Below are 57,671 nucleotides of genomic sequence, written 5' to 3'. Positions count from 1 at the left end.
GGATTCACATCATCAACAAAAATGTATTTCAATATTTTCAATACCATTACTGTCGTTTTTCCGGATCCTGGTCCTGCAACTATAAAAAGGGATTTGTCGGCTTGAGATAAGATTGCTTTCTTTTGTTGTCTGTTTGAAGAAATGTCTCTTTTAAGTATATTTACAATGACATCCTCAAATTCATCATATGAAATCATTTTTTCCCCCGTAATCTATAATTATTAATTTATATCATTATGTTATTAATATAGTAAGTGAGAGAGCATTTGAAAAGTATTCATGGAATTTAATAATATCTGTATGAAATTTTTTTTCGATAAGTTTTTATTTTATAATTTTGAAATATAAGTGTGTGAAGGTTTTAACCTTCCATAATATGCATATTAAAGTTAGGGGATTTTTTCTTCTAACTTTTTTTTCTGTTTTTTAATCTTCAATAGTGTTCAAATGCTCTCTGATTATCTTTAAATTATATAAAATAAATATAATAATAAATGACTGTGATTTAACAAAAAGGATAAATCAACATTGTTGTCTGAATCTTTAGGATTATTGAATTTATTGAGGTTCTGCTCATTTGAGTGAATTTACAGTGAGGAGGTAATCTCAATGTCTAAAGATTTGATTTTTTAAAATTTAAGGAATATAAATTTCGTTGTTTTTAGTGGGAAATTATGTCGGATTCTAATAATATTGATATGTTCAAAAATGATGTTCGCTTTAGGGATAATATAGCTCATGTGGAGACTATTCCTGCTAAAAATGCTAGTTTTAAGAAGATAGACAATTTGAATGATAAGATTGTTGACTATCTTGAATCCAAAGACATGAAATTATATGAGCATCAGGCCGATACATACGAAGCAATTAAGGAAGGGGAACATGTAATCATTACAACTCCAACTGCTTCGGGAAAGACTTTGGCTTTTAATTTGCCTATTATGGAGACAATGATTGAAGATAATGACGCTACAGCATTGTATATCTACCCTGCTAAAGCCCTTTCTAATGATCAGCTCCATGTTTTGGAAAATCTTGAACGGGAACTGGACATAAAAATCAATCCGCGAACTTACGATGGGGACACTCCAAGAGAAGACAAAAGGGGAATTCGTGAAAAGTCACGCATTGTATTGACAAATCCATATCAGCTGCACCTAATATTGTCCTGGCATCATCAATGGTCACGATTTTACAGAAATTTAAGGTATATTGTAATTGACGAATCACATTATTATAAAGGTGTTTTCGGATCCAATGTGGCATTTTTGATTAAGAGGCTGAAAAGAATAGCCAACTTTTACGGTTCCTATCCTCAGTTTATCTTATCTTCCGCCACTCTTGCAAATCCTTTGGAACTTGCCAATAGATTGACCGGTGAAGAATTTAAGTTGGTTGACAATGACACCTCTCCAAGCGGTGAAAAAGATTTTATTTTGTATAATCCCTTTAAAAATTACCGGAGAAATAAGGTCAATATGCAAAATGCCCCTTCAGTGCATATGGAAACTGAAAACATATTTCTCTATATGATGCTTAAAGAGATTCAAACGTTATGTTTCACTGTTTCAAGAAAAACAACTGAACTGATTGCAATGTGGGCTAAAAAGGACATGACCCAGATTAAGGGAAAACTGGCCCATAGGATTGCAGCTTATCGGGCAGGATACAGACCGGAAGAGAGGCGTGAAATAGAAGACGGCCTTAAAAGCGGAAAATATTTGGGCGTTACATGTACCAATGCATTGGAGTTGGGAATTGACATAGGGTCTCTTGATGCTGTTATAATTTCAGGATATCCTGGAACCATGATTTCCACATGGCAGCAGGCAGGAAGAGCAGGCAGAAGTTCCCAGAAGGCACTGGCCATTTTAATCGCTTTTGAAAATCAGCTTGACCAGTATTTCATGAACAATCCGAAATTCTTCTTTGATAAGCCTCATGAAAATGCAATCATTGATTTGACCAATCCTATTTTGCAGGAGGCCCATTTGCTGTGCGCAGCTAAGGAATTGCCGATAAAGTATGGGGAAGTTGAAAAATACTTCAAAATCAGCGATGAGATACTCGAGGAATTGGTGTCCAAAAAAGATTTGCACATTAATGCCCGAGGGGATTATATGTATCCATATGATGACAATCCTGCAATGGACCACTCTCTAGATCAAATTTCAGGTCAGGAATTTAAGATAATGAACAATGGGACCTTGCTTGAAACGATGGAGAGGTCTCAGGTTTATAGGGAAGCTCATGAAGGTGCAATTTTAATCAACAAGGGGGATACTTATGTCGTAAACAGCGTAAGTTTATCGAGGGGCTTTGTTAATGTTAACCAAAAAACGGTTGATTACCATACGATGGTTCTAAACAAAACGGACATTAACATTAGGAAGAAATTGTCCAAGACAAGATATGGAAATCTCACGATTCATTTCGGTGAGCTGACAGTAAGTGAAGATTACTTCAAATATAAAAAAATGCAATTCTCAAAATCTGTTGGAACTTATCCGTTGGATTTGCCTCCTTTGAAATTCAATACGAAGGGATTATGGTTTACAATTCCAAAAAGTGTCAAAGATACTCTTGAAGACATGTTTCCAAATGAGGAGGAAGTTTTTGCCGGAGGCCTTCATGGGGTCGAACATGCTTTGATAGAACTTTTCCCGTTGCATACTATGTGTGATAGATTTGATATTGGTGGATTGTCAACAAACTATCACGAAGATACTCAGGAAGCGACAATTTTCATTTATGATGGGTATGAGGGAGGAATAGGAATATGTGAAAAGGCATCTGACGTCTTTGTCGATTTGCTGAAATCCACTTTGGATCTGCTTAATAATTGCAGTTGTCAAAGCGGTTGTCCTGCCTGCATATACTCACCTAAATGCGGCAATGACAACAAGCCACTTCATAAGAACGCAACCAAATATATTTTGGAATACATGTGTAAATTAATATCCAATGAGACTGTTGCCAAAAAAGAAGAAGTCAATGAAGAAATAAGCAATAAAAAACAGGTAAATGAAGATGATGCGCAATTTAATGATGCATTGGATTTGTACAACCAGAATGATTTCTCCCAAGCAAAGGATATATTGAATAATATTCTGATTTCCAATAAAAATCATGTGGATTCCATTGCGCTGATGGCTCAGATATTATACCTTCAGGACCAGAAGGATATATCAAGAATGTTTGTAAAAAGGGCGTTGGCTATTGATAAGGCAAATGAAATGGCAAATGAGCTTGATGTATTATTGAATAATAGGCAACCAAGCATTAGTCATGAAGTACATGTTGAAATAAGTACTGTAGATGATGAGGAAGTTTTATATGAAGAAGCCTATGATTTATATGAGCAGGGAGATTTGGATACTGCATCTGAAATCTTGGAAAAGCTTCTGGATTTTGACAGCAAAAACTCAGAAGCGTTGGCCTTGATGGGCCTTATATATTATCATTCAGGAATATATCCGAAAGCTGTCGAATACTTTAAAAAAGCGTATAAAATAAATAAGAATGGTGAAATGGTTAAAGAACTAAAGATGAGGGTGTATTAGGATTATTTTCCATAAGGGCTGAAACCTTCTTCAAAGTGGTTTCTGACGTTTTCAAGTTCAGTTGGAATATCTATTTTTTGTGTACAGAAGTCAATGCAGGTTTCGCAATATGTGCAGTCGTCAGCAGGCACTTCTTCATCACATAATTTATCATAGTACAATCTGTAAATGTTGGATTGGGGCTGATTTTTACTTGAATTGTATACGTGGAAGTACTTTGAAATTGGAATTTCGGATGGACATTCTTTTATGCAATATCCGCATTCACTGCATGGAACGGCAAGTGTTGAATAAAGTTTATTGGCCATTTCGGAAAGGAATTCACGTTCTTCACTGGTTATAGGTTCGAAATTTTCATAGGTGTCGCAATTGTCCAGCAAATCGCTCATTTTGCTCATGCCGCTTAAAACCATTTTAACGTTTTCAAGTGATGCGCAGAATCTTATTGCAAGACTTGCTATTGATTTGTCTGGGTTGAATTCTTTAAAATCATTTTTAATTTCATCGCTGACGTTTACGATTACTCCTCCTTTTAATGGTTCCATTACATAAACATCAAGACCATGTTCCACACATAAATCATAGCATTCATGAGCTTGGATGTTTCGGTCTTCCCAGTCGAGAAAGTTGAGCTCCAATTGGACGATATCTAGAAAATCACCATATTTGTCAAGCAACTCTTTGAGAAGATTGGCATTGTCGTGAAAACTGAATCCAATTTTTTTAGCTTTTCCGTCCTCTTTCATTTTTTTGATATATTCAAATCCGTTGTGCTCTTCGGCCAGTTTAAGCCAAGGGACATTAATATTATGCATGAAAAATACATCAAAGTAATCGATTCCCAATCTATCAAGCATTTCATTAACGTATTTGTCGTTGTCTTCGCTTGAGGTCAGTGCCCATGTCGGCATCTTGTCACATATCTTATAGGATTCTCTAGGATATCTTTCAACTACTGCCTTTTTAATGGCGATTTCACTGGCACCATTATGATAAGCATAGGATGTATCGAAGTAGTTAAATCCTTTTTCCATATAGATGTCTACCATCTGATTGAATAATTCCTGATTTATTGATGTTGGGTCATTTTCATCGGTTTGAGGAAGTCTCATGCATCCGAAACCAAATTTAGATTTGTAAGTCATTAGCATCTCTCCTAGTTAATACTTTTTGTTCCAATATATTTAAATGTTGTCAGATGCAACATAAAATTATTTCTTTATAAAATCAATTATTACTTGGTTATTGCTTCAATATTAAATAGGTTTATAAATAAACAAAACTAAATTTAACATATTAATATTATATTATTAGGAGATACAAAATGCATGAATTATCAATGGCTCAAGGCATTATCAATGCAGTAATCGACACTGCTGAAAGTAATAATGCAACTGAAGTTAATGAAGTTACTATCGAACTTGGCAGATTGGCTATGGTAAATCCGGAACAGCTCAAATTTATTTTGGGAGTTCTTGTTGAAAACACTATTGTGGAAGATGCTGAAATTAAATTTGAAGACATTCCAGTTGAAGTGAAATGCTCCGAATGTGGATTCCATGGAGATGCAATACTCGATGATAAAGACCATTATGCTCCTATGGTAAGATGTCCGGAATGTGATAGTCTTGCAGTTGAAATCCTTAATGGACGAGATATTGTTGTTAAAAATATTGTTATAGAAAAACCTGATGATAATTAAACAGATAGAGGTGTAAATATGCATCAAGTAGCTGATGTAGAAGTTGCAAAAAATATTATGGATGCTAATAAAAGATTAGCTGATAAAAATTTAAAAAATTTAGAAGATAAGGAAATTTTCTGTGTTGATTTTGTTGGAGCAATCGGTTCCGGTAAGACAACACTTATTGAAGAAATTATTGACAATACTGATTATAATATAGGCGTTCTTGCAGGGGATGTAATCTCCGAGTTTGATGCAGGACGTATTGAAAAGCATGATGTGCCTGTAGTTGGTTTGAACACTGGCAAGGAATGTCATTTGGATGCACACCTTGTAGGTCACGGACTTCATGATTTGCCGTTGGATGACCTTGACATTATTATCATTGAAAATGTGGGCAATCTAATTTGTCCTGTTGACTTTGAATTAGGTTCACACATGAGAATCGTTGTTGTAAGCGTTACCGAAGGTGATGACACAGTAGAAAAACACCCATTGATATTCCAGACATCAGATGCAGTTGTTATTAATAAAGTTGATTTGGCAGAAGCTGTAGGTGCAGATGCCGATAAAATGGTTGCAGATGCCAAAAAATTAAATCCTAATGTAAAAATTATCAAGTCCAGCCTTAAAGAGGGCACTGGATTGGATGAAATTATCAAAGCTATTGATGAAAAGAAAAATAGTTTATAAGTTAACTTAAAAGCGGTGGTTTCATGAAAGTATGGATAGATATATCAAATGCTCCTCATGTAAGATTTTTCAAGGATGTAATAAAATATCTTGAAGCTGAAGGTGAGGATGTAATAGTTACCGCAAGACAATTTGGGGATATTCATAAATTAATGGACATGTATGATATTGATTTTATATCAGTCGGAAAGCATGGCGTAAGTTTATATGACAAATTGAGGGAAAGCACATCAAGAGTCTATAATCTTGTTGATGTTATTCATGATGAAAAGGTGGATGTCGCCCTTAGCAAGCATTCCATTGAACTTCCTAGAATCTCATTCGGTTTAGGAATTCCAAGTTTGTACGTTTTAGACAATGAGCATGCACTGGCAGCCAATAAGCTAACCCTTCCATTATGTGACAGAATCATCACTCCGAATATAATTGACATGTGGAAACTGATGAAATTTGGAGCTGATCCAAACACTATCATATCCTATGATGGAACTTCCGAGTTGATGCACTTTAAAAGTTTTGAATATAATGATAATGTTTTCAATGATTTGGACCTTGATTTGAAACATCCTAAAACAATACTTATGAGGCCAGAACCGTCTCTTGCTTCATATTTGGATGCCGACTGCAGAAAATCAGTCTTGTCCCCTATTGTGGATGAATTGAAAAATGTTGCCAATATTTTAATTCTTCCAAGATTCAAGGAACAGGCTGAAATATTTGAAGGTATTGAGAATGTTTCAATATTGAAGCCACCGGTTGACACATCAAGCATTATTAAAAAATCTGATTTGGTGATTGGTGCTGGAGGTACAATGAATAGGGAAGCTGCAATCTTGCAGACTCCAGTTATTTCCTGTTATCCTGGGGAAACATTGTCTGTTGATCAATATTATATCAATAAAGGTTTGATGTATAGGTCTAATGATTCTGAAGATGTTATTAATAGGGCACTTGATTTTATTGTCAATCCTCATGAAAAGATTGACGTAAAAACTGATGATTTATTCCAAATAATTATTGATAATCTTTATGATTTGGCAAAGAATGGTAAATAATTATTTATAGTAATACTTTCAATATAGTATATTATACTTAATTTTAATTTTTTGGGCTGGTAGCTCAGATGGTAGATCGTCGCCTTGGCATGGCGGAGGCCCCGGGTTCAAATCCCGGTCAGTCCATTTATATTTTAAAAATAAATAAAGATTGTGATTAGAATATGTTATTAATTGCTCAAAATCATTTACAATTGATTGTAGAAGTTGCAATAATGCTATTTGTTATATGGGTCTTTACCCTTAATTTGATTCCATTATCCCTTAGTGTGGTAACTTTTTTATCATTATTCTTGATGGGTGGTTTTACACTTCTTTTCGGTGCGGACATTGCATTGCTGGTATTATCATCAAGTCAGGCAGAATTTACTCACCCATTTGGGCCAATAGCATTACTTGGAACCGTAGCCGCATTTGCTTCGCTAAAAGTAATGAAGGAATCGGGTGTAGATATAAGGCCCCTTAGAAGATTTGTAATATTATTCACTATAGGTATCACAGTATTTGGTGGATTGATGCACAGATCTTTCTTGATTTTATGGATTTTAGGTTTATTCTTAGGTTATTTAATAATTTCAAAATCTTTCAGAGAAAAAACAGTATTGACCAGTAAACGAGTCTTCATGTTTGCAGGAGCTGCAATATTAGGTTTGATTTCACTTGAATTGTTATCCAGATTAACTGGAATGACAATTTTCTCTCCGCTTTTAAGATTGGGTAGGATTGAGCAATACTCACTTTCAAGTATTAAAACTGTATTAAATAATATTCAATTAATAGGACATAGCGGTAAGGCTTCTTACTGGGGTATTGAAGGAACAGCCTTCGCTGAAGGTTATATTACATTGCCAATGCAGTTTGTTTTATTCTTCGGATTGCCGTTCCCAATGTTTTTCGGTATATTGGTAAACCAAAAAGATACAATCGATTATATGCTTCCTGGTCTTTTCGGGTATGGTTTTGACTTTGGATATTTAGGTCTGGTCGGATTGATGATATTCACATTAGGAACTATTGTAATAGGCCTTAAAGTTTTAACCATGTACAGAGAAAAAAGAGAGAAAAACAATAAGAAGTACCTTGGTAGGGAAGTATTGTTAACTGGTGCGTTAGCTGCATTTTGTGCTCAGTCTTTAATTGGTGTATTTGTATTTAACAGAACAATCAATGGTATGGCATTATTAACATTCATTTTCATAGGCACATTCATTTTGGCTAATGTGGTCACACTTAAATCAAGAGCTTAGGGGGAGTTATATGAAAGCATTAATATTACTTGGATGTCCTGAAACTCCATCACAAACTCCGATGGCAGTTTATGTTTTCAATAAATTGAAAAAAATGGGATATGATACTACAATTGCGGCAAATCCAGCTGCTTCTAAATTGGTTAAAGTCTCCGACCCTGAAGGATATTATGAGCTTAAGTTAGTAGATTTGGAAAGAACTTTAGGCGAAATTAATGAAGGAGATTATGATTTATTGGTTGGTTTTGTACATAAAGATGCTGCTGCTTCATTCTTTGTTACCTTTGATCAAATCCTGAACACCAAATCCCTTGCACTGGTATTTTCAAGGGATATGGATGAGGTTGAAGAATTTGTCAATATGATAGAGGAAAGTGGAAGCAATGCTAATATTCAGGCTGTCAGAGCATTCCATAATCCGTCACCAATTAAAGTAAAATTCGATAAAGCGATAAAGGAGTTTGAATAGAATGTCTTTTTGTTTAGATACCTACCTTCAACAGTCTGATAACTATGAAATCCATGCTTCAAAGGCAGGATTCAAAGACTGTGCAATGATTATTAGATTCAAGGCCGATGATGTGGTATATATAAAACCTGGAGATGAAGTCCTGGGTGTAAGAGTTATTGGAATTCCACCAATACCAATCGGTTTTGACCATAAAAAAGGAACTGTTTTTCTTCCGTATACAAAGCCATGTCATGGAACATCTGTTGTTGAATTGCCAATAGATGAAGAAGAAGTTGAAAATATAAGAAAATTAGACACTGGGAATAAAAAATGAAGTCAACAGTTGTTGGAAGTTTTCCAGTTGAAGTGAAAGAGCCTTCTTCAACAAAAGATAAATTATTAAGTGCATTTGGAGCACATGACCCTTTTAAAGAAGCTATTAAAAGTAGTGTTGTCGCTCAACTTGATGCTGGAGTGGATATCATTTCAGACGGTCAGGTGAGGGGTGACATGGTTTCTATTTTTACAAGTTATATTCCTGGAATGAAAATTGAGGATGGTAATACTGTAATCGTTTCTAAAATTAGAAATCCTTCTCAAGAAATTTCTGTCAAAGACTTGCAGTATGCAAAAAAGGTAATGAAGGATTATTATGGTGGCAACATTCCTGAAGGCAAAGGTATTAAGGGAATTATTACCGGACCGAATACTATTGTACATTCTTCAAGAATCCAGTTTTTTTACAAAAACAAAGAGGATGCAATCATTGATTTGGCACATTCTCTTAAACATGAAGTTGATGCAATAGCAAAAAAGGTCAAGCCTGTGTATATTCAAATTGATGAACCGTTTTTATCAACTGGGATGGTAGATATGAAAGTGGCTCGTGAAGCTATTGATATCCTGCATGATGGATTGGAGGTTCCATTAGCAATGCATGTCTGTGGTCTTTTGAATGATGCGTTTAAGGATATTTCTAAATTCAATGTGGACATATTGGATTTTGAATTTGCCGGAAATGATGTTAATTTGGATGTTCTTGAAAAAAATGCTAATTTGATTAATAATAAAAAGATTGGTTTTGGATGTGTTGACTCATCAGTAAATGAAGTTGATGATATTTCGGATATTGATTATTTGGTTTCAAAGGCAGTTGATATTGTAGGTAAGGATAATCTGCTTTTAGATCCTGATTGCGGTTTAAGAAGAGCACCAAAAGACGTCGCTTTTGAAAAATTAAGATTAATGAATCAAATTAAGGACAAATACAGTTAATCTGGTATTATGGACAAAAAGCTTAAAATTGTTATTGTAATTGTTTTACTGCTGGCTTTGGCTTATGCTATTTTTTATTTGACTGATTATTCTGAAGCTGAAAGTACAGCAAAATCCCTGTTGAATGGAACTGAAAATGTTTCTGTAGTTAAAGAGGATTATGGTTTATTTGTCAATGGAATGGGTAATGATACTTTAATGATTTTTTATCCGGGAGCTAAAGTTGAATATACTTCTTATCTTCCATTGTTGGTTGAACTTGCTGACGGAGGTATTGATGTCGCTTTGGTTGAAATGCCACTAAATATCGCATTTTTCGGTAAAGATGCTGCAGGTTCGATAATGAATTCAACCAATTATTCTAATTATATTCTGGCAGGACACTCCTTGGGCGGTCTTACGGCTGCTGAATTTCAAAACAATTCTGCTAAAGGTGATGCAGTAATCCTGTTGGCGGCTTATCCTAAAAACAAAGTGAACGTGCCTGTCTTATCTATTTATGGTTCTAATGATGGTGTATTGAATGGAAAAGCCTATAATGAGTCAAAAACATTGATGAGTAATTTAACTGAAATTATCATTCCTGGCGGAAACCATGAGCAATTTGCCTACTATGGAAGTCAGACAGGTGATGGCATAGCCAATATCACTCCGGAAAATCAGCAAAATAAAACAGCGGATGAAATTTTGAAGTTCACTGATGATTTGTTTTAAAAAAGAGTTTTTTAGGAAATGTGATATTTCCTAAGTTATCTATATTCATGTTTAAAGTTTTTATCATATAGCTTAGATGGGTTAAAGTCCCCAGGGTCTAACACATCTCCCACCACAATCATTGCAGTCTTTGTTATATTGGCATCTTTTACTTTTTGTGCAATATTATCGAGGGTTCCTTTAATTATTTCTTGGTCTTTCCAAGTGGCCTTTTTCACAACTGCAATTGGGGTATCTTTTTCATACCCTACCAACAGTTCTTCAACTACTTTGTCAATCATGCCTATTCCAAGGAATATGCACATTGTTGCATGGTGTTTTGAAAAACTGGCAATACTTTCGCCTGCAGGTTTTGGTGTTCTTCCTTCAGGGCGGGTGATAATAACGCTCTGTGAAATTTCAGGCAAGGTCAGCTCAGCTTCTAGAACACTGGCAGTACCAAACAGTGAACTTACTCCTGGAATGATTTCATATTCTATGTCATGTTTTTTAAGTTCTCGGATTTGCTCACCGATAGCACCGTAAATTGAAGGATCGCCTGTGTGTACACGAGCTACCAATTTGCCATCGTTAACTGCTTCAGTTATTATTGCATCAGTTTCTTCTAGATTCAAATATGCGCTATTGTGAATTTCACAATCTTCTTTTGCAGGATTTAGAACTTCTTTATTAACAAGTGAGCCTGCATAAATAATAACATCTGCTTTTTCGATTACGTTTCGGCCTTTGACAGTTATTAAGTCTGGGTCTCCAGGTCCTGCACCAATGAAAATTACTTTTCCTTTCATGGTATTATCTTTTAGTTCAAATATTATTTAATTATTATGTATTAAGATTGACTTTAAATTTTAATAAACTTTATTAATATCTAAAATAATTAAAAAATATGGATAAAAAAGGTTTTATTTCAATAGAATATTTATTTTCAATCTTTATTTTACTTATAATTGCTCTTGGATTATTATTTTTCACATCGGCATCAATAGAGTCAAGTAAAAATATTGAAAATAATGTCCAGTATAGATTGATTTTGGACCATGTGGCGAGTATCATAAATCAGGTCAATTCAAACGGCAACGGCTATTCGATTTATCTTCACTTGGATTCAAAACCCGGATTTTACATGATAACGGTCGAAAAGAATAAATTGACAATTGAATCTTTAAATAGAAAAGGTCAAACGATTGTGCTTCCTTTAAAAATAGATTCAAAATACAAGCTGCATAGCGGAAAAAGCTATTTGGTTACAAAACAGAATGATGGAAAAATTGTGATAAAATGAATGATGAGAAGGGTCAAATCAGTGCAGAGTATTTGCTTTTGATGGGCGTATTGATAATTGTATTGATATTATCGATAATATTTGTAGTTGGTGAAAATGAATTGAATATTGCAATGGGAGCAGCTAGAAACGGTGTAATTGAGGGAATTGGAACGTCTTCGGCGGCATTATATCCAATAGATACATACAATGAATATTCAGATTCGCAAAGTAATCTGATGCAACCCTATTCCGTAGAAGTTGTCAACATTTCGTATTACGAATTGGGAATGGACAATAATTACAATAAGAAAAAGATTCAATTTAGAGTCTATGCTAAAGCATCCGACAAATTCACCAAAAAAGAACGTGATTCAATTGGAGACAGGATTAATTATAACTTAAGAAAATCGATTGCGATATCTTTCAATTCAACTTCGTCCACGAATAAATTATACAATCCGGTTTTTTCACCGCATTATGTTTATACAACAGCTAATATTAAATGGGTATAGCTCAAAAAATAATATTGGTGATTATAATGGATAGGTATGAAAAAGGAAAAGAGTGTTTGGAAGGTATTCAGAATATGCCTGTTGAAGAAATATTCAAGGATCTGGAGGATATTGCACCTGATTTGTCAAGATTTGTCATTGAATTTCCTTATTCTGAAATATATACCAGAAGCGAAGTCGATTTAAAAACAAGAGAACTGTGTACAGTTGCAGCACTGACTGCTATAGGAACAATTCCTCAGCTTAAGGATCATATTAATGCTGCATTGAATGTGGGGAATAGTCCCAAAGAAATTGTTGAAATTATAATGCAGATGAGTGCATATGCAGGTTTTCCAAAGGCTATTAATGGAGCTATGGCTGCAAAAGAAGTATTTGCCGATAAAAACTTATTATAATCTGGGGGATTCCAATTACTGAAGAAACATTTGATGTTGTAGCTCGCAAGTTACAGGAAGAGTTAATTGACATAATCAAAAACGGCAAGCAAATCAATGAGTATGAGCTGATAGTTTACAAATATGTTTTCATTTCAGAGTTGAAAATTCCTTTGTTTGAAGAAATGGAAATAGAAATTGTTGACGATGGATTTGTTATTCATGTAATCCCTGATAATTTGAAATTGGATGAATTAACTAAATTAAATGATGTTTTTGATAGGTTTGAAATCATATTTCTGCCGAATTCATTTAATGTTATCAAATTGAAATTTTTGTTGTGTGATTGAATGTATAGTGATGATGAAAAAAGACAACTGATGGATGATTTAGTCGAAATGGAAACATTTAAAGCGGATGTAGGTGATGAAGGTAAAGTCTTGCAGGAGGATTTAAAAGAATTCTTCTCTAATGGTGTGGGTGATAGCGAAGATTTGATTCTTAGATTGGAACTATATTTCTATGCTTTCAAATTGTTTTGCAGAAAATCTGTTAAAATTGATGAAAATCAGTTTATCATTTATTTGAATGATTCCATTTTGGAATGGGATTTAATAAAATTGGTAATGGATGATTTTACAGATTTTGAACTGGTGGTTGAAGCTGTAAAAGAAAATAATGATGTATTGATTAATCTAAATTTCACTTATCACTTTTAGATTTTAAAAATTTTTCGGGCATTTGCTGATGTAATCTCATCAACAGTGCTCAAATCCATATCTTTTATTTCTGCTATTTTTTCAACGGCATTAACGACATTTACAGGTTCATTTCTCTCTTCTTTTGTCATTGCCAGATAGGGACTGTCTGTTTCAGTTAAAACATAATCCAAATCTATTTTTTCAATTAAATCTTGGTGATGTTTGGAATAGCACAGCATTGTGGAAAAGCTCATGAAACAGTTGTCCTTGTTCATAATCCTTTTGGCTGTCTTTAAGCTGCCTCCATAACAATGGAAAACAAAATAGGGGATGTCGTTATATTCTTCTATAATGTTTACAGCTTTTTTCTCACAGTCCCTTACATGCATTACAATAGGGACTTCATATTCATTTGCAAGATTTAAAAAGCTTGTGAAAATCTCTTGCTGTCTTTCTCTTAAAGTTTTGTCAGTGACATAAAAATAGTCCATTCCCACTTCGCCTATGGCCACAATGTCTGAAAGATTGTCAATAAGATGATTTTGAGCATCTTTCAATTCTTCATCTGTTGAATTTTGCGAACTTACCGGATGAAAACCAAAAGTAGGATAAATGAAACCTTCATATTCTCTTGATAATTCTAAAACATTTTGATTGCTCTGTTTATTGAATCCTGATGCAATAACAAAATCCAGTTTGTCTTTCGCACGCTTAATAACCTCTTCACGGTCATCATCATAATCTTTAAAATCGATGTGGCAGTGGGTATCAATCATCGTTTAAACTCCAAATCTTCTGTCTCTTGCTTGGTATGATCGAATAGCTCTAATAAAATCAACTTTTCTCAGTTCAGGCCATAATGTTTCGCAGAAATATAGCTCTGAATATGAGGATTGCCAAAGTAAAAATCCGCTTAAACGCTCTTCTCCACTGGTTCTGATAATTAAGTTTGGATCATCCAATCCTTCAGTGTAGAGGTTTTTGCTCACTAAATCTTCATTTACATCATCAATAGAAATTTTTCCATCCTGTACATCTTTAATGATTTTCTTAAATGAATCTATGATTTCTAAACGTCCATCATAGCCGATAGCTATATTGAATAAACGTTTTTTATAATGTTTAGTTGCTTCTTCAGCTTCTAAAATTGCTTCCTTTACATTATCCGGAAGTAATTCAGTTCTACCTACCACTTTTACTTTTACTTCGTTTTTGTGTATTTTTTCGTGAGTTACTAGTCGTTTGAAGTTAATGACGAACAGGTTCATCAGCCCTTCGACTTCATGTTGGGGTCTATTGAAATTTTCAGTTGAAAAGGCATAAGCGGTAATAATTTCGATTCCAAGTTCTATACTCCAATCAAGAACTTTTTCAAGAGTATCAACTCCAATTTCATGTCCTTTGACAACATCCATATTACCTTGGAGTTTAGAGAATCTTCTATTACCATCCATAATAATGGCAACATGTTTTGGCATTTTTTCTGGTTTTAAACCACGGGATATATACCATTCATATATTCTATATAGGAAATTTTCTGCCATTCAAATCACTTAATAACAAATTATGTAATAGATTCAGTATTATTGTTCAATTAATTCTTCAGCTAAAATCAAACTTCTAATATATCCTTCAATACTTTGATCTCGACTTGTGTCAATGTAAACTCTGTCCATTCCAAATGTCACCGCACCGTAACTTGGCCAAGAATTAAGTAAAACCATAGTTCTGAATATGATATTTCCAACTCTTCCGTTCGGAGCAATGATGATGTTGCATTTATCCTGAATTGCTTTTTCAATCAGGATGTGGTAGTTTGTAACATCTTCGTCAGTATTTTCTTCAATGAGTTTTGTTAATTTTCTGCTTTCTTTGATTGAATTGGATACGATACTATCTCTTCCAAAATCATCTTTTCTTCCTTCAGCCAGAATGGCAATTTTAGGAGTTTTATCAACTTGTTTTAGAAAATCGACACAGTTCATTGTCATTCTAAATCTGTCTTCAACACTGTTACCTTCATCAATTCCAACCGGAGTTAACAAGAATTCGGTCTCACCATTATTAACATAGGTTGCTCTTGATAGGGTGGGGTACTGTTCCTTTAATTTTGATATTATATTAGAGGCCGGAAGTGACCCGCGAATCACAGCATCTATCTTTTTATCCAATACTGCCTTAATTAAGTCTTCATCACTGTATATCAAGATTACATCTGTTTTTGGGTGCTTTTCTTTGAAAATATGGCATGCTTGTATTATATTTTCATTTTTTCCAACACCAATAGCTATTCGTTTCATTAGTTTAAATATTTATAATTCATTATATAATTAAGTTTTTCTTTATCTTAAAAATATGATGGTACATAGACTTCATTAAATCATAGATTAATTGCATCAATTATGAATGTTGCTTTTTTGATGGTTAACTTTTTTTGCAAAAATTTTCCCTTGTTATCAAGTTAATCTTTTTTTTTAAAATTGTTATATCTTGTTATTAAAAATGCATAAATTGGACATATCTGTGTTGTATATCATATATTTTTGATATATAGACATTTGTTAAGTGAGGTATTAATATTATATTATGTTTCAAAAAAATGTTTACAAACTGGTAGGATATGTTGTTGCATCACATTACAGAACTGAAATTGTAAAATGTGTTGGAAACGATATTAAAATTCCATCGGTTATTGCCGATGAAGTTGGTCTTAGAACTAATCATGTATCCAATGTTTTAAAGGAACTGAAAGATGAAGGCATTGTTGAATGTCTGAATGAAGATGCTAAAAAAGGACGCCTATATAAAAATACTGAGTTAGGTATTGAAATCTTGAAATATATCTAAAAAGTTTTCTAAAAAAAGAAAAAGAAAAAAGTTATTCTTTCTGGATTTCAACAGTTGAAGCTGTCAATGGCAGAGTCAACTATTTCGATTACTGATTTAGTTAAATCAGGATAGGTGTCGCTTATTGCAACGGGAATGTTGTCGCAGTAGACAACTTCCAGGCCGTGGGCTATTGCGTCTTTAGTGGCGACATCCACGGCAGCAGCTTTAAGCTCAGTCAGCATGACGTCCACTTTATCCATATACTTTTCCATATCTTGGCGTAATAAAGGTCTATTGGATAAATGGGCAGTTGTGCCAACGACTTCGCAGCCATAGCTATCTTCTAAATAATCTACTAATTTATATTTAACGGATTCGGGTGCTGTTGTTGCAAATAATACTTTTTTATTTGTTAAATCTCCTAATGGCTTAGGTCTGAACACAGTTGAGATTACAGTTGCATTAGGATTCACTTCAGCCACGAATTCTTCTATTTTTTTGATTTTTGTCTCATCGGCCATAGGTTCTTCACACATTGTTAATATAACCAGGTCTCCCAGGCCAACTCTATATGGTCCAAAATATGTAGTTAAATTTTCAATTGGCTGGTTGGCTCCGATAAGCACTATTTTTTTATCTGTTTTGATTGGGGGGATTGCTGCTCCGCTTCCTTCGAATATTGCAAATTCTGAATCGACTTCATTGGCTAATTTTGCTCCTTTTTTCATATTTGTTAAGAACACTTCACCTGCCATTCCGCCTCCGCAACGTCTGCAGCCTATGGTTAATATTCTGCTCATTAACGCATCTTCCCAATGATCACTTGCTGCGTGAACTCCTTTTTCAGACTGTTCAAGTAAAAATTCGGCATTTATTTCGAGTTCTTCGCCATGAACTATTTCGGGCTCTTCAGGTCCTCCTCTCCCCATGGCTATTACGCATGGGTTGTATCCATTTTTATCAATTAGTCTTGATACAAATCCTGAAACTGCTGTTTTTCCGATACGTTTGCCTGTTCCGAGGATGGTGAGTGAAGGTTTTTCCATTATTTCGTATTGTGATGTCGGTTCAAATTTAAAATCAGGCCCTTTATAGGTTATTCCTTCGTTTAAAACTTTACAGGCTATTTTAAATCTTTTGGGATAATCGAGAATTGGTTCGTCACTCAAATCCATTACTGTATCAATGTCGTATTTTCTTATCATGTCGACTATGATGTCGTAAGGGATATCATTATCCTTTGCAAATTGAACGGGTGTTCCTAATTTTTCAGAGTAGGACTCTTCTGAATCGTCTCTCAACTTTTCAGTTCCACCTATAAAAACAGCAGCAGCTATGTCTATGTGTTCTAACTTGTTTAATGTATCTATTGCTTCTTTAGTGACTGGCAAGTAATGTTCTCCGTCAACTAAACAAAGCATCTTGTTAAGGCCTTTCATAATTATTAATATGAAAGTTATTATTATTAAAAATATTTAAAAAAAGCAAAAAAAGGTAAAAGATTAAGCTGCTTTAAGTTCTTTTTCAGAACGTGCAACCAAATCTGATAGGGAATTGCGTACATTTTCAGGAATTGAATTTCCTTCCTTATCTGCAATAACTTGTGAGATAATTTTACAAAGAACAAAAATCGCATGTTTATGTTCTGCCTTTGTCTTATGGATATGATGTGGGCTTATTTTTAGTGTAATGTATTCGCTACAGTCGTTAGTGATTTGATCATCTTCCGCTAAGTATTTTAAAACATATACTAAAAATTGATGTAATTGAATCATTTCGTCCTTATACATAACTATCTAACCTATAAAAATTAACTATTCTGTTAGTTAAAAGATAAATTATATCAAATAATAATTTATTACTCATTTTTTTTAATAATTATATATTGTTAACTAATCATATTTAAATATTCCATCAATTAATCAATTAGATTTTATATTTATCAAGCAAAATTTCAAATAATATCAAATTTCTTTGATGTCAGCGTTTATTTTAAGATTATTGTTTATTTTTAGATTTTAACATTGAATTCGTTAGTTTCAACAATTTTGGGCAATTTTCCAATTGTTCCTACGTTCGTATCGCTGATAATTAAAATTCCTTCAAAATGTTTTCTGTAGTTTTCTGCAGTTTCCAGAGCATTGGAAATCTTGTCTTCTGAAGTGTTTCCATTAACATCATTTGCAATTCTGGTTGCAAGTCCGTCAGCTATTGAAGGGCTCCTGCTGATGATTGTTACGCTGTCGGAACTGCCGAAACTGATTGAATGACCAATTTTGCCTGAGGAGGTGCAAATTCCTAAAGGCTTTTTTCTGGGCTTAATTTTAAAGGCTATTTCATTTCCCAGAACTTCATTGTTGGAATATATTCCGCATAATGCGGTTTCATTATTCATTAATGCAATGTCTCCTCCATTTTCAACGATTGAATGTTTGGAGTTGTTTTCAATTAGATAATCAAGTGATAATTGTGATATTGTACCTGCAACGCATGCCATTGGTCCGATATCACAAATTTTTGATGATTCATCCATTGTTTTTACTATTAATGGCAGCGATTCATCATTTAGCTTAAGAGGTTCCATTGAAAGTAGAAAGTCCTGATTTTTTGAAATGTAGTTTTTCAAATCTGACCTAATTGTGTATATGTATTCCTTCAGGTGGTGATTTTCCAAATCTGTTTTCAGCCTGATGTGGGTTTCACCTAAGTTAATTTCTTGATAGGGCATATTTTTTATTTTAGGGGTTTTACTATTAAAAAATTCCCTTATATTATATGTTATTTTTTCATTACATTGTCATAACAGCCTTATATTTGTATTTTAAAGCAAAGTATTAAAAACATTTATATATAATCTTTAATTATTTATAATTTAGAAAATTAACTTAACACGTGTGATAATTGTGAAATCATTTGAATTTTTATCTATTCCAAGAGAAGAAAAGCCAAGAAAGTGTGGAATAACAATGGTCTTGGACAAAGGTTTAGGTCTTGAAACCGCAAAAAGCCTAATGGAAATTTCCGGAGACTACGTTGACTATCTGAAATTTGGTTGGGGAACTTCCATTGTGCATGAACAGGACATAATTAAATCCAAAGTCGAGATGTACAAGTCACATCAGATTACTCCATACACTGGTGGAACACTGTTTGAGCTGGCATATAAATCGAATAAACTGGAGGAGTTTTTTAGTGAAGCTCATGATTTGGGCTTTCCGGCGATTGAGATTTCAGACGGATCAGTCAATATTCCTCATGATGATAAGGTGGAATGCATAGCCCTTGCAAAGGAAAATGGATTTGAAGTATTGTCTGAAGTAGGCAAAAAAGACCCTAATCTGGATAAAGAATTGTCCCTCGATAAGAGAATTGAATATATGCATGAAGAATTGAATGCCGGGTCCTCTCTGATAATTGTTGAAGCAAGGGAAGGGGGAAAGAACATAGGCATATTTGATAAATCCGGAAATGCAAAGGAAGATGAAATAGACTATATTCTGGATAATTTTGATGGAGATAAAATCCTTTGGGAAGCTCCAAATAAGGATCAGCAAGTATTTTTCATATTGAAATTGGGAAACTCAGTTAATCTGGGAAACATTTCAAGTGATGACATTACTTCTCTTGAAACTTTAAGAAGAGGATTAAGAGGAGATACAGTAGGTAAAATCTAATCTAAAAACGTAAAGAAGGTAGTTAAATTGAAAACTAAAAGCATTGACCAAATCAACAGGAAAATTGATGACGGTGAAGCTAAAATATATACTGCAGAAGAATTTAAAAAACTTGTTAAAAATGATGAGGCACCGGCTTTTGAAGATGTGGATGTCATAACAACAGGAACATGTGGCGTAATGAGCGGTACGGCAGCCATACTAAACTTCATAGTTTCCGCCCCAGGTGAATTCATAAGGGCAAATGAAGTTTACCTGAATGGTGTTCCGGCATATGCTGGGCCTTGTCCGAATGAGTGGCTTGGTTCGGTTGATGCAATTCTTCATGGAACTGCCCATTCTATTCATGATGGAAATTATGGTGGAGGATTCTTGCTGAAGGAACTTCTGGAAGGAAAAGAAATTGATGTCAGAATTGAAACTGCAGAGGGAAAAACAATTGAAAACACCATAACAATGAAAGATATTACAAGAGGTCAGATTATCGGAACTCGTATGGCATTCAAAAACTACACTGCATTTACAAATCCGAATAAAGAAGCCATTTCATCAATATTTGCAGCAGTTCCTCTTGAAGGTAATCTGTCCGGTTTGACATTTTCAGGATGCGGTGATTTGAATCCTCTTCAAAATGACATTCCTCACAATGTAATTAGGCAGGGCAAGAAGGTTTTGATTAATGGTGCTGAAGGTTATATATTGGGAGACGGTACAAGGTCAAGTCCTGAAAAGCCAAATCTGATGTTGTCAGCAGATTTATGCAAAATGGATCCATATTATCTTGGAGGATTCAAGACAGGTCAGGGCGGAGAGGTCTATGATACTGTGGCAATTCCAATTCCCGTATTGACAGAAGAAATATACAACAATTTACTTGTCAGGGATGAAGACATTGACTTGCCTGTGGCAGATATCAAAGGACGCCACTTGCCACTTACCAATACCAATTACAGGGAAATGTGGGGTGAATATGACTTAAGGCCTCAATTCAACAGATTAGAATGTGAAAATTGCGAAAGCTGTCGTGTAGAGGAAGTATGTCCTACAAATGCATTTAAAAATGAAAGATTAAATCCAGCATACTGTTTCGGATGCGGAATGTGTGCACATTACTGCAAACATGATGCATTTGACATGAACACTGGAGATGTTGATTTGGAAATTGACGGAAGAAATGTCAACGTTCCTATTATATGCAGACAATCAGATAGGCTGAGAGCCAATAAATTATCTTTAAAATTAAAGAAAATGATTGAAAATAAGGAATTTAAATTATAGTGGTGATTATATGACTACTCAAAAAATAACTGATTCACCAATAGACTTTGCTGAGGACATCATTCTTGATGTTAAAAATTCAAAGGAGGATGGTGTATTGAAATGTGTTCAATGTGGAATGTGCACATCAACATGCCCTGCAGCCCGTCATTCTGACTATAATCCCCGTGACATTATAGAAAGGGTTTTGGAGGGTGACATGACAATTATGGAAGATGACAATATCTGGAATTGCTTTTATTGCTATACTTGTCATAGCGTATGTCCTGTTGGAAACAGTGTATGCGAAGTTAATCAAATCCTCAAGCAGTTTGCAATTAATAATGGAATAGGTTATGATAAGCTATATGAATATATGGGATTTGCAGACAGTTATTTTACAGCTGCTATCGGAGCAATTCCTGAAATATTCTTTGAGGACATCAGGAGAGATGTTCCTGGCTGGTGGGAATTCAGGCAAAACTTGGGCGATATAAGAGATGAACTTGAGTTGAACCCGCCGTTAATGCCTCCAGAGGAAGTTATTGATGAAGTCAGTACAATATTGACAATCACAGGTTTCAAGGACAGAATTGAAAAGATAAGGCAATCTCAGGAGGAAGAATGATGAAAGAAATTCCGGATAAAAACATACTTCTTTTTAGAAGCTGCCTTGTCAGTGTCGAATATCCTGGTGTTGAAGCATCCACTAAATTCGTATTCGATAAGCTTGGAGTTGACTATGCAATTTCTGAAAAGCAAACATGCTGTACTGGGCTTGGACATTACTCTGATGTCTTTGACCAGCTTTCCACATCTGCCATTGGGGCCCGTAATTTCAGAATAGCTAAGGATTTAGACAGGCCCAATCTTGTAATGATGTGTGCAACATGCTACGCGATAAATAAGAAATCAGTAAAGCTATTGAATAATAAGGATGAATTGAGGGAAAAAATCAATAATCTATTCGATGAAAATGGATTGGGTCATTTGAAGTATGAAAAGGATGAATTGAAGCCTACTGAAAATATTTTTCATGTTGTTGATATATTATATAATAAAATTGATGAAATTCCTGATAAGATAAAGTATGATTTAAGCGATTATACAATAGCCACTCACCACGGATGCCACTATTGCAAAGTGCATTATGAAGATACTGTCGGGGGTGTAAGGGATCCCCATATATTGGATGATATAATTGGAGCTTGCGGTTGTGAAACCATCGGTTGGTATGACCACAAAAGAGCCACATGTGGAACAGGATTCAGACAGAGATATTCAAATCCAGAGCTGTCATTCAGTGCGACTGCCGATAAGATGAATGCAATATGTGATGAGGATGTGGATATCATGGTGCATTTGTGTCCTAATTGCCATATTCAGTTCGACAGATATCAGCATCTGATTGCAGATAGGGAAAAAAGGAAATTCAGGGCAATCCATTTGAATATTGCTCAGTTTGTAGCATTGGCTATGGGTGGTGATTTAGATAAGGTAATAGGTGCTAAAGCCCATACCGTACCAATTGATTCTGTTATTAAAGATTTGAAGGAGGTTGAAAAATGAGGGATGATTTAAAAGTTGGCGTGTTTTTATGTGAATGTGGAGGAAATATTGCAGATGTTATTGATTTGGATGAAGTGAGAGACTCTTTAGATGTTGAATTTATCGGACAGTTTGAAAACCTATGTTCTCTTAACGGTCGTAAAATTATTCGTGATGCCATATTCGACCATAACCTTGACAGGGTTGTAGTTGCTGCATGCTCACCGATAAGCCACGAAAAAACATTCCAGGATTATGTAAAACCTCTGAATCCTTATCTTATGGACATGGCCAACATCAGGGAACAGTGTTCATGGGTTCATGATGACAGTGAAAGGGCAACCCATAAGGCCATTACATTAATCAATGCATCTATCGAGAAAGTGAAGCAGTCCGATGCGGTTGATCCAATATATTGCCAGACTCCTGATGAAGTGGCGGTAATAGGTGGGGGGATTGCAGGAATGAATGCTGCATTGTCTCTTGCAAAGCAGGGAACCAAAGTCACAATCATAGAACAGTCACCTTCAATCGGAGGGCATATGGCGAAGATAGGTAAGGTATTTTCACCTGTCAAAATTGCTGAGGAATGTGGAATGTGCCTTTTGAATCCTATTTTGAATGAACTTGTCTGGAATGAAAATATTGAAGTTTTAACTAATGCGAAAGTAATTGAATCTGAAAGAAGGGCAGGAACATACAATCTGATTGTGGAACAGTCTCCAAGATATGTCGATACGGAAAAATGTATTGCATGCGGAAAATGTGCAGAAGTATGTGAAGTGGAAGTTCCAAATGACTGGAATGACAATCTGTCAATGAGAAAAGCAATTTACAGGCCATTTGGACAGTCTTATCCTGAAAGCTATGTAATAGATATGGACAACTGTTCAAAATGTGGGGATTGCTTTAGAACATGTAATATGAGAGCCATTAAATTAAGGCAAAAGCCTGAAAAGTCATTGCTTCAGGTCGGATCGATTATAGTTGCAACAGGCCATAAGTTATTTGACATGGAAAAAAGGCCAGAATACGGATACACCAGATATGCTGATGTAATAACCCAGTCTGAACTTGGACGTATCACTGGTGTAAACGGACCTACTAAAGGAAAGCTCCTGAAATCAAATGGGGAAGTTCCAAAGCGTGTTGTGATGATACAATGTGTAGGTTCCAGGGATGAAAAACCGGACGGCCATAGATACTGTTCAAAGATATGCTGTACCGTAGCCCTGAAGAATGCCAATATCATTAAACATAAATATCCTGATACTGATGTTTTGATATGCTATACTGATGTTAGAACTCCTGGAATGTTTGAAAAGTATTACAAACACACTCAGGAAAATGAAGTGAGATTTTTAAGGGGACGTCCTGGCGAAGTTGTTAAAAAAGGAGATAATTTCATTGTAAGAACAGAAGATACTATTAAAGGTGAATTCGTAGAGATTGAAGCTGATATGGTGGTATTGTCTACTGCAATGGAGCCGTCAATGGGTACTCGGGAAATTGCTGAAACATTGAATATCGGAACAACCGAAGACGGATTTATTAAGGAGTCACATCCGAAAATCAAGCCGGTTGCGACTGATGTGCAGGGAATATATGTTTGTGGAACAGCACAGGACCCAAAGGACATAACCGATTCAATTATGCAGGCGACTGCAGCAGCAGCCAAAGTTTCTGAATATAACTATGGTGGTGTTGAAATTGAACCGTTCATTGCTGAAATTGATAAGGAAAAATGTACTGTTTGCGGAGAGTGTATTTCCAGATGCAAATACAAATCAATGAGCATACAGGATGATGAAATTTACATTGATCCGATGAGCTGTACCGGATGTGGAAAATGCCTTGTGGACTGTAAGCAGAGGGCAATTACAGTAAACGGCAATGTTGATGAAAAGATTGTTGCCACAATCAATGGGGTATTGTCTAAAAAACGTGAAGGCGAACGTATGATTCTGGTCTTTTTAGATAACATTGGTTATACTGCTGCAGACAATATTGGGGTCAACAGATTGTCCTACCCTGAATCGATACACATTATCAAGGTAATTTCTGTAAACCGTGTAAGGCCGAGACATATAAGATATGCACTTGAAAACGGTGCGGATGGAATATTCATAGGTGAATTCCCTGGCGATTTAATGTATGATGAAGTGGAACGTAAAATCGGAATGGTTAAAGAATGCATTGCCGAGATGGGTCACAATCCGGAAAGGGTTACCTTTTCAAAAGTCTATATTCCATACTTTACAGGACTCGCCCGCAAATTAACAGACTTCGATAATAAGATTTTAGAATTAAACGAAGCCAAATAATTAATTTTTCAAAAAAAGATAAAAATATTTCGGCTATTTTAGTCGAAATATTCAATTTCAGTTTTTTCAATTTCTTTTTCACCGTTAAACACATCTAAATCTATCGACTTGCTTCTGAATGAAACAATAATTGTACAAATGGCGTCTCCGGTTACATTTACTGCAGTTCTGAACATATCAAGGATATGGTCTATTCCCATTATTATTCCAATAGCATCTACCGGAAGTCCAATTGAATTAAATACCATGGTTAATGTAATGAGTCCAACTGAAGGAACACCTGCTGTTCCAATGGATGCCATCACCGCAGTGAAAACTACTGTTAAAAGAGCACTTGTAGTTAAATCTATACCGTAAGCCTGTGCAGCAAACATTACCGCACAACCTTGCATGATAGCGGTTCCATCCATGTTGATGGTGGCGCCTAATGGGATTGTAAATGATGAAACGTCACGTGAAACTCCCAATTCAGACAGTTTTTCTAAATTCAGAGGAATTGTTGCATTCGAAGTTGATGATGAAAATGCAAAAAACATTACTGAAGTAAACTTCCTAAAGAATTTCAATGGATTTAAACGTGTAAATATGACAAGTAATGTTGGATATACGATAAATCCCTGTATTGCTAAACCTATAAGGACGCATAGGATATATTTGCTTAATGGAAGTAAACCATCAACACCAAGTCCTGCAAAAGTCCGAGCCATCAAACAGAATACACCAATAGGTGCAAACTTCATTACAATTGAGGTCATTTCCATCATGATAGTATTTCCTTCTGAAAAAAGTTTGTTAAATGTTTGGGTTTCATTTTTTAATTTTGCTAAGATTATACCTATGAGTACTCCAAAGATAATTACCGGCAGCATATCTCCTGAAGCTAAGGAATTAATTGGGTTTTCCGGAATCATGTTCAATAGTGTATCTGTCATTGTTTGATTAACAGTGACATTTGATTGCTCAATTAAACTGGCCATATGCAATCCCACTCCTGGTTTTATTATTCCAGCTATTAAAAGAGCAATGGAAACAGCTAGGGCAGTAGTTAAGAGATAGAGCAGTACAGTAGTTCCACCAATTGAACCAATTTTTCTAATATCTGAAATTGATGAAACTCCCACAATAATCGAACAAAAAACAAGAGGCACGACCAACATTTTCATGAGGCGGATAAATCCTGTACCTCCAAAGTAGAAAACATTGTCCATCAGTATAATGTTTTTTATAAAAGGATCTGTAACCCAAAAATTCAAAATAAAGCCAACAAGGATACCTAAAATCATTCCGATTAATATCCAATTACTTAAGCTTATCTTTTTTAGTTTATTTAACATTTTTTACTCCAAAAATTTACAATATAATATATATTTTATAAATTTTATAAATGTTGTTTTTTTTTGCTAATGAAAGCTGTATCTTTATAACATTTATATTTAATTAAACACATAATATTGTTATGTTTAATAAAAAATCAGTATTTGCCATAATTATATTGCTCTTTGCAATTTCTGTTGTTAGTGCAAGTGATGTCAATTCAACCCAATCGGGTGATGTTGCTTTGGATGCATTTTCACAGAATGAAACACAACTTACAGAAGTACAATCAGATGTCCTGGAAAGCGGACAAACAGTTTATTTTGATGCATCGGCAAGTGTCGATGGAGACGGATCAAAAGAAAAACCATATAAATATTTAAGTTCCAATAAATTGACCAATGTGGGAACTGCTTATTTTGCAAATGGTAATTATGAATTGGATGAGTTAATAAAAATTTCATCAGCTTCACAAAAGATAACATTTGTGGGTGAAAATGAAAACCCCACCAATATTATTTCTAATTCATTTGACTTCGACTTCAAAATTCTAAAAGGTTCATCTCTGGAATTAAAAGACTTGACATTCTATAAGATTAATATTCTTAATCAGGGAAACTTGGAAGCAAATAATGTTATTTTTTATTCTACTGATTCTTATGAAACTTCTTTAAGTTCTTTAGATTATAATGGAGATGTTTATGATAGCTATGGTGGTGTAATAGTTTGTGATTCCCCTAAAGATTCGAGGACTAATATAACATTAAATAATTGTATTTTTCAAAGTAATTCAGGTGAATCAGGAGCAGTTATTGATGCTTATAATTCAAATGTGTTAATTAATAATTCATATTTTTATAACTCTACATCTCGTCGTTTAGGAGGAGCAATATATAGTTTGAAATCAGTTCTAAGAATTTTCAATTCTGAATTCAATCTTAATTCCGCCAAATATGGTGGTGTGATATATGCGGAAGATAATTATGTTGATTTGTTAAATTCCAGATTTTTTTATTCACAATCTTCCAGTTTTGGAGGGGTTATGGCAGTTAAGTCAAGTACTGTAACTTCCAATGATTGTTATTTTTCAGATAATATTGCTTTAAGTGATGGTGGTGGAACATTTTATGATGAAAATTGCAGTTTAAGCATCGTGAATGGAGTCTTTCGTAATGGAAAATCTGATTTTGGCGGTGCAATATGTAATCTAAATTCAAATCTAATAATTAATAATATTATTTTTGATAATAATGCGGCAACTTTTATGGGTGGTGTTATTTTTAACGACAGGGGAAATATTTATTCTAAAAACTCTCATTTTCAATATTCCCATGCCAATAGTGGGGGTGCAATCTATTCAAGAATTTCTGATTCAGTAACATTAACCAATACTACCTTTTATAACTCAGAAGACAATTTTGGACATACTGTTTTCAGAGAAAACAATACAATTTATGATCTCAATTCTAATCAGGCTGTACCATTAATCAATTATGTTCCTGAATCACAGACAAATGTTCCGTCATATTATGACTCAAGGGATTACGGTTATATCAGTCCAATTAAAAATCAGTTTAGCGGTGCTAATTGTTGGTCATTCGGGTCAATTGCTACACTGGAAGCATGCCTTAAGAAAGCGACAGGAATATCATATGACCTTTCCGAAGAAAATGTTAAAAATTTAATGTCATACTATTCCCTTTTCGGCAGAACTTATGAGCCGAATGAAGGAGGGGTTGATAGTATGGCAATGAGTTACTTTGCAAGTTGGTTAGGTCCAGTAAATGACAGCCTTGATGAATATGATGATTATTCTGGATTGTCTGAAGTCTTCAGTCCTTTGGTCCATGTTCAAAATATTTACTGTTTGCCTGTCCGTAAAAATACTGATGATAATGATGCTATAAAACGGGCTATTATGGACTATGGTGCTGTTACCGCTTCGGTATATTGGATTAATACCTATCACACCATTTCACTTATAGGATGGGATGACAATTATAATGGTAAGGATGTTTTCGGAAATTATGCTAAAGGCGCATGGATAGTTAAAAACAGTTGGGGTACCGTTTTGGAAGATGGTTTCTGCCATATGTCTTATCAGAAACAATTTAAAAATGAAATTGAATCACCTTTATCTAATTTTGTCTACACATTCATATTCAACGATACTGAAGGTTATACAAGAAATTACCAGTATGACTTTGGAGGACCAAATTATATTATTATCTTCAATGGCAGTGCATCTTACAAAAACACATTCACTTCATTTGGTGATGAAAAATTGTCTGCATTTTCAACATTTTTCATCGATCCGACTAACTATGAAGTTTCAGTCTATGTGGGTAATAATTTGGTTCTGACTCAAAAAGGATATTCTCCTGCCGGTTATTATACAATTCCATTTAATTCTCCAATAAAATTGGCTTCAGGAACCAAATTTACTATTGTCATTAAAAATTATAATAGTGGAAATAATAGTATTCCACTTTGTGATGCTTCAAGAATTAACAAAGTGACCTTCGCAGATAATGTTTCATTTATATATAATCAAACTTGTGATTATTGGCAGGATTTATATGATTATAAATCTGGATGTTATGTAGCTTGCATTAAGGCATTTACAACTCCATTGGAATTAAAAGATGTAACAATCACTGTTGATAAATTAACTGAAGTTGAAGCATATAAAGAGATAAGCATCAATGTTAAACTCAGTAACAGTCAAATAAATGGCGGCACTGTAGCAATTACTATAAATAATAAGAACTATTATGCATATGTCAAAAATGGCCAAGCCTGTTTAAAAGTAACTTTCAATGAAACCGGAACTTACTCATTATCTGCAGAGTATAAAAATAATATTTATAAATCCAATGTTGTCAAATTCAATTTTAATGTAATCAAACCTGTCATATCCATTTCAGCTCCCGATGTTTCCAAGTATTATGGAGGACCTGAAAAATTCACTGCAACAGTCATGAAAAACGGTAAGCCGTTGGTTGAAGATTACGTAACAATCAATATAAATGGTAAGTCGTATAGTGTAAAAACTAATACTGCAGGTCAGGCAAGCATTGATTTGAATCAGGCCGTTGGAATCTATGATGTTACAACAGTTTATGGCCGTGATTCCAAGGCGTCAAAAGTTACAATCAAATCAACAATTGCTGTCCGTGATGTGACAGGAAGTTATTTCAATGCAAAAGCAAGTGGAACATTCCTAAATGCTAATGGACAGCCACTTGCAGGAAAAGAAGTCACATTCAAAATCAATAATATGGAATTTAAAGCAACAACCAATAATAATGGTGTTGCAACTGCCAAAATCGATTTAAATGTGGGTAGCTATAATGTCATTGCTGTTAATCAGGCAACCAAAGAGGAAAAACAGTTCAAACTCACAATTACAAAATCCTCTCCGGATGTTTCAATATTCACCAGTCAAATTGAAGATTCAGTTACAATAACTGTAAGTTTGAATCCGTCTACAGCAACAGGAAATATAGTTTTCACATTCGAACAAGAGGATTACCCATCTTCAATCCATGAGGGAAACGCTTCTTTGATAATAACTGATTTGAAATCCGGTTCCTATAATTATTCAATATCATATGCCGGCGATGCAAATATGAACGGTTTTACTGCATCCGAAAAATTTGATGTAACTTCTAATGTAGTGGTTTCAGCATCTGATTTGGAAAAATATTACGGAAATCCCGAAAGTTTCAAGGTTTACATAACAGATAATGACAAGCCTTTAAGCGGTGCTGAGGTTAATTTCATATTTCAGGGGGATGTTTATGCCGCCACTACTGGCAGTGATGGTGTAGCTTCCATTAAAATACCTTTAGGTCCTGGAATATATGAAATCAAATATCAGTATAAGGACATTTCAGGTTCATCTAAAATCATTGTCAAAACAACAGTTACCGCCGATAACTTAAGCTACGTCTATGAAGATTCATATGTCAAGGCAACTTTCATCGATAGCGAAGGCAAAGCAATTTCAAATGCTAATGTGGCATTTAAAATTAATGATGTTAACTATAAAGGGGTAACTGATAGCAAAGGTGTTGCATCCACTTCCGTTTTATTGGGTGCTGGCAATTATAATGTGGAAGTAACCAACCCTGCTACAAATGAATTTAAACAGTTCAAATTAACTGTATCAAAAAAGACTCCTAAAATAGAATTTCTAACTGATGATAATGGTAAAATATTGATTGCTAAATTATCATCAGCCAAAGCTACCGGTAAAATAATCTTCACATTTGAAGGTAAAGATTATCCAGAACAAATTGTAAATGGTGAGTCCCGTTTCAATATTCCGCCGGTTACTAAAGGCACCTATTTGATACCTGTAAAATACAGCGGAGACAATAATTTCAATTCCTATTCAACTAGAGTTAATGTAAATGTGATTGATGAATCTCCTGTCCTGTCTGCAAATAGTGTTAATAAGGTTTATGGCGATTCTAAACGTTTAATTATAAAGTTAGTAGACTATAAGGGCAATCCTATAAAGAATGCTAAGGTATATGCTAATGTTGTTGCAAGCAATGGAGTAAAATTCAATTATTACACATTGACAACCAATGCCAATGGTGAAGCTAAACTGGCATGTAATTTCCCTGCAAAAACATACAGTGTTGTTATTTCAAGTAGTTCATGCAAAAACATTAAAGCAAAAGTGGTTGTCAAAAAAGCAGCTACAAAATTATATGCTTCATCTAAATCCTTTAAATTAAAGGTTAAACCTAAAAAATATGTTATTACATTGAAAAATAACTTAAATAAGGCAATGAAAAGAACCAAAGTCACTTTAAAGATTGGTCGTATAACCTATAGTACAAAAACAAATAATTATGGTAAGGCAACATTTAAAATTACCAAATTAAATAAAAAAGGCACTTATGCGGCTAAAATTAGATATGGTGGTAATGCTTATTATAATGGTGTGTCCAAAAACGTAAAAATCAGGGTTGTATAGTAGAAAATCTTTCTACTTTCCTTATTTTTTTTATTGCATATGGGATTTTGCAGTGTCGAATGTCATGTTCGATCATGTACTTTATTATTATTGTTTTTTCGCACAATTATTTCATATTGATGACAGTATAGTATCAATATCAGTGTAGGGATATTCGTTTTAATCGACTGAAAAATGTTGATGGTAACTGATTTAAGAGAAGAGATTTTGGTGATGTTTGTTAAATGTAGTTAAGCAATTCCAATCCCAGTTCAGTACATTTGTACAATCTTCCTTTGCGAACTGTTTCATTGATGCAGACTACAAGGTTCTGTTTTTTCAAGTCTGATAATGCTGCAGACACTTGGCTGGTTTCAATATTGATTGACCTGGCAATTTCTGAAGGCATTTTTACTTCGTTGCCTAAAGATTTCAACGTATTTGTTCTATATGGTGATACTTTCACATATCCGATAAGTTCATATAATTTAGTCTCTTCCATGAATATACTTTTTTTAAATTAAATAACAAATCTTTATATATCATTTATGTTGTTTTATATTTTTTTAAACATAATCTAAACATAATATTGATTATTATTAATAACATCAATATTTAAAAAAAGAAAGGGCAGATTTAAGAATTGATGGAATCCATAAATCTGTTTTTAATTGTGGGTGGGTCCAAATCAATGATTGGTGCTTTTGAATTTCCGGGTTCTGTATCATATACTATGAAACTTGCATCATCACTTTTTATAACTTCACTCAAGTCAATTTCTTCGAATTTAAAGCTATTTTTAAATCCTACACTTTTTGCAATTTCACATAAGTCAATTACTTGAGCATATGTGTCCTGATTTCCTGTTGAACCGTAAGCACCATTGTCTATCACAATCCATGTCAAGTTTCTAGGATTGTTTGCAAAAACTGTTACAAGTGAACCCATATTCATTAGAAGTGATCCGTCACCATCAATAACAACAACGTCATTATCGGGGCGTGCCAATGCAAGACCAAAACCGATTGATGATGCAAGACCCATTGAACCGATCATATAGAAGTTTTTGTCCCTGTCGTCAATGTCATACAATTCTCTTGATGGAAATCCGATATTACATACAACAATTTCATCATCAATTTTATCCATTATATCAACAATTGCTTCTCTTCTTGCCATTTTATCACCAATAACTAATTTCTAATAGTATTGAAACGGGTTTTCCCTCTTCAATTGACAAATCCCATGAATCAAATATTGCTTCATATGCAGCTTCGGGATTGCCTGGCTTGAAAAATCTGAAATCCATAGCTTCCAAAATTCTTGGGGTAGATTCTCCCATAGGGACCTGTCCGCAAATATTTTCGCCTTCAGTTCCTCTGTGACTCATTATCATAATTAATGGAAATTCATATAGTTCCATAAGTGATTTTAGAGCGTTTATGGAGTTTCCAAGTCCTGAATTTTGCATTAGAATTGCGGTTTTTTTGCCTCCAAGATATGCTCCTGCACATATTCCAATTCCTTCCTCTTCGCGTGTAACCGGAATATGGGTTATGTCATTATCCTCATCAATCATGTCCAATAATTTTGATAGGTTTGCGCATGGAACGCTAACGATAAAGTCAATTCCGGCATCTTTCAAACCGTTATAAATAGCTTCACTACTATCCATTATATCACATCTTTTAATAATACTACAATTATATAATTCATCATTTAAAAAGCTATTTTTTTTATTTTAGTTCTTTTTTTTCAATATTTTTTAATTTATATCAATATTAACACAATATTTTAATTTTTATTATTGTATCTTTTCATACATTTAATTTAATTAATAGAAAACTTTTTATTTAATTTAATATTAATATATAACCATGTTTGATGAATTACCCATTTCTTCTAAAACAGAAAGGATATTGGCCAAATCTTTGGATGAAGCAATTTCTGTAGAAGAAGCAAATCATTTAATGAATATTAAAGGACCAGAATTGTATCCTTTACTAGCAACAGCTGATTATTTAAGACATAAAATCGTCGGTGATGACGTAACATTCATTAATAATTGCAATATCAACTTTACCAATATATGTACTGTTAGATGTGGATTTTGTGCTTTTGGAAAGGATGCAGATGACCCTGATGCATACATTTTGGATGATGATGCCATTCTGGCCAAAGCGGAAGGGGCAGTTTTAAATGGTGCCCGTGAATTTACTTTGATGGGAGGAGTCCTTCCTGATGCTGATATTGAATATTATGAACATTTGCTTACATTGTTAAAAGACAATTATCCTGATGTTTCAATTCATGGATTTTCACCAACAATGATTAGGGATGCCTGTGCAGTATCTAAAATGGATATTGCCGAGGGTTTTGAGATACTCAAGAACGCAGGTCTTGATACATTGCCTGGAACTGCTGCTGAAATTTTGACTGACAGGTCAAGGGAAATAATTTGTCCTGAAAAGGTCACTGTATCCGAATGGATAGATACTGTAAAGACAGCCCAGGAAGTTGGAATACCAGGTTCAGCTACAATAATGTATGGGCATGTGGAAACTTTAGAGGAAAGGGTAGATCATATTGACATTATTAGACAGATTCAGCAAGACACTCATGGATTCACAGAATTCATTCCAATGACTTTCATGCATGAATACTCTCCAATCTTTTTGGAAGGACAATCAAATCTCGGTGCTACCGGAACACAGGATTTAAAGTTATACGCCGTTTCAAGATTGATGCTTAGAGATTTAGTCCCTAACATTCAAGTGTCCTGGGTAAAAATGGGTTTCAGATTTGCACAGGTCGTGTTGACTGCAGGCGCAAATGACTTGGGAGGAACCTTGGGAGGAGATGAATTGTCAGAAGCTTCCGGAGCTCCTGATGGAGTTGAAGCATCCATAGAAACATTAACCCGCATGGTAAGGGACCTTGGAAGGAATCCAATTGAGAGAAATTCAAGATACACAGAATTTTTTCCGATTGATTAATTAGGTGTTTGAATGAATAAGTTCATTGTCATTGATGGTTTAGATGGGTCTGGTAAGGATACGCAAATACTTTTATTGGCTGAAATGTATAAAAAGCAAGGTCGTGATGTAACTATTAGATCCCATCCATGTGATGACAATATATATGGCAGAAAATCAAAACAGGCTCTTTTAAAAACAGGTAAAATAAATCATGTTAAGGCTACAGTTTATTTCGGGCTGGATGCAATCAGGTCAGTTAGAAAATATGCTCATAATGATGACGTTGATGTTTTGATATTTTCAAGATATATTCTGGCGGTTATGTATCTTCCGGATGTAGTCAATACAATTGTTTATAAAATTGTTGCATTCGTCCTTCCGACTTCAGACTGCATGTTCTTTTTGGATGTATCTCCTGAAGAATCACTTAGAAGAATAGGTTCACGTAATGAAGATACTGAAATGTTTGAAAATATAGAATCACTTAGGGAAAGCCGATTAAAATCACAAAAGTTCACGTATAATTGGAATGTAATTCCTGGTGATGATGCTCCTGAGGTAATTTCTCAAAAAATAATAGCAAAATGTCTTGAAAGCGATTCATAATACTTCTTGGATTCCATCTTCATTAATTATCATCAATGAATTAAGGTTTTCCAAGAAAATTGAAGCAATCGGATGGGTCTGAATGTCCTTGTGCATGAATATTACTTCCTTATCAACAATGTCAATCCAGTTCACATGATAAACGACAACACCATTAACAATCAAGCCTAAAAACTGTGGAATGAATCTATTTTCATTAATTTCTTCGAAGTACTGGTTTTTTCTTAAAATTTCTCTTAAAACATTATCCATATCTAAACACCTTTTCTTTCATAAACGAATTTTGGCACTGCTTTTGAGAAAGGGTCAAAAGTTTCCCTATTTTTAACTTCCATGCATTTCATGCTCACTTTTGAGTGTAGTGAGGATGGAAGCCTCAATATTCTTTTCAAGTCAATGGTTACTTTAGCGTCAATGGTTGCAAGATTAACGCGTGCCATGGCATCAACCAGATTCTTGTATCTTCTAGGGCCAATATCTCTTTTGAAGTATCCCCAGTCATCATTTTCAAGGTGATGTCTTGATGCCATGATGTCCTTCATTAGCTTTGGGTTTATTCCGTCCAATTTTTCATTTCCTACCAGATGCTGGATGTTGAATTTCACCTTGTCGGTAAATATTTTGGAATATCCGACAGGAATTGAGAAATGTTCAAAATTAAAGCTTTTATTTGATATTTCAGGATTGACAAATTGGGATTTTGGAACTTCTGCACCTGCAACATACTTCAATACTTCAGACCTTAATTCGCTGTTTGCAGTCATCATTTCTTCATCTAAAATTCTGATGTGATATCCTCTTCCTGAATAGATTAAATGTATGTTCTTAAGGCCCAGGTCATATTTTAATGTGTCAATAAGGGCATTGACTATTTCTAAAGCTTCGCCAAGACATATTTCACATACGCTATCGCATTGGCATGACCTGATAGGAATATCTTTTGCATCTACATCGAAGATATATTCTGCTTTTAGCCAGTCTTCACGTCTTTTGGGATTATTGTAAAAGGCTACTGAAATATATGCTGCAAAAGGGGATTTGTATCTTAAAAATTTTCTTAAAGACTCTTTTCCTCTGAAAACTTTGTATCTGTCATTCGGTCCGGTACCGTTGTGGTCAAAACCAAATTCCCTTTTTTTGATATCTGTAGCTATGAAGTCTGGTAAGTCATTTTCAGACCATTCTTCACGATAGTATTGTCTTCGCTCTTTAAGTGTAGCTTTAGAAAACATGATTAATAATTACTTTTTTAAAGTATATATTATTTCGGAAGGTGTGGTTTTTCACAAAAATGTTGTGGTGTTAAAAATAAAAAAGGAGGTTATTTGTTTTTGCAGCATCCAAAAAAGAAATTCTTTATTTTTTTTGTTTTTGATTTCTTTTCAGCCTCAATTTTTTTGTCTCTCTCATGCATTTTTCTTCTTGCTTCTACCATATTATCCATAATATCTCACCATAAAAATTTAGTCATACCTAAATTTTATTTTATATTTTTTCATTTATAAATTTTTCATTTTGTTATTAGAATAATTATTCTTTAAATGATAATGTAAAAATTGTTAGTGGTGTTGTTGTACAATTTAATCCGTTCTGATTGATATATTTATTAGATAGTTGTATGAAATATTTAAACATGGAAGAAATAGTCGAAGTTATTGGAGTGGAACATTTAAAAAGCATTTTGTCAGGTCTGACTCCTGAAGATATTGTAAAACCGGCATTTGATAATTGGATTTCATGCCAAAGAACCGGCCATACAGTACTTAATCTGGAAAATGGCAGAGTATATGGTTTAGGAATAGAATTTAATCAGTTGCCTTTAGCGGATAATATTTATATTGAATTGTTTACAATAAAAGCCGGGGAAGACCCAATCGATGCTGAAGAGCTGTTCTCTAAGCAGGAATATGAGGAATTTCTCGAGTTCAGTAGCGATGATCCATGTGAATATATTCCGGATATCATTACCGATTTTTGTGATAAAAATGATATTGATGAATATGGACGTAAAATAGGTCTTTTAGCTTATAATTTTGAAAAAAATGAGCAAGCAAATTATAATATGTGGGAATCAGCTATTTTAAATAAGTATTATGATGCAATATATGAAGACCATAACCCGTTTAAGTTTTCACAGTCATCAATTTAAAAATAGATTAAATGAAGAAAGTTAAGAGCTTTCTTCTTCAATTTCTTCAAAGTCTACTTTTTCACCAATCACTTTTAAACCCACATACATCACTACAACAGCAATTGGTATGCAGATGTACCATGCAATTCCAAATCCTGCAGGTATGTAACCGAATAAAATAGCAATAATTGCTACAAATATGGCATAGTAAATTTGTGTTTGTACGTGGTCAATATGGTTACAGCCGGTACCCATACTTGAAAGGATTGTTGTATCTGAAATTGGTGAACAGTGATCTCCAAAAATAGCTCCTGTCAAAACACCACTTGTAGCAGTAATGACGAATCCCATGTCTGGTGAAACAGCCCAGGCTAGAGGAATTGTTAATGGCATTAAAATACTCATTGTGCCGTATGCAGTACCAGTTGCAAATGAGATTATTCCACCAAGTACAAAAATCAATGACGGTAAAATCCAGTAGGGAATGGTTCCTTTTAGAATGCCTACCAAATAATTGGCAGTACCAACATTTCCGATGACTCCTCCTAAGGACCATGCAAGTAATAATATTACACAAGTAACTGCAATAGCTTTCATACCGCTAACCCATTCGTCGAGGGCTTGTTTTATGGTCATTATTCTTTCTAAAACTGCCATTAATATGGCTACAATGGATGCAAGTAATGCGGCTTGGAATAATGCAACGGATGCATCGGAAGCAGATAATGCTTCAAAAATACCGTTGAATGATAATGGTGCAGTTTTCATTAAAGTGATGAGAGTTTGATTATCTCCAGCTAAAATTGTAGTGTATCCGCTCCAATAAAATGCAATTAATGCCCCTATAATTAAGGTTCCTATAGGGATGATTGCATTCCAAACGGTTAATTTGATTCCTTCAACGGGTTGTATCTCCTCAAAACTGGAAACCTGTGGAATTTGTATAGATTCTGAATCTTTTCTGGCACGTGCTTTTTGTTCTGCTTTTTTCATAGGTCCAAACTCATATAATGTGAGGGATGACATAACAACGAAAATTAAAATTAGGATGTTATAGAATCTGTAAGGGATGGTTTGAAAAAATATTCCGAATCCACTAACATTCATTCCGATTGTTTTAAAACCTGCTGCAATTAAACTTATTTCCAATCCAATCCATGTTGAAATAATTGCAATGCCTGCTACAGGTGCAGCAGTTGCATCTACGACGAATGCTAATTTTTCTCGGGATACTTTAAGCTTATCCATTACAGGTCTCATAATTGGACCTATAATCAAGGAATTTGCATAATCGTCGAAAAATACACATAATCCTAAAAACCAAGTAATAAGTTGTGCTTTTCTGGGAGTGTTGGCACGTTTAGCAAGTGAATCTGCCAAAGCCTTTGCACCGCCCATTTTAGTGATTAACTGGATTACTCCCCCAATAAGTAAACATTGAAGAATAATTCCAGCATTCCAGGGGTCAGCCATACAGGATATTACTTCATGTCCTATAGCTAAGAATGCATTGACTGCACTGCCTACAATATTTAAATCATTTGCACAGAGCATAAATTCCCCAATGAAAACTCCAAAAAACAATGACAATATTGTTTCTTTAGTAATAAATGCCAATGCAATAGCTACGACTGGAGGTAATAATGTTAATACACCAAATCTTGTTGCAGGATTATCACTTGCAGGCGCTTGGGTGATTAATAATGATAATACAAAAAGAGCTATTACAGATACAGCAGTTATTATTCCAATTCTCATATTATTATTCATGTTCATTTATTCCACCATTTAAGTACATATATTATTATAATTTAATTATTAAAAACTATATTTAGTTAATTTCAATATAATAAAAATAAACAATTTTTCCTTTTTATTTCTTTGAAAAAGGTTTTTACATTGTGATTTTCACTTTTAAGTCAGTTAAAACCATTAATATAATCAAATCATGTAATATTTTAGTGGAACTAGTATAAATAATATTACATATTAATTAGAAAGGATTACTTATTATTCATCATTCTGTTCTCGGTCAAGCTGGAATTTTTTACGACCGTAACATGATAGGGGATTGTTGATTCCTTTGCAGGATTTGTCCGGATGGCATAAGTGTGGCAAATGAATTTTTATTTTTTCACAGCTCATCGGAGTGTACCATTTTGTTTCGCCTTCATGGTTAATATCAACTGTTTCATGCATTCCAAAACCTAATTTTGAGATGATATTGATTTTTTCCTGGGGTTGGTCGTCAAACAGTGGTGGGGAACAATTATCTGCAGCATCAAAAATCAATGGCAGAATTTCATTTTCTGTTATTGTCAGGTCAGGATCCATATCTGAAACTTTAACTGTTTCCTCTGAGGCGAAAATTCTTGGATATAATCGTGCATATGAAGCAAAAGAAGTTAAAAGAAGCACAATGGCATCGTTACGACCTCCTGAAGACACACCTTCAACAGTTGTTTTGATGCATGGTGGAAATGCATCAGGATTTAATTTTCCTGCTTGAACGCTACCATATATTCCGCCGCTTCCTGCATAATACTGGTTATATTTGCTGGTTTCTTCAGGAATAAATTCTTTTAGCTGTTCTGCAATTTTCAAAATGGCGGGGTGGATTTCAACATGAGCAGACATTTCCTTAATTCTTTTGATGTATTCTTCTGTTTTCTGCATTATCAATCTTGATAAAATCTGTTCCTTTACGCTGTCTCCGATTAGAAGGTTATACATTCTGTCGGGGCTTCTGTCATGGAATTTGTCTGAAAATCTCTCCAGAAAATCATCCTCCTGAAGGATAATGTCTCCGTCATCAATTAAAAGGTCGGTTAATTTGAGTTTTTTAGAAGCTATCACTTCTTTTAAAGAGTTCCATTTAATTGCCCCATCGGTTTTTACCTCATCCAACACTTCATCTATGATTTCCGCTCTTGACATTGGAGGTATTTTGGATAATCTTTCTTGAATCAAGATTCCCTGTGATTCAATAAAAAGTCTTGTTTCACGTGAACCTGTATTAAATTGATTTGCAATGGCTTGGCATAGTATATGGAAGGTTACAACGTCCTGTTCGAATAGCTGATCATTGTTAAGATATTCGAATTCGGATTGGGTATAGTTCTTATTATTTTTTTTCTCGATTGCCCATTGTATACGTTTCATTGCCAAATCAGCATATGATTTTGGAATCATGGAATCATCTGATATTTTCTGGTTTAAGGTATGTGTGCATATCTCAATGAGATTTTCATCTTCCTCAAAGATTTGGTTTAAATCTCCGTATTTTCGTATAATTCCTCTTCCTTCATCGGATAATGGATCTTCCTTCATCGGATAATGGATTAATAAATGAAACTTCAGCCATGTTTTTAACTTTTTCTTTTATGTTTTAAATAGATAACTCATTTTTAAAATCAATATTACTCTCAAATTATCGTTTTTTCTTTTAATTCTATTGATGATACTTTTTTTGAAAAATGTAATTTTGACTTTAATCAACTGGTGTGGTTGTTAATGAAGGGGCGAAAGAAAATAATTTCATTTATAGTTTTTTATTTTTTTTTAATTCTAATATTACTACTTGGTTATTATTGATGCATGACCTAATTTTTCATTTTATAACACTGTTAAAAATATAATTTATTATATAAGAAATTACATATTTATATCATGTTTAAATTAAATAAGGGGATTAGATAAATGTCAAAGATTTTTATTTCATGTGCACTTCCTTATGCAAATGGACCATGTCATTTGGGACACATCCGTTCAACTTATCTTCCTGCAGATATTTATGCTAGGTATAATAGAATGATAGGAAATGATGTGCTGATGGTTTGCGCAACTGATGAGCATGGAACTCCAATTGCAGTTAAAGCTGATAAAGAGAATAAAAAACCAATAGAAATTTCTAAAAGATATCATGACATGATTGTTCGTGATGTAGAATCCATGAACATATCACTCGATAATTTTACAAGAACTACTGATGAAGCCCACTATGAATTGGCTCAAAACTTCTTCAAAAAATTATATGATGAAGGATATATTTACAGAGAGGATATTCAACAGTTATATTGTCCTAATTGTAATAAATTCCTGCCTGATAGGTATGTTGAAGGATTATGTCCTGTTTGCGGTTCTGAAGCAAGAGGTGATCACTGTGAAAAATGTGGAAAAGCTCTTGATCCGACAGAACTTGATGAACCACACTGCATAACCTGTGGAACCACTCCAATAATTAAAGATACATTTCAGTATGCATTCAAGTTATCCGATTTGGAAGACGATTTGAAGGAATATATCTCCAGCAATGAAAACTTGCCTGCAAACGTTAAAAATTATGCAACCAACTGGTTGAAAGAGGGATTGAACGATTGGATTTTAACCCGTGATATGGATTGGGGTATTCCAGTACCGTTGGATGAAGCCCAAGGCAAAGTATTGTACGTTTGGATTGAAGCATTCTTAGGCTACATCTCATCTGCCAGCCAGTGGTCTAAAAAATCAGGTAAAAAATGGGAAGAATACTGGAATGACTTTGTAGTTCATTTTATTGGAAAGGACATTATTTACCACCACTCAATCTTCTGGCCGGGACTATTGAAGGCATACGGATGCAAGTTACCTGACATGATTTATGCAGGTGAATTCCTGTCTCTTGAAGGAGAAAAAATGTCAACAAGTAAAAATTGGGTTATCTGGATAGCCGATTTTGTAAAAGACTATGACCCTGATTTACTTAGATATTATCTTACAATCAATGCTCCTCTAAACAAGGATTCCGACTTTTCATGGGATGATTTCCAGAGAAGAAATAACGATGAACTTGCAGATGTGATTGGAAACTTCCTGCACAGAACATTTACATTTACACGCAAATATTTTGACAATAAAATCCCTGAATATGCAAATCCGTCCGATGAAGATGAAGAATTCAAGAAGGCCATTGAAGAATTGCCAGCAAAAGCAGGTGAATATATCTCAAACTTTGAATTCAGAGAAGGACTGCTTGAAATATTTAAAGTAGCTAAAAAAGGAAATAAATATTTCAACGATCAGGAACCATGGAAAGCGGTAAAAGAGGATATGCAAAAGGCAGCAAACTGTTTATATTTATCTAATCAATTAGCCAAAGCACTTGCATTTACATTAAAACCTTATTTACCGACAAAAGCAGATGCAATAGCTAAAATTTTAAATATTGATGATTTGTCCGATTGGAATGAAGCGAATGTATTCCTGCCTGTTGGACATGAAATTAATAAAGCCAAACCTTTATTTAAAAAGATTGATAATGAAGTGATTGATGCTGAAAAAGCAAAATTACTTGAAAACTTAAAAGAAAATAGTGAGGATGAAAATATGAGTGATTTAATTAGTATAGACGATTTTGATGAAGTAGTAATTAAAATAGGACAAGTAAAAGAAGCGGAAAAAATAGAAAAGTCTGATAAATTATTGAAATTGCAAGTGGATATCGGTGAAGAAAAACCAAGACAAATCGTTGCAGGTCTTGCAAAATTCTACTCCCCTGAAGAATTGATTGACAGAAAAGTATGTGTTGTAGCTAACTTACAGCCAGCAAAATTATTCGGAACTTTATCCGAAGGAATGATTTTGGCAACAGGAGAAAGCGGAGCATTGTTATCTCCTGATGAAAATGCCGAAATCGGCGAAAGAATTCAATAAATCTGATCAGTATGGAAGAATCTGTCCTAGTAAATAAAGCTGAGAAATATTTAAAAGAAATATCAAATGAGTCAATCAGCCTTGCTGATATTGACAATTTTGATAATTTCAAAACTCTTTACTTTAAACTAGATGACAGATTAAACTTTTTACAGGATTTAAAAGAGGATATGGATGCTCAAGGATATACGACTCCTTTTACATCCTTAAGCCGCTATGGAACTAAATCGGTAGCGGAAGTGGCACTGGATGAAGTCGGTGAGAACAGTCGCCACAATCAAATTTTTAGAATGAAGGCAAATGCCAAGAAAAATATTTTAGATAGGGTTAAATCAGCTATTGATTCACATAAAATTGCTATCGGACATCTTAAGCAATTCGGATATGTGAAATGTGATTCATGTTATAAAAAATATTCCATTGAGGAATATAGAAACATGAAAGCCAAATGCAGTTGCGGATGTGAGTCATTCACATTTAAAATAAATAAGGAAGCAACTCATAGGTTAGAAATCATTCCATATCTACCCCTTTCAGGAAATTATATGGTATTGATGAGCCAATTCTCTAATTATGGAAGAGAATCACTTAAAAAAGTTTTAAATATTTTAAAACAGGAACGTAAAGGTGTTGTAAAAACTATTTCTCTTGTCATAAGATTTAAAGATGAAAACAATAGGTTGGTTCGCAAAACAGTTACTCTCGATTCTGAATATGTGAACAATTATGAGGAGGAAGTCAGAAGAATCTATGGAAGCCGTGTTAGAATTGAGGCTTTGAGATTCCACAGAACCAAACCGGCCATTATTGATGATAAACATGCGAGAACTGCTCTTGCAATTGCTTATGTCAGATACTGCGAGCGGATAATACATGATATCAAAGATGATATACTCAAAAGGAAATTATCTGACTTTAAAAGAATCAAGAATTATGATGCTATCATTTCCGAGTTTGAAAATCAAACCCCTGATTTTATAGACAGGTATGATGTAGATGCAATCGAAGTTTGGAGAAATTCACAGATTGAAAATAAACTTCAAAGCTTCAATTATTTGGATAAATTCGGTAATATGGTGCGGTCTCTTAAGAGGGACTTGAAAATTAGGGACAATATTTATAAAAGCACGTTGGTCAATATTGCATCCTGCCTGATAATGTGGGATATGTTCAGATATTATTTGACCACTTCCTACAATTCCCGTAAAATTGAAAGCGGACCTTTCCCATACATTCGTGTAGAGCTGGACCGTGAGCAGCGTAAGGTTTTCCAGACTACATATACTAATGTTATTAAAATTTTAAACGAATTTACAGATATCAAGATTATTCCGGTTTATGAAATGGATTTGCTGTTGTATGAAAAATTCAAGTTTGAAAAACAGATTAAAAACTCAAATATTAAATTTAACCATGTTGCATTGGGTGCAGCACTGATTAGTGAAAATTCAGGTATTGGACTTGAAGAGATAAGTAATGCATTCAATATAAATGAATCAAAGATTAAAAAAGAAATAAAGAATATTGAACACATTAAAAATCCTAAAAGCGATAAATCTAAGAAATTCCTTGATTTGATTAAGAAATAGTGATAATATGGATGAAGATTTGACAACTATTCATATAACTGAAGCGTTATCATCTTCACTGATTATGGATTTGATGGATGAATATCCCAATTTAAGGGAGATAACCTGCGCTCCAAGTGTTTATGAAAGGACTCCAAAAAATTATATTGATGCATTGGAGCAATTGGATATTGAAGTTAATAAAAAGTATAACTGGGGTGCAAAAAGCCAGACCAATGGTGAGGAAAAGATTGTTTTGGATCTGGCAAAAAAGGGTCTTAATGCTCGTGAAATATCTGAAGAATTGAATATTAAACTTAATCGTGTTTATTATTTGCTTAGAAAAAACAAGGATAATGTTAAATTTGATAATTATAGAAGAAAATATGACCACAGTGAGGTTAAATCCCTAAAGGAAGACGGATTATCTCCAAAAGAAATATCCCAAAAGTTGGATATTCCGATTAGAACTGTTTATTATATATTAAATAAAAAATAATTACTTTTTTTAATAATGAGTTTTAAATAATTAATTATGATAATTCTACCACAAATGCCTTTATATGTGATAGCAATAATCTGCGGATTACTTTCTTTTTCTGTAACCAGATTATTCATGCCGAAGATTATTCAAAAATTAGAAGAAGCAGACATTGTTGGAAAAGACATTCACAAATCCTGGAAACCCGTTGTAGCGGAAATGGGTGGTTTTGGAATAATATTTGGATTTGTAATTGGAATGTTTTCAGGAATCTACATGCATGATATTCTAGCATTCCCGTTAATAATTGTTCTAGTTGTTATACTGCTGGTAGGAATGATTGGAATTTTGGATGACTTGCTGGCGCTTTCATCAAAGTCCAAATTCTTTTTGCTTTTCATTGCGGGTCTTCCATTAATGTGGGCAGCACCTCCTAATGTAGGAATATTGTACTTGATTTCACTTCCGATAGCTCTTTCAATAGGATCAAACCTAACAAACATGCTTGCAGGTTTAAACGGTATTGAATCAGGTTTAGGTGTTATTTCAATGGCATCACTAACAATTGCATGTATAATTCTGGGAAAATATGATGTAACAATCATATCCATGAGTATGCTGGGCGCATTGCTTGCATTCTTATACTTCAACAGATATCCTGCAAAAATTTTCCCCGGGGATACTGGTACATTAATCATTGGTGCGGCTATCGTATGTATTGCATTCATTGGTAGGGTAAAACTGATTGCACTCATAGTATTGATGCCAAATATTATTGATGCGGCATTGAAATTCTATTCCGCAGGCGTAATGAATCGTTCTCAGCAGAAACCAACACAATTGAATGATGAAGGTAAATTGGTAAGGCCTGATGTGGGATTCAAATCATTAATCAGATTGACCTTAAGAAAACCTATCGCTGAAAAGGATGCGGTTAAGATAATTTGGGCAATAGGAATCCTATTTGGCATATTGGGTATTGTTGTGGCATTGGTAATGCCTGGAATGCTTGAAAGTAAAACTCTAATGAACTTTTTACAAATTAAAGAGATGTTTTATCATATTTAGGTGATATAATGAGACCTTATGTAATTTTAAGTGCCGCTATGACATTGGATGGAAAAATAGCAACAGAAACAGGCAGTTCAAATATTTCAGGTGAAAAAGACCTTGAAAGGGTTCATGAACTTAGAAAAGAATGCGATGCAATAATGGTTGGAATCGGAACTGTGCTTGCTGATGACCCACGTTTAACAGTTCACAAAGTTGATGCAAATCCTGAAGATAATCCTGTAAGGGTTGTTGTTGACAGCAAATGCAGGACTCCAATAGCTGCAAGAATAACAAACAAAGACGCTAGAACAATCATTGCAGGGGCAAATGAATACAAATATGATTTTCTGGTTTCTGACAGATATGATTCATTTTCAAAAAGAGGAATCGACTTCTTTTGGAGTGGAGATAAAAGGGTGGACCTTGTTGCATTAATGAGTTATCTGCATGAAGAAGGGATTGAAAAGTTAATGCTTGAAGGGGGAGCTACCCTAAACTTTTCTATGATCAAAGCAGGTTTGATTGATGAGATAAGATTGTGTGTTGCGCCTATGGTGGTGGGCGGAGCAAATGCCAAAACATTATTTGATGGGGATGGATATCCATTGATGGATTTGGCTAAAAAATTAGAGTTGGTTGACTCTTATGAGTTGGATAAAGATTTAATTTTAACTTATAAAGTTATTAAATAATTTTTTTTTTAAAAATTGATTGTGTGGGGATTTTTTATATTTAAAATCCCTTATTTTTAATACTTAAAATATTCCTTTGCTTTTTAATAGTTCACGGGGATTGTCAACAAGTGCTTTCATAGCTTCTTCGTGAGTTAAACCCGCACCTAAAGCAATTTCATATGATTTATCAAAAGTAATCAAGTCGCTCGGTGCGTGAGTGTCAGTATCAACAAGTAATTTATTTCCTACTTCTCGAGCAACGTTTGCAACATGTCCGTTTCCGAGGCAGTGTCCTTTACGTGCTGAAATTTCAAGGTAGATATTATTTTCCTTTGCAATTTCAGCCTCTTCAACTGTTATCAATCCAGGGTGTCCTAAAATGTCTACATGTTCAGATTCAACAGCTGCTCGGTTGGTTCCTGGAGTTACAGGCTCATTCAATGTTTCACCATGAACAACAACAATTTTTGCACCTAATTCTTTTGCCCTTTCAGCTATTCCGTCAATTGATTCGCAAGGAGCATGTGTTACTTCAGCACCTAAAATTACAGTAATGTCCCAGTTGGAATTGATGTCATCAATTGCATCCTGAATTGCTGGTATTGTATCTACGTTTGACCAATCGACATGGTCTGTGATTGCTATTGCTTCGTGGTTTAATTTCAATGCTCTTCTTGCAAGCTCGGATGGCAATAATTCTCCATCACTAAACAAACTGTGCATATGTAAATCGATTCTTTTTGACAAAATATGACCTCTTTTAAATATAATATAATATTATATATAGTACATTTAATATAAACTTATATAACTTGAATATTTAAGAGGTATTAAAATGAAGGCTACTGCTTTTAAAATTACAGATGGCGTGTATTGGGTAGGTGTTATCCATTGGAACAGCAGAACTTTCCACGGATATGGAATTCCTGGAACCACTTACAACGCATATTTGGTATTTGGTGAAGAAAAAACTGTTTTGATAGATAATGCATACACAGGATTGCAAGACCAATTGGATGCAAGAATTGCTGATGCATTTGCACAGGAAGGAAAAGAAATCAAGATTGATGTGTTTGTCCAAAACCACTCTGAAATGGACCATTCAACCTATTTGAGAGACACTATCGACAAATACAATCCGGATGCTGAAATTTACGCTTCTCCAAATTGTGCAAATTTCCTAGAACAGCAATATCATAATTTTTCAGATTTGGAAATCAACACTGTTCAAACTGGTGATGAAATAGATATTGGTGGAAGAACCTTAAAATTCATTTCCGCTCCAATGCTTCACTGGCCAGACAGCATGTTCACATTTTTGGCTGAAGAAGGAATATTGTTTTCAAATGATGCATTTGGTCAACATGTATGCCATTCCAAAAGATTGGATAAGGATTATTCACTAGATTATCTGCTCAGGGAAGCTCAAAAATACTATGCTAATCTCGTAACATTAGGTTCCCCAATGCTTAGAATGAAATTGCAGGAATTAACTGACAATGGTTTAATCAATGAAATAAAAATGATTGCTCCATGTCATGGTCAAATATGGACAAATCCTGGACCTATTGTTGAAAAATACACAGAATGGGGATCTGGTGTATGCAAAGATAAGATTACTGTAATTTATGATACAATGCACCACTCAACTGAAAAGCTTGCTTACCAAATCGCTGAAGGTATTATGAGTGAAGGTGTCGAAGTGGAAATGTACTTCATGCAAGAGGATGGCCCTGATGATGTCATTACTGATATTTTGGACTCCAAAGCAATTGCTCTTGGTGCCCCAACCATGATGAACAAGCCATTCCCAAGGATTGGAAACATGATGTACTGGCTTGACTGCGTTAACTTCAAAGGAACTGGCAGTGAGAAAAATGCTTTAATATTCTCATCCAAAGGATGGGGTGGAGGTGCAATTGCAAAACTTCAATCCGAATTGGAAACTGCTGGATTTAATGTAACAGATACATTGGATGTTTTATTTGTGCCTGATGAAGAGGTGCTTGCTGAAGCATTTGAAAAAGGTGCTGAATTAGCCCGTTCCATAAAAGAATAGTCTCATCTATTCTTTTTTATTTTTTTATTTTTTTTTACTTTGTTGCATTCGGCAACATTTAAATACTTTGATTTATTTAAATTGATTTTGGAGATGATTGCATGTCAAGTATAGTGATTTACTTTTCAAGAAGTGGAGAAAATTATTTTGGTGGAGAACTTAAAAATATCGAAAAGGGAAACACTGAAGTAATAGCTGAATTTATTCGTGAATTAGACGGGGCGGATTTGTTTAAGGTAGAACCTGCTACTGAATATCCTGCAGATTATATGGAATGTATTGATGTTGCCAAAAAAGAGCAGCAATCAGACGCAAGACCTGAAATCAAAGAAACCTTAAATGATATTGCGGAGTATGATACAGTATATATAGGTTTTCCAAATTGGTGGGGAACTCTTCCAATGCCTATGTTTACACAGCTGGAACAGCTTGATTTCAACGGTAAAATCGTTAAACCATTTGTCACTCATGAAGGTTCAGGTTTTGGTTCAAGCCAAAAGGATCTGGCCAAATTGTGTGAAGGTGCTGAAATCAAAAAAGGATTATCTATTCCGGGTGCAGATGTCTATGATGTAAAGGATACTGTTGATGCTTGGATTTTGGAATAGTGATTTTTTATTAAATTATTTATTTTAAATCTTAAATGTTATTAACCATTTAATGATTTTCTTTAAATAATATTTTTGTTCAATATTATTATATTAATTTTGAATATTACTTATAAAAAAATTTAAAAAGATTATTTAATTATTTTTAAAAATCTTAAAAATTTGAAGTATTATCTTTTATATCCAAATTTTCATAAATAATCAAAAATATTGTATTTTTTTTAATAGATTAACATTATATTGGTATTTGTTTAAAAAATGTATTTGCAGATTATATATTTTTGTTTAAATTAATGATTATTTTTTAGAAATGTTTATATTATATGGACAAAATAAATTACCATGCGGAATATGAATTCATATAAATTGTAGTATTCCTGAGATTTAAATAATATAATATTATGTTTATTGAGTTAGAACAAATCTTATATTAAAATACTTAAATCAAATGCGTTAAATTAATTTTTAACTATTATGATTGGTATTTTTTGGCCTAGTGTTTTAATTAATGGATATAATTAATTTGATTAGTTATATTATGTTTTTGAAAGCATTATTATGGTTAGGTTATATTATTTGTAAGGGGTTTAAATTAACTGAAATAAATTTAAGAATTTATATTATTAAATTTGTGCAATTTGATTTAGTTTATACATATTTGGTTTGTCTCTCGTTTTGAGGGAAATAATGAAATGTAATAAACTGAAGATTTTGTTGGTATTTTTAATACTAATAATGTCCATTGGGATGGTTTCAGCAAGTGAAAGTGTTCCAACAGACACAGATGTAAATAATGGAAATGAACAGTTATCTATAAATCAAGGAAATACGGATGTTGATATATTAAGTGAAGATGGCGACGTAGCTACATTCACTGATTTGCAAACAGAAATTGAGAACGCTCAAGACGGTATTGTAACTTTAACTAAAGACTATAAATATGATTATATTAATGACCATTCATTGAGAAACGGTATTCCCGTTTCAAGATTAACAATAAATGGTAATAATCATACCATTGACGGAAGTGGAAATGCAAGAATTTTTGCTCAATACAGTGGACATGTAACTTTAAATGATATAAAATTTGTAAATGGACGTTCAGCCTCCGATTCAAACGGTGGGGCGATCCTAATTAATTCAGGTAACTTAACAGTCAATCGTTGTACATTTGAAAAAAATACTGCTACTAAACATGGTGGTGCTATTGGTGTATCTCTTATATCAGGTTCTACTCATGTAAACATTTACAATTCAAAATTTGGTAGCAATATTGCGGAATTTAATGGTGGATCTATATATGCTAGGAACTTGCTTGTCGATAATTCCTTATTCGAATCCAATAAGGTATTGGCAAGGTATTCAAAAAATCACTTGCAACTTGAAGAAAAAGGTTTAGGCGGTGCAATATTCGCTGCTTATTCTGTTCTGAACAGTTCAATATTTAAAAATAACAGAGTATTCAACCCTGGAGAATATCAAATTGATGAAGGTGGAGGTGCTGTTGCATCCATCAACCAATTAACTGTTGACAATTCAATATTTGAGAACAATATTGGGTTTAAAGGTGGCGCAATATTTTCAATTTCTCCATATGATTCAGAGTTGGTTCCAAGAAACTTTGTGAAAATATATAATTCAAAGTTCTATAACAATACTGCATACAGTGCAGGGGCAATTTGTTCGAATTATAACCTTACTGTTGACAATTCAGTATTTGACAGAAACAATGCTACTGGATACGGTGGTGGTGCTATCAATACTGGATTCAAAAGCAATAATAATATATTCGCAAATTCCAATTTCACAAATAATGAAGCGTTGAACTACGGCGGTGCTTTATCTACAAGTCATTCACATATAACAAATTGTATATTTGATGCCAATAAAGCTAGGCACGCTGGAGCAATATTTTCATTAAGTTTTGACATATCAAAGTCCATATTAAAAAATAATGTAGCAACTGAAGGGCGAAATATTATAGTTATCGACGGATATGAAAAGGATGATTATACAAAAATTGCCGATAGCGATTTAATCGTATATAATCAGCATGAAGTCCATGATTATCTGCATGATATTCTTGACGGTCATTCCCGTGATACTCACTACATTCCGACTGGTGAATTTGCGGGTTATCAAGTTTACTGTGTAGAGGAGCATTTGTTCCGTCCGGAAAATACCGAAGGTGTGTTGATTGAAGATTTGTCATATATTGTAAATTCAGTAGACAGATCTTCTGTAGAGGATTATCTTCGAGTAATGTTCTATCTGCTTGATGCATATCCTGAAAGGTATGATGATTATACTGAAGGCGATATTCAAACGGTAACATGGATATTTACAGATGGAGATTATCTAAATTCAAGAGACAGGCTTGTAAGGGATGTTATAAACCAGTATAGAAATCATTATGATGAAATGAATATGACTAATATGTCATATGTTCTTCCTAATGGTGATAAAATGGAATATGACATGAAACTGTTCCTGACTCCCGCCGATAGGCAAAATATGGTCTTGTTTAAAAGTTTTCCATTCGTTGAAAGGTTTAACGAAACAGTTAGAAAAGATACTATAAATACTACTGTTCTAGTTGGGGAAAATGTTCAATTTAAAATCACTGTTACAAACAATGGAAACATGATTTTAAATGATGTATTCGTAAAGGATATTCAATACAGTAAAGGATTAGTTTACAAAAAATGGCATAATGATGTTGGCAAATGGACATACGATAACCATGGAAAATGGGTATTGAACCAAGCATTAATGATAAAGCAGAGTGCAAGTTTCATAGTTGAGTTTGAAACCAGGGAACTTGGTGTTTTAAGAAATAATGTTACTTCCGGTTATGCAAATTACACATTGTCAAATTCAACTAATACTACTAAAACTTTACCTAACCCAGAAATGTCTGTAAGAAAAATATCTAACAATAGAGTAGTTAAAGTAGGTCAGTCTGTTAGCTTTACAGTAGTTGTTGAAAACACTGGTAAATATGATATTACTGGCTTATATATTATTGATAGGGATTATACTGAAGGCTTGGTATATGATTATTTCGTTGATCCATCCGGCCTTTGGCATTATGTTGGCGACGGCAAATGGATTTTCAACGGTGTTTTGAAGGTTGGAGAAAAAAGAAATATTACACTTTTCTTCCTTGCTAAGACAACTGGTTTAAAGAACAATACTGTTATTGCGGGAAATAATCAAACAAACAAAACGGTTAACAGTACTAATAAAACCAACGTTACCAAGGAAAAGAAACAAAAACATAAAAAACCAAAAAAACCTAAAAAACATAAAAAACCAAAAAAACCTAATGAAAAGCCACATAATAAAACTAAAGTTTCTAAAATTAGATATGATAAGAATGCAACAGGAAATCCATTGTTTGCTTTGATATTGGTATTAGTAACTTTAAACGTCACATTTTTAAGACGTAAAAAATAACTTTGGTTATGTATTCAATACATAACTTTTTTCTTTTTTTATGTAATGATTTTTTCACCAAATATAAATATGATGTCTGCAATATATAACTTTATATAAGCGACAATTTTTAGTATTTAGGAGGAGAAATATTTTGAAATTGAAAAGGACGGCATTGGTAATATGTTTGATTTTATTTGTATTCATCACCATGTCTGCTGTAGCATCTGCAGATAATAATACAAATAGTATTTTACAAAAAGCCAATGATGATAATAGTTTAAACATTAATGATTTAAATTATGAAAATTTAAGTAAAACGGGGGATGGAAGTTTCGCTGAATTGAATACTGCTATAAATAGTGGAACTTCAAAAAGCATTGATTTAACTAAGGATTATACTTATTCTAGTTCCGATGTAATTAAAGAAGGAATTTTAATCAATAAAAATGATCTGATTATTGATGGAAAAGGGCACACAATTGATGCTAATAGCAAATCAAGAATATTTTATGTAAATTCCACTAATGTGACTTTGAAAAATATTAATTTTATAAATGGTAATTCATTTGATAAATCCGGGGGTGCAATTTATGGAAATGGGGAATGTCTAAGAGTTCTTGACTGTACTTTCATAAACAATAAGGCATCCTGGGGAGGAGCAATCTTCTCACATCCGAACAGTTACTCAGTATTTGTTCGTTCCACATTTAAAAATAATACTGCAGAATATGGTGGTGCCCTTGTAACATATCACGGTATTAGGCAGGATGTGCTTTATTGTAATTTCGTTTCAAATCATGCAACAGATAGTGGTGGAGCACTTTTAATTAGAGGACAACTCGGAACAACAGAAAATCCATATGATGATGTCGTAAATGTCAGGGGTTGCCTTTTCACTGGCAACAATGCTCCTGAAGGAAGTGCAATATCCAATGACATAAGTGCAATAATCAATTTGACTGATTCAATCATTTTAGGAAGTAATCCCGAAACACTCGTTTATTCATGGGGGCGTATGTTTACTGCAAACAATAACTGGTGGGGAAATACCATAGACAATAGATTAGTTAAACCGAGGGTTACTTCACAAATAAATGTGGATTCATGGTTATATCTTGATTTAGCCATTAGTTTAGATTCATCAACTGCAACAGTTTCCATTAATAATTTATATAACAGTCAAACAGGTAAAGAAAGCATATATTCAACAAATAAATTGCCTTCAATTGGTGCGGATTTAACAGGAGTAAATGCCACATTGGATCCAAATAAAATCAATTTGGGCAATACTGGGAAAGCTTTATTTAATTATACTGTTTTAGGAGATTTCACAGTTATTGCAAATTGTGGAAATGTGGTTGTATCTAAAAAGTTTAAAAGCGGCAGCTTTAATGAATTACAATCTCTTATTGACAGTCATGATGATGAAATAGTTTTGCAAAAGGATTATTTTTATACTCAGAGCATAGACAAATCAGTTACCGGAATATCAATATCCAAAACATTAACAATTGATGGAAATGGTTATATCATCAATGCTGCTGGCAAATCAAGAGTATTTAATTTGATGGCAAAGGACATAACCTTAAAAAATATCGTAATTAGCAATGGTAATGCAAGATATGATGACGGTGCAGGTGTTAAAAGTCAAGGCATGAATGCAAAATTCATTAACTGTACTTTTATCAATAATGTTGCTGATGGGTCTACAGGTGGTTCCGCACTTTATCTTGCTGGTAAAAACACAACAATAATAGATTGTAAGTTTATAAATAATGCACATAACTATATCCTAGGTGGCGCAATATATTCTGAAGGGATGGGTCTCAACATTGAAAACTCCCTATTTGAAAACAACTATGCTAAAGTTCGTGGTGGTGCGATATATATCGGTCGTGATGGCGCAACCATAACTAACTGTATCTTCAAGAACAATACTGCCAGGGATGGTGGTGCTATATATGATTTAAAAAGAGAAGATAATCCTACAAGGATTTATGACTCCAATTTCATAGCCAACAAGGCAACATATGACAGCAATGATATTGGCGGTGGAGGTGCAATTTACGGTGGAGATATAGAAATAGTTGACACAGTATTCAGAGAAAATTTTGCAAAGAACGGTGCGGCCATATTGGCTTCTAATAATGTGAATATTGAAAAATCATCATTCATAAACAATACAGGAGAGTATAATGGAATTATATATTTCTTATATAATGGCAGTGTTTATGATTCAATATTTTTAAACAATAATATGAAATTGGGAGGATATGTTATTTCCAGTTTATGGGGTGGTGTAAAAGCCAATTATAATTGGTATGGTAATGTATGGTCCAATTATAAAAACACTCCTTCTGTTTCAAACCTTGCAGAAATGAACAATTGGTTATTCCTAAATTTAACCAATATTGAATATTCTGGTGAAACTTTCAGCGGAAAATTCGAGTTAATGGTCTATGATAGTGATAATGATGTTGTTGAGCTGTATGATTTCAGTAACTTGGAATCATTCGATTTAAATTTATCCTCTCAAAACTTAACACTCAATAAAAAAGTTGTCGCCCTTGATGAAACATTTGTTGCAGAAATAGATTATTATAAAGGAAATTTAATAGCAAGATATGAAGATGTTGTTTATAATATGCCTTTCAAATTCCAGAAAGACACATGGTTTGAATTAAATTCAACCATTGAAGTTCAAGTTACTAAAAATCAATACATTAACGAGTTGCTTCATCCTTTTGAATATAGTTACATGCCATTTTTGATTTCAAATCAAAGAATAACCTATGAAATAGGTAATTCAAGTATTGCAAAAGTTAGCGCAGCATCAGGCAAAATCACAGGTCTTAAAGTAGGAGTCACTACCCTCACTATTAGATTCAATGGTTATGATGTGATGGGTAGGGATATGTATAAACCTTGCAACATTACCGTTAAGGTTAATGTAACACGCATTCCTGTTGAAATTAAAGAATCCTATGAGGTTCCTAAAGTAATCTATGTTGGTTCCAAGGAACAATTAATACTCACAACAAACCCTTATGCAGGATTAATAACTTACAGCAGCAATGACACAAGTGTTGCTAAAGTCAATTCAGGAATTGTAAGTGCTCTTAAGGAAGGAGTAGTTAAAATTACAGCAACATATCCCGGAAATGAAAAATATCGTCCGGCATCTGCTTCATATGTCATAAAAGTCTCTAAAAGAGTAAGTTCAATAGAAATTATTCCTAGTGGAAATATCACTATAGACAAGGGAAATGACTATTATATTGGTGCAATTTCAACTCCATCTGATGTGGAATTGACTTACGCTAGCAGTAATCCAAATGTTGCAATAGTGGAAGGAACTAGGATTATAGGTGTCGGTTCAGGTTTTGCCTATATTACTGTTAGTTTTGCCGGAAACGACAAATATCTGCCGTCATCTTCAAAACTTCTTGTAAAAGTTATTGATTATGCAACTCAATTTGAAGTAAATTCTACAATAGAGGTTAATGTTACAGATTTCACTTCAATTCATGCTATATTAAAGGATATTGATGGAAACAGGGTATCCGTTCCTTATGGATATATTACATATCAAAGTAACAATACAAATATTGCAGAAGTTGATGCAAACGGTGGAATAACAGGAGTCAATCAGGGTAAAGCTTCAATATTAATATCATTCACAGGTTATCAAAAGTATCTTCCTTCACAAATCACCACAACAGTTGTCGTAAAAGTGGTTCCAACTAAAATCACTGTTGAAAGTGAAATTGAATTGCATGTTGATAATCAAGCAAAAATCAATGCGACTTTAGACCATGGAAATTCATATGACTTGCAATATTCAAGCAATGATACAAGTGTTGTAAGCGTCAGCAGGTACGGAACCCTTATTGCATATAAGGTAGGTACTGCTGAAATTACAATTAATTATCCTGGAACTAAAAAATATGTTAAATCAAGCGCTCGTGCAATAGTTAAGGTAACAAGAGTTCCAACTAAAATAGACGTTGGAAAAACTTTCAGCTTGTTGAAGGATGAAAAGGAGAATATCAATGCTCATTTAAATCCTAACCCAACAGCCGTATTGACCTATTTAAGCAGCAATAAAAATGTTGTTATAATCGATTCTGAAGGTATGGTCACTGCTGTGGGTCTGGGTAAGTCTATAGTCACAATAAGCTTTGCTGGCGATGAGAAATATGCTCCTGCAACTGAAGAAGTGGAAGTTAATGTTTACAAGGATTCCATTCCTACAAGCATTAATGTCAATAAAACAATTACATTATATGCATGTGATAAAATAGATATTGGTGCTGTATTAAATCCTTCAAATGCCGGCAGATTAATTTATACTAGTAATGATACAAGTGTTGTAAATATTGATGAAAAAGGTATTATTACTGCTGTGGGTAAAGGCAAAGCATCTATTTCAATTCACCTTGAAAGGAATAACAATAAATTCGAAGAAAGTAGTGCTAATGTGGTTGTAAACGTTCTGCTTGTTTCAACAAAAATAGATGCAGAAGAATCAATCACTGTTAATTTAACAGAAAATGCTAAACTGGTTTATTCTTTCAGCCATCCTGAAGCAGGTAATCTTGAATTCATAATTGCAAATCCAAATATTGCAACCTTTGAAAATGGAGCAATCATAGGTAAATCTGTTGGAAGCACCACAGTTAAAATCAATTTTAATGGAAATAGGCAATATGCATCTTCAAGTAAAACTGTCAAAGTTAATGTAGTTGATGTTCCTGTTAAGATTCTTGCTTCTGATGTTATCAGTGTGAATGTTACTGAGTCAGCGTATGTTGGTGCTAAGCTTGATCCTGCTGTTGCGGGTAGTCTTGTTTATACCAGTTCTAATAGTAATATTGTTAGTGTTGATAGGAATACTGGTAAATTAACTGCTAATAAGGTTGGTGAA

52 protein-coding genes and 1 tRNA gene (1 of these 53 running past the window's edge) are annotated in these 57,671 nt (G+C 33.9%); 34 read left to right on the top strand and 19 right to left on the bottom strand.

The features are described from left to right. Nucleotides 1-197 carry the 5' portion of a DEAD/DEAH box helicase gene (locus QZV68_RS02425; protein WP_296878237.1) on the bottom strand. Its footprint begins 2,275 nt before the window's first position, so 197 of the gene's 2,472 nt are visible here — the first part of the coding sequence; its start codon is at nucleotides 195-197; its stop codon lies beyond the left edge, outside the window. 477 nt (nucleotides 198-674) lie between these two features. Between QZV68_RS02425 and QZV68_RS02420 the strand changes: the two genes are divergently transcribed. After that, nucleotides 675-3,563 (top strand): DEAD/DEAH box helicase, encoded by a 2,889-nt coding sequence (locus QZV68_RS02420; RefSeq protein WP_296878235.1) that lies wholly within the window; start codon nucleotides 675-677, stop codon nucleotides 3,561-3,563. Nucleotides 3,564-3,565: 2 nt separating this feature from the next. On the opposite strand, the gene QZV68_RS02415 is transcribed toward QZV68_RS02420, so the two are convergent. Next, on the bottom strand, nucleotides 3,566-4,708 hold the full coding sequence (locus QZV68_RS02415) for an aldo/keto reductase (protein WP_296878233.1): 1,143 nt from the start codon (nucleotides 4,706-4,708) through the stop codon (nucleotides 3,566-3,568). Between the two features lie 179 nt (nucleotides 4,709-4,887). Between QZV68_RS02415 and hypA the strand changes: the two genes are divergently transcribed. The 9 genes from hypA to QZV68_RS02370 all read left to right on the top strand — a co-directional run bounded on the left by hypA (nucleotide 4,888) and on the right by QZV68_RS02370 (nucleotide 10,682). After that, nucleotides 4,888-5,265 carry a hydrogenase maturation nickel metallochaperone HypA gene (hypA, locus tag QZV68_RS02410; RefSeq protein WP_296878231.1) on the top strand — a complete coding sequence of 126 codons (378 nt, stop codon included), beginning with the start codon at nucleotides 4,888-4,890 and terminating at the stop codon, nucleotides 5,263-5,265. Between the two features lie 18 nt (nucleotides 5,266-5,283). Continuing rightward, complete coding sequence (gene hypB, locus QZV68_RS02405) at nucleotides 5,284-5,940, top strand: hydrogenase nickel incorporation protein HypB (protein WP_296878230.1); 657 nt, start codon at nucleotides 5,284-5,286, stop codon at nucleotides 5,938-5,940. A gap of 23 nt (nucleotides 5,941-5,963) precedes the next feature. Continuing rightward, nucleotides 5,964-6,995, top strand: a complete 1,032-nt coding sequence (locus QZV68_RS02400; protein ID WP_296878229.1) for a DUF354 domain-containing protein — start codon at nucleotides 5,964-5,966, stop codon at nucleotides 6,993-6,995. A 53-nt stretch (nucleotides 6,996-7,048) separates the two neighbouring features. Next, nucleotides 7,049-7,121, top strand: a tRNA-Ala gene (locus QZV68_RS02395). 38 nt (nucleotides 7,122-7,159) lie between these two features. Continuing rightward, a complete protein-coding gene (locus QZV68_RS02390) occupies nucleotides 7,160-8,242 on the top strand; it encodes a hypothetical protein (RefSeq protein ID WP_296878228.1) in 1,083 nt (360 codons plus the stop codon). Nucleotides 8,243-8,252: 10 nt separating this feature from the next. After that, a complete protein-coding gene (locus tag QZV68_RS02385) occupies nucleotides 8,253-8,711 on the top strand; it encodes a DUF1890 domain-containing protein (protein WP_296878227.1) in 459 nt (152 codons plus the stop codon). Nucleotide 8,712: 1 nt separating this feature from the next. After that, nucleotides 8,713-9,027 carry a DUF1894 domain-containing protein gene (locus QZV68_RS02380; RefSeq protein WP_296878226.1) on the top strand — a complete coding sequence of 105 codons (315 nt, stop codon included), beginning with the start codon at nucleotides 8,713-8,715 and terminating at the stop codon, nucleotides 9,025-9,027. Continuing rightward, nucleotides 9,024-9,968, top strand: a complete 945-nt coding sequence (locus QZV68_RS02375; RefSeq protein ID WP_296878225.1) for a methionine synthase — start codon at nucleotides 9,024-9,026, stop codon at nucleotides 9,966-9,968. Before QZV68_RS02380 ends, QZV68_RS02375 begins: the two co-directional genes overlap by 4 nt. A 9-nt stretch (nucleotides 9,969-9,977) precedes the next feature. Beyond that, nucleotides 9,978-10,682, top strand: a complete 705-nt coding sequence (locus tag QZV68_RS02370) for an alpha/beta hydrolase (protein WP_296878224.1) — start codon at nucleotides 9,978-9,980, stop codon at nucleotides 10,680-10,682. A 35-nt stretch (nucleotides 10,683-10,717) separates the two neighbouring features. Here the strand turns inward: QZV68_RS02370 and cobM are convergent, their stop codons facing one another. Next, nucleotides 10,718-11,470: a precorrin-4 C(11)-methyltransferase gene (gene cobM / locus QZV68_RS02365; RefSeq protein WP_296878223.1), complete on the bottom strand. Its 753-nt coding sequence runs from the start codon at nucleotides 11,468-11,470 to the stop codon at nucleotides 10,718-10,720. A gap of 98 nt (nucleotides 11,471-11,568) precedes the next feature. Between cobM and QZV68_RS02360 the strand changes: the two genes are divergently transcribed. The 5 genes from QZV68_RS02360 (at nucleotide 11,569) to QZV68_RS02340 (ending at nucleotide 13,554) form a co-directional block, all read left to right on the top strand. After that, complete coding sequence (locus QZV68_RS02360; RefSeq protein ID WP_296878222.1) at nucleotides 11,569-11,964, top strand: hypothetical protein; 396 nt, start codon at nucleotides 11,569-11,571, stop codon at nucleotides 11,962-11,964. After that, on the top strand, nucleotides 11,961-12,458 hold the full coding sequence (locus QZV68_RS02355; protein WP_296878221.1) for a hypothetical protein: 498 nt from the start codon (nucleotides 11,961-11,963) through the stop codon (nucleotides 12,456-12,458). The genes QZV68_RS02360 and QZV68_RS02355 overlap by 4 nt, the downstream gene beginning before the upstream one ends. Nucleotides 12,459-12,484: 26 nt before the next feature. Beyond that, entirely contained in the window at nucleotides 12,485-12,856 is a 372-nt protein-coding gene (locus QZV68_RS02350; protein ID WP_296878220.1) for a carboxymuconolactone decarboxylase family protein, read from the top strand. Between the two features lie 164 nt (nucleotides 12,857-13,020). After that, entirely contained in the window at nucleotides 13,021-13,185 is a 165-nt protein-coding gene (locus QZV68_RS02345; protein WP_296878219.1) for a hypothetical protein, read from the top strand. Further along, nucleotides 13,186-13,554, top strand: a complete 369-nt coding sequence (locus QZV68_RS02340) for a hypothetical protein (protein ID WP_296878218.1) — start codon at nucleotides 13,186-13,188, stop codon at nucleotides 13,552-13,554. Here the strand turns inward: QZV68_RS02340 and QZV68_RS02335 are convergent. Genes QZV68_RS02335 through mtxX form a run of 3 tightly spaced genes read right to left on the bottom strand, consistent with a single transcriptional unit; the run spans nucleotide 13,551 to nucleotide 15,836 of the window. Further along, nucleotides 13,551-14,312 carry a TatD family hydrolase gene (locus QZV68_RS02335; protein WP_296878217.1) on the bottom strand — a complete coding sequence of 254 codons (762 nt, stop codon included), beginning with the start codon at nucleotides 14,310-14,312 and terminating at the stop codon, nucleotides 13,551-13,553. The two genes, QZV68_RS02340 and QZV68_RS02335, sit on opposite strands and share 4 nt — an antisense overlap. A gap of 3 nt (nucleotides 14,313-14,315) precedes the next feature. After that, nucleotides 14,316-15,080 carry a polyprenyl diphosphate synthase gene (gene uppS / locus QZV68_RS02330; RefSeq protein ID WP_296878216.1) on the bottom strand — a complete coding sequence of 255 codons (765 nt, stop codon included), beginning with the start codon at nucleotides 15,078-15,080 and terminating at the stop codon, nucleotides 14,316-14,318. Nucleotides 15,081-15,119: 39 nt separating this feature from the next. Continuing rightward, nucleotides 15,120-15,836, bottom strand: a complete 717-nt coding sequence (gene mtxX / locus QZV68_RS02325; protein ID WP_296878215.1) for a methanogenesis marker protein Mmp4/MtxX — start codon at nucleotides 15,834-15,836, stop codon at nucleotides 15,120-15,122. Between the two features lie 286 nt (nucleotides 15,837-16,122). Here mtxX and QZV68_RS02320 point away from each other — a divergent pair, with 286 nt between their 5' ends. Beyond that, nucleotides 16,123-16,383 carry a helix-turn-helix domain-containing protein gene (locus QZV68_RS02320; protein ID WP_296878214.1) on the top strand — a complete coding sequence of 87 codons (261 nt, stop codon included), beginning with the start codon at nucleotides 16,123-16,125 and terminating at the stop codon, nucleotides 16,381-16,383. A 47-nt stretch (nucleotides 16,384-16,430) separates the two neighbouring features. Here QZV68_RS02320 and QZV68_RS02315 read toward each other — a convergent pair whose 3' ends face one another. The 3 genes from QZV68_RS02315 to QZV68_RS02305 all read right to left on the bottom strand — a co-directional run bounded on the left by QZV68_RS02315 (nucleotide 16,431) and on the right by QZV68_RS02305 (nucleotide 19,093). Continuing rightward, complete coding sequence (locus QZV68_RS02315; RefSeq protein WP_296878213.1) at nucleotides 16,431-17,804, bottom strand: 2,3-diphosphoglycerate synthetase; 1,374 nt, start codon at nucleotides 17,802-17,804, stop codon at nucleotides 16,431-16,433. Between the two features lie 63 nt (nucleotides 17,805-17,867). Further along, nucleotides 17,868-18,155: a UPF0058 family protein gene (locus QZV68_RS02310; RefSeq protein WP_296878212.1), complete on the bottom strand. Its 288-nt coding sequence runs from the start codon at nucleotides 18,153-18,155 to the stop codon at nucleotides 17,868-17,870. A gap of 221 nt (nucleotides 18,156-18,376) precedes the next feature. Next, nucleotides 18,377-19,093 carry a UPF0280 family protein gene (locus QZV68_RS02305; protein ID WP_296878211.1) on the bottom strand — a complete coding sequence of 239 codons (717 nt, stop codon included), beginning with the start codon at nucleotides 19,091-19,093 and terminating at the stop codon, nucleotides 18,377-18,379. Nucleotides 19,094-19,268: 175 nt separating this feature from the next. Between QZV68_RS02305 and comA the strand changes: the two genes are divergently transcribed. From comA to hdrA, 5 genes are read left to right on the top strand one after another with little or no spacing between them, the layout of a single operon-like run. Further along, the gene (gene comA, locus QZV68_RS02300) at nucleotides 19,269-20,039 is read left to right on the top strand and encodes a phosphosulfolactate synthase (RefSeq protein WP_296878209.1); all 771 of its coding nucleotides are present in this window, start codon (nucleotides 19,269-19,271) and stop codon (nucleotides 20,037-20,039) included. Nucleotides 20,040-20,066: 27 nt separating this feature from the next. Then, on the top strand, nucleotides 20,067-21,317 hold the full coding sequence (locus tag QZV68_RS02295; protein ID WP_296878207.1) for a methanogenesis marker 16 metalloprotein: 1,251 nt from the start codon (nucleotides 20,067-20,069) through the stop codon (nucleotides 21,315-21,317). Nucleotides 21,318-21,327: 10 nt separating this feature from the next. Continuing rightward, nucleotides 21,328-21,924 carry a ferredoxin:CoB-CoM heterodisulfide reductase subunit HdrC gene (hdrC, locus tag QZV68_RS02290; RefSeq protein ID WP_296878205.1) on the top strand — a complete coding sequence of 199 codons (597 nt, stop codon included), beginning with the start codon at nucleotides 21,328-21,330 and terminating at the stop codon, nucleotides 21,922-21,924. After that, nucleotides 21,921-22,865: a ferredoxin:CoB-CoM heterodisulfide reductase subunit HdrB gene (gene hdrB / locus QZV68_RS02285; RefSeq protein ID WP_296878203.1), complete on the top strand. Its 945-nt coding sequence runs from the start codon at nucleotides 21,921-21,923 to the stop codon at nucleotides 22,863-22,865. The genes hdrC and hdrB overlap by 4 nt, the downstream gene beginning before the upstream one ends. Next, nucleotides 22,862-25,168: a ferredoxin:CoB-CoM heterodisulfide reductase subunit HdrA gene (gene hdrA, locus QZV68_RS02280; RefSeq protein WP_296878201.1), complete on the top strand. Its 2,307-nt coding sequence runs from the start codon at nucleotides 22,862-22,864 to the stop codon at nucleotides 25,166-25,168. The genes hdrB and hdrA overlap by 4 nt, the downstream gene beginning before the upstream one ends. 38 nt (nucleotides 25,169-25,206) lie before the next feature. On the opposite strand, the gene QZV68_RS02275 is transcribed toward hdrA, so the two are convergent. Further along, a complete protein-coding gene (locus QZV68_RS02275) occupies nucleotides 25,207-26,502 on the bottom strand; it encodes a dicarboxylate/amino acid:cation symporter (protein WP_296878199.1) in 1,296 nt (431 codons plus the stop codon). Nucleotides 26,503-26,624: 122 nt separating this feature from the next. Here QZV68_RS02275 and QZV68_RS02270 point away from each other — a divergent pair, with 122 nt between their 5' ends. Further along, nucleotides 26,625-31,475 (top strand): Ig-like domain repeat protein, encoded by a 4,851-nt coding sequence (locus QZV68_RS02270; protein ID WP_296878197.1) that lies wholly within the window; start codon nucleotides 26,625-26,627, stop codon nucleotides 31,473-31,475. Between the two features lie 220 nt (nucleotides 31,476-31,695). Here QZV68_RS02270 and QZV68_RS02265 read toward each other — a convergent pair whose 3' ends face one another. The 3 genes from QZV68_RS02265 to comD form a co-directional block, all read right to left on the bottom strand. Beyond that, the gene (locus QZV68_RS02265; protein ID WP_296878196.1) at nucleotides 31,696-31,956 is read right to left on the bottom strand and encodes a MarR family transcriptional regulator; all 261 of its coding nucleotides are present in this window, start codon (nucleotides 31,954-31,956) and stop codon (nucleotides 31,696-31,698) included. A gap of 134 nt (nucleotides 31,957-32,090) precedes the next feature. Next, nucleotides 32,091-32,633, bottom strand: a complete 543-nt coding sequence (comE, locus tag QZV68_RS02260) for a sulfopyruvate decarboxylase subunit beta (protein WP_296878194.1) — start codon at nucleotides 32,631-32,633, stop codon at nucleotides 32,091-32,093. A 4-nt stretch (nucleotides 32,634-32,637) separates the two neighbouring features. Then, complete coding sequence (gene comD / locus QZV68_RS02255) at nucleotides 32,638-33,129, bottom strand: sulfopyruvate decarboxylase subunit alpha (RefSeq protein ID WP_296878192.1); 492 nt, start codon at nucleotides 33,127-33,129, stop codon at nucleotides 32,638-32,640. A gap of 202 nt (nucleotides 33,130-33,331) precedes the next feature. Between comD and cofH the strand changes: the two genes are divergently transcribed. Further along, complete coding sequence (gene cofH / locus QZV68_RS02250) at nucleotides 33,332-34,450, top strand: 5-amino-6-(D-ribitylamino)uracil--L-tyrosine 4-hydroxyphenyl transferase CofH (RefSeq protein ID WP_296878190.1); 1,119 nt, start codon at nucleotides 33,332-33,334, stop codon at nucleotides 34,448-34,450. 12 nt (nucleotides 34,451-34,462) lie between these two features. Continuing rightward, entirely contained in the window at nucleotides 34,463-35,038 is a 576-nt protein-coding gene (locus QZV68_RS02245; protein ID WP_296878188.1) for a thymidylate kinase, read from the top strand. Here the strand turns inward: QZV68_RS02245 and QZV68_RS02240 are convergent. From QZV68_RS02240 to QZV68_RS02230, 3 genes are all read right to left on the bottom strand, one after another. Beyond that, entirely contained in the window at nucleotides 35,033-35,290 is a 258-nt protein-coding gene (locus QZV68_RS02240; RefSeq protein WP_296878186.1) for a hypothetical protein, read from the bottom strand. The two genes, QZV68_RS02245 and QZV68_RS02240, sit on opposite strands and share 6 nt — an antisense overlap. 2 nt (nucleotides 35,291-35,292) lie before the next feature. Then, the gene (priS, locus tag QZV68_RS02235; RefSeq protein WP_296878184.1) at nucleotides 35,293-36,270 is read right to left on the bottom strand and encodes a DNA primase catalytic subunit PriS; all 978 of its coding nucleotides are present in this window, start codon (nucleotides 36,268-36,270) and stop codon (nucleotides 35,293-35,295) included. 89 nt (nucleotides 36,271-36,359) lie between these two features. Next, nucleotides 36,360-36,482: a hypothetical protein gene (locus QZV68_RS02230; protein ID WP_296878183.1), complete on the bottom strand. Its 123-nt coding sequence runs from the start codon at nucleotides 36,480-36,482 to the stop codon at nucleotides 36,360-36,362. A gap of 174 nt (nucleotides 36,483-36,656) precedes the next feature. Between QZV68_RS02230 and QZV68_RS02225 the strand changes: the two genes are divergently transcribed. Continuing rightward, nucleotides 36,657-37,187 carry a hypothetical protein gene (locus QZV68_RS02225; RefSeq protein ID WP_296878181.1) on the top strand — a complete coding sequence of 177 codons (531 nt, stop codon included), beginning with the start codon at nucleotides 36,657-36,659 and terminating at the stop codon, nucleotides 37,185-37,187. Nucleotides 37,188-37,208: 21 nt separating this feature from the next. On the opposite strand, the gene QZV68_RS02220 is transcribed toward QZV68_RS02225, so the two are convergent. After that, entirely contained in the window at nucleotides 37,209-38,945 is a 1,737-nt protein-coding gene (locus tag QZV68_RS02220) for a Na+/H+ antiporter NhaC family protein (protein WP_296878179.1), read from the bottom strand. Between the two features lie 234 nt (nucleotides 38,946-39,179). Then, on the bottom strand, nucleotides 39,180-40,499 hold the full coding sequence (priL, locus tag QZV68_RS02215; RefSeq protein WP_296878177.1) for a DNA primase large subunit PriL: 1,320 nt from the start codon (nucleotides 40,497-40,499) through the stop codon (nucleotides 39,180-39,182). Between the two features lie 369 nt (nucleotides 40,500-40,868). Between priL and metG the strand changes: the two genes are divergently transcribed. The 5 genes from metG to QZV68_RS02190 are packed head-to-tail and all read left to right on the top strand — an operon-like array spanning nucleotide 40,869 to nucleotide 46,654. Further along, complete coding sequence (gene metG, locus QZV68_RS02210) at nucleotides 40,869-42,860, top strand: methionine--tRNA ligase (protein WP_296878176.1); 1,992 nt, start codon at nucleotides 40,869-40,871, stop codon at nucleotides 42,858-42,860. 11 nt (nucleotides 42,861-42,871) lie between these two features. Then, nucleotides 42,872-44,449, top strand: a complete 1,578-nt coding sequence (locus tag QZV68_RS02205; protein ID WP_296878174.1) for a DUF530 domain-containing protein — start codon at nucleotides 42,872-42,874, stop codon at nucleotides 44,447-44,449. Nucleotides 44,450-44,456: 7 nt separating this feature from the next. Next, nucleotides 44,457-44,927 (top strand): hypothetical protein, encoded by a 471-nt coding sequence (locus QZV68_RS02200; RefSeq protein WP_296878171.1) that lies wholly within the window; start codon nucleotides 44,457-44,459, stop codon nucleotides 44,925-44,927. 36 nt (nucleotides 44,928-44,963) lie between these two features. After that, nucleotides 44,964-45,977: a glycosyltransferase 4 family protein gene (locus QZV68_RS02195; protein ID WP_296878169.1), complete on the top strand. Its 1,014-nt coding sequence runs from the start codon at nucleotides 44,964-44,966 to the stop codon at nucleotides 45,975-45,977. 8 nt (nucleotides 45,978-45,985) lie between these two features. Further along, nucleotides 45,986-46,654 carry a 2,5-diamino-6-(ribosylamino)-4(3H)-pyrimidinone 5'-phosphate reductase gene (locus QZV68_RS02190; protein WP_296878167.1) on the top strand — a complete coding sequence of 223 codons (669 nt, stop codon included), beginning with the start codon at nucleotides 45,986-45,988 and terminating at the stop codon, nucleotides 46,652-46,654. Nucleotides 46,655-46,717: 63 nt separating this feature from the next. On the opposite strand, the gene QZV68_RS02185 is transcribed toward QZV68_RS02190, so the two are convergent. Then, on the bottom strand, nucleotides 46,718-47,383 hold the full coding sequence (locus tag QZV68_RS02185; protein ID WP_296878166.1) for a histidinol phosphate phosphatase domain-containing protein: 666 nt from the start codon (nucleotides 47,381-47,383) through the stop codon (nucleotides 46,718-46,720). An 88-nt stretch (nucleotides 47,384-47,471) separates the two neighbouring features. On the opposite strand from QZV68_RS02185, the gene QZV68_RS02180 reads away from it, so the two are divergent. From QZV68_RS02180 to QZV68_RS02165, 4 genes are all read left to right on the top strand, one after another. Further along, nucleotides 47,472-48,695: an FprA family A-type flavoprotein gene (locus tag QZV68_RS02180; protein ID WP_296878165.1), complete on the top strand. Its 1,224-nt coding sequence runs from the start codon at nucleotides 47,472-47,474 to the stop codon at nucleotides 48,693-48,695. A 101-nt stretch (nucleotides 48,696-48,796) separates the two neighbouring features. Then, nucleotides 48,797-49,303, top strand: coding sequence for a flavodoxin (locus QZV68_RS02175; protein ID WP_296878164.1), 507 nt, complete (start codon nucleotides 48,797-48,799; stop codon nucleotides 49,301-49,303). Nucleotides 49,304-49,990: 687 nt separating this feature from the next. Continuing rightward, complete coding sequence (locus tag QZV68_RS02170) at nucleotides 49,991-52,762, top strand: hypothetical protein (RefSeq protein WP_296878162.1); 2,772 nt, start codon at nucleotides 49,991-49,993, stop codon at nucleotides 52,760-52,762. A 133-nt stretch (nucleotides 52,763-52,895) separates the two neighbouring features. Next, on the top strand, nucleotides 52,896-57,671 hold a 4,776-nt coding region (locus tag QZV68_RS02165), incomplete at its 3' end, for a hypothetical protein (RefSeq protein ID WP_296878160.1).

The organism is uncultured Methanobrevibacter sp. (assembly GCF_902801725.1).
Classification (GTDB): Archaea; Methanobacteriota; Methanobacteria; order Methanobacteriales; family Methanobacteriaceae; genus Methanocatella.
The sequence above is the reverse complement of the archived record's forward strand: the minus strand, read 5'-3'. Positions and strand labels throughout refer to the sequence as shown.

Bases quoted from the DNA above. Each gene is read 5' to 3' on its own strand.
- QZV68_RS02370 (WP_296878224.1), top strand. From the start codon at position 9,978: ATGGACAAAAAGCTTAAAATTGTTATTGTAATTGTTTTACTGCTGGCT.
- QZV68_RS02380 (WP_296878226.1), top strand. From the start codon at position 8,713: ATGTCTTTTTGTTTAGATACCTACCTTCAACAGTCTGATAACTATGAA.
- QZV68_RS02265 (WP_296878196.1), bottom strand. From the start codon at position 31,956: ATGGAAGAGACTAAATTATATGAACTTATCGGATATGTGAAAGTATCA.
- QZV68_RS02320 (WP_296878214.1), top strand. From the start codon at position 16,123: ATGTTTCAAAAAAATGTTTACAAACTGGTAGGATATGTTGTTGCATCA.
- comE (WP_296878194.1), bottom strand. From the start codon at position 32,633: ATGGCAAGAAGAGAAGCAATTGTTGATATAATGGATAAAATTGATGAT.
- QZV68_RS02180 (WP_296878165.1), top strand. From the start codon at position 47,472: ATGAAGGCTACTGCTTTTAAAATTACAGATGGCGTGTATTGGGTAGGT.
- QZV68_RS02340 (WP_296878218.1), top strand. From the start codon at position 13,186: ATGTATAGTGATGATGAAAAAAGACAACTGATGGATGATTTAGTCGAA.
- QZV68_RS02230 (WP_296878183.1), bottom strand. From the start codon at position 36,482: ATGGATAATATGGTAGAAGCAAGAAGAAAAATGCATGAGAGAGACAAA.
- hdrB (WP_296878203.1), top strand. From the start codon at position 21,921: ATGATGAAAGAAATTCCGGATAAAAACATACTTCTTTTTAGAAGCTGC.
- QZV68_RS02275 (WP_296878199.1), bottom strand. From the start codon at position 26,502: ATGTTAAATAAACTAAAAAAGATAAGCTTAAGTAATTGGATATTAATC.
- mtxX (WP_296878215.1), bottom strand. From the start codon at position 15,836: ATGAAACGAATAGCTATTGGTGTTGGAAAAAATGAAAATATAATACAA.
- QZV68_RS02315 (WP_296878213.1), bottom strand. From the start codon at position 17,804: ATGAAAGGCCTTAACAAGATGCTTTGTTTAGTTGACGGAGAACATTAC.
- QZV68_RS02420 (WP_296878235.1), top strand. From the start codon at position 675: ATGTCGGATTCTAATAATATTGATATGTTCAAAAATGATGTTCGCTTT.
- QZV68_RS02225 (WP_296878181.1), top strand. From the start codon at position 36,657: ATGAAATATTTAAACATGGAAGAAATAGTCGAAGTTATTGGAGTGGAA.
- QZV68_RS02310 (WP_296878212.1), bottom strand. From the start codon at position 18,155: ATGTATAAGGACGAAATGATTCAATTACATCAATTTTTAGTATATGTT.
- hdrC (WP_296878205.1), top strand. From the start codon at position 21,328: ATGACTACTCAAAAAATAACTGATTCACCAATAGACTTTGCTGAGGAC.
- cobM (WP_296878223.1), bottom strand. From the start codon at position 11,470: ATGAAAGGAAAAGTAATTTTCATTGGTGCAGGACCTGGAGACCCAGAC.
- QZV68_RS02305 (WP_296878211.1), bottom strand. From the start codon at position 19,093: ATGCCCTATCAAGAAATTAACTTAGGTGAAACCCACATCAGGCTGAAA.
- QZV68_RS02360 (WP_296878222.1), top strand. From the start codon at position 11,569: ATGGATAAAAAAGGTTTTATTTCAATAGAATATTTATTTTCAATCTTT.
- QZV68_RS02245 (WP_296878188.1), top strand. From the start codon at position 34,463: ATGAATAAGTTCATTGTCATTGATGGTTTAGATGGGTCTGGTAAGGAT.
- QZV68_RS02205 (WP_296878174.1), top strand. From the start codon at position 42,872: ATGGAAGAATCTGTCCTAGTAAATAAAGCTGAGAAATATTTAAAAGAA.
- QZV68_RS02200 (WP_296878171.1), top strand. From the start codon at position 44,457: ATGGATGAAGATTTGACAACTATTCATATAACTGAAGCGTTATCATCT.
- QZV68_RS02355 (WP_296878221.1), top strand. From the start codon at position 11,961: ATGAATGATGAGAAGGGTCAAATCAGTGCAGAGTATTTGCTTTTGATG.
- priS (WP_296878184.1), bottom strand. From the start codon at position 36,270: ATGTTTTCTAAAGCTACACTTAAAGAGCGAAGACAATACTATCGTGAA.
- hypB (WP_296878230.1), top strand. From the start codon at position 5,284: ATGCATCAAGTAGCTGATGTAGAAGTTGCAAAAAATATTATGGATGCT.
- QZV68_RS02175 (WP_296878164.1), top strand. From the start codon at position 48,797: ATGTCAAGTATAGTGATTTACTTTTCAAGAAGTGGAGAAAATTATTTT.
- QZV68_RS02345 (WP_296878219.1), top strand. From the start codon at position 13,021: ATGGAAATAGAAATTGTTGACGATGGATTTGTTATTCATGTAATCCCT.
- QZV68_RS02390 (WP_296878228.1), top strand. From the start codon at position 7,160: ATGTTATTAATTGCTCAAAATCATTTACAATTGATTGTAGAAGTTGCA.
- QZV68_RS02400 (WP_296878229.1), top strand. From the start codon at position 5,964: ATGAAAGTATGGATAGATATATCAAATGCTCCTCATGTAAGATTTTTC.
- QZV68_RS02190 (WP_296878167.1), top strand. From the start codon at position 45,986: ATGAGACCTTATGTAATTTTAAGTGCCGCTATGACATTGGATGGAAAA.
- metG (WP_296878176.1), top strand. From the start codon at position 40,869: ATGTCAAAGATTTTTATTTCATGTGCACTTCCTTATGCAAATGGACCA.
- QZV68_RS02270 (WP_296878197.1), top strand. From the start codon at position 26,625: ATGTTTAATAAAAAATCAGTATTTGCCATAATTATATTGCTCTTTGCA.
- QZV68_RS02240 (WP_296878186.1), bottom strand. From the start codon at position 35,290: ATGGATAATGTTTTAAGAGAAATTTTAAGAAAAAACCAGTACTTCGAA.
- QZV68_RS02385 (WP_296878227.1), top strand. From the start codon at position 8,253: ATGAAAGCATTAATATTACTTGGATGTCCTGAAACTCCATCACAAACT.
- QZV68_RS02375 (WP_296878225.1), top strand. From the start codon at position 9,024: ATGAAGTCAACAGTTGTTGGAAGTTTTCCAGTTGAAGTGAAAGAGCCT.
- QZV68_RS02170 (WP_296878162.1), top strand. From the start codon at position 49,991: ATGAAATGTAATAAACTGAAGATTTTGTTGGTATTTTTAATACTAATA.
- QZV68_RS02220 (WP_296878179.1), bottom strand. From the start codon at position 38,945: ATGAACATGAATAATAATATGAGAATTGGAATAATAACTGCTGTATCT.
- hdrA (WP_296878201.1), top strand. From the start codon at position 22,862: ATGAGGGATGATTTAAAAGTTGGCGTGTTTTTATGTGAATGTGGAGGA.
- QZV68_RS02350 (WP_296878220.1), top strand. From the start codon at position 12,485: ATGGATAGGTATGAAAAAGGAAAAGAGTGTTTGGAAGGTATTCAGAAT.
- hypA (WP_296878231.1), top strand. From the start codon at position 4,888: ATGCATGAATTATCAATGGCTCAAGGCATTATCAATGCAGTAATCGAC.
- comD (WP_296878192.1), bottom strand. From the start codon at position 33,129: ATGGATAGTAGTGAAGCTATTTATAACGGTTTGAAAGATGCCGGAATT.
- cofH (WP_296878190.1), top strand. From the start codon at position 33,332: ATGTTTGATGAATTACCCATTTCTTCTAAAACAGAAAGGATATTGGCC.
- QZV68_RS02415 (WP_296878233.1), bottom strand. From the start codon at position 4,708: ATGACTTACAAATCTAAATTTGGTTTCGGATGCATGAGACTTCCTCAA.
- priL (WP_296878177.1), bottom strand. From the start codon at position 40,499: ATGAAGGAAGATCCATTATCCGATGAAGGAAGAGGAATTATACGAAAA.
- QZV68_RS02195 (WP_296878169.1), top strand. From the start codon at position 44,964: ATGATAATTCTACCACAAATGCCTTTATATGTGATAGCAATAATCTGC.
- QZV68_RS02335 (WP_296878217.1), bottom strand. From the start codon at position 14,312: ATGATTGATACCCACTGCCACATCGATTTTAAAGATTATGATGATGAC.
- uppS (WP_296878216.1), bottom strand. From the start codon at position 15,080: ATGGCAGAAAATTTCCTATATAGAATATATGAATGGTATATATCCCGT.